This is a genomic window from Streptococcus pluranimalium (genome assembly GCF_002953735.1).
GTDB lineage: Bacteria > Bacillota > Bacilli > Lactobacillales > Streptococcaceae > Streptococcus > Streptococcus pluranimalium.
The window spans coordinates 303,015-360,685 of record NZ_CP025536.1; the positions used below are offsets into that span (position 1 = coordinate 303,015).

The following is a 57,671-nucleotide window of genomic DNA, read 5'->3' on the forward strand; positions in this document are numbered from 1 at the left end:
TTTCAGTCGGCGGTGATTTGATTGAGATGCAGAGGGCTGTTTCGGAAGATGATGTTGAATCATTAGTAGATATAGCAAGATATGTACAAGATATTGCATTTAAAATAAAACAGCTTCCAAAACCAGTGATTATGTGTACAGATGGTGCTGTTGCTGGGGCAGCCTTTAACTTAGCTATAGCATCTGATTTTTGTATTGCCAGTGATAAGTCTAAGTTCATTCAAGCGTTTGTAAACGTTGGTTTAGCTCCTGATGCAGGCGGTCTATTTTTGCTCACACGTTCATTAGGAATTAATCGTGCAACTCAATTAGCGATGACGGGTGAAGCTGTTTCGGCCGAGAAGGCTGAAGAATATGGTTTTGTTTATAAAACTTGTGAATCAGGAAAATTAGATAAGGCGCGTGATCGTTTGATAAAACGATTGAAGCGTGGGTCATTTAATTCTTACGCGGCTATGAAGCAGCTGGTATGGGAGAGTTTCTTTTCTGATTGGGAAAGCTATGCTGTTAAGGAGCTGTATTGGCAGGAACGCTTGGCGTTTCAAGATGATTTTAAAGAAGGGGTCAAAGCTCATGCAGATAGAAGACGACCCTCTTTTACTGGAAATGGGTTGTTTAAATAATTTCCCTTTTTTAGCATTTAGAAAATCCTTGCAAAATAATTTTACCTTTGATATAATTTGATAGTCAAACTTTATGGAGGTTGTTTAGGTGGATTACAATGAAATCAATGACTACCTAGTAGGTATTTTTAACAACATACTTATTATTGAAGAAGCAAGTTTAAAGACAAGCCGCTTCAACGATGTTTCTATCAAAGAGATGCATACCATTGATGAAATTGGTAATACTCCTAATGCAACACCTAGCGATATTGCTAAAGCTTTGATGGTTACATTAGGTACGGTGACTACTAGTTTAAATAAACTAGAAAAGAAAGGTTACATTATTCGTACAAGATCTAATGTAGATCGTCGTGTGGTTCATTTGAGCCTTTCACAAAAGGGACGTCTCTTATTCCGTCTACATCACAAATTTCATATGAATATGGTAGAAAAGATTACTGATGGTTTTGATGAGCAGGAGTTTGAAGTGATGAGTCGCGGTTTGAAAAATCTTAATCAGTTTTTGGAGGACCTTAAATAGATGGGTTTTGCAAAAATTTCACAAGTAGCTCACTATGCACCAGACCATATTGTTACCAATGATGATTTATCTCAAATTTTGGAAACAAGTGATGAATGGATTGCTAGCCGAACTGGTATTAAGCAACGCCATATTTCTCAGTGTGAGCAAACTAGCGATTTAGCAACAAGAGTAGCTGAGTCTTTATTGAAGAAGGCTGTTTTAAGTGCTAGTGAGTTAGATTTTATCATTGTTGCGACGATTACACCTGATAGCAATATGCCTTCTGTGGCTGCTAAAGTACAAGGAAATATCAAAGCTCAAAATGCTTTTGCTTTTGATGTAACGGCAGCTTGTAGTGGTTTTGTCTTTGCACTTGCGACCGCTGAAAAATTCATTGCATCTGGTCAGTACCGAAAGGGTTTGATTATTGGTGCGGAGGTCATGTCCAAAGTTTTAGATTGGACGGATCGTTCGACAGCAGTGCTTTTTGGTGATGGGGCAGGTGGCGTTCTGTTAGAAGCAGCAGATGCGCAACACTTTTTAGCAGAGTCACTTAACACCAAAGGAGAGCAGTGGCAATGTTTGCAATCTGGTAACAAAGGCTTGCTATCACCTTATAGTCAGGTGATTGATCAGGAGTCTTATTATTTGCAGATGGATGGGAGAGCAGTTTTTGATTTCACAATCAAGACAGTTTCGGCAAGTATTCGTCAACTATTAGATGTCAATAAAGATTTAGAAATCGATTATTTTTTATTGCATCAGGCGAATATCAGAATTCTGGATAAGATGGCTAAAAAAGTTTCGGTAAATCGAGATAAGTTTTTGGCCAATATGCAAGACTATGGTAACACGAGTGGAGCTAGTATCCCTATTTTGTTATCGGAAAGTGTAGAGCGTGGCTTGATTCAATTAGATGGTACCCAAACAATTTTTCTTTCAGCTTTTGGTGGAGGTTTGACATGGGGAAATCTAATTGTTAAAATTTAGTTAACTTTGTGCGAAATGCACATTTATATATATTATTTATTTTTAAGGAGAAAAATCATGGCAGTATTTGATAAAGTACAAGAAATTATTGTGGAAGAACTTGGTAAAGAAGCAGAAGAAGTGAAAATGGAAACAACTTTCGATGACCTCGATGCTGATTCACTTGATGTTTTCCAAGTTATTTCTGAAATTGAAGATGAGTTTGATATCCAAATCGAAACTGAAGAAGGACTTAACACAGTAGGTGACTTGGTTGCTTACGTTGAAGAAAAAACAAAATAAGGTTCTAGAGGCTGAGAACAACTCAGTCCCTAAGGTCAGTGAGTCATATTTTAATGTTTAATAATAAGCTGACTTAGGGGAGTGGGACGATAAAATTATGATAGTTTTCTATCTGATTTGTCTCCCACTCCTTCTTATTTTAATTATATAATTTGATTATCAAATCATTTAAAACAGAAAGTATTGTGTAGATAGTTTATGAAAACACGTATTACAGAGCTCTTAAATATAAAATATCCTATTTTCCAAGGTGGAATGGCTTGGGTTGCTGATGGTGATCTTGCTGGCGCTGTGTCTAAAGCAGGTGGTCTAGGAATCATTGGTGGCGGGAATGCCCCTAAAGAGGTAGTCAAAGCCAATATTGATAAAGTTAAATCTATGACAGATAAGCCTTTTGGTGTTAACATTATGCTCTTATCGCCTTTTGCTGATGATATTGTAGATTTAGTTATTGAAGAAGGTGTCAAGGTTGTAACGACTGGTGCTGGTAACCCTGGGAAGTATATGGAACGGTTACACGCTGCTGGGATTACGGTCATTCCAGTGGTACCTAGTGTAGCATTGGCCAAAAGAATGGAAAAATTAGGTGTTGATGCTGTGATTGCTGAAGGTATGGAAGCTGGTGGTCATATCGGAAAATTGACAACTATGACCTTAGTTCGTCAAGTTGTAGAAGCTATCGATATTCCTGTTATTGCGGCAGGTGGTATCGCAGATGGACATGGTATGGCAGCTGGCTTCATGCTGGGAGCTGAAGCGGTCCAAGTTGGGACACGTTTTGTTGTCGCTAAAGAGTCAAATGCTCATCAAGCGTTTAAAGATAAAGTCTTGAAGGCTAAAGATATTGATACAGTCGTTTCAGCTTCGGTTGTTGGACACCCTGTTCGTGCTATTAAGAATAAATTGGCGACGGCATATAGCCAAGCTGAGAAGGATTTTCTTGCTGGGAAAAAATCAGCTGAAGAAATCGAAGAGTTAGGTGCTGGTGCTCTGCGCAATGCAGTTGTTGATGGTGACGTGGTTAATGGTTCGGTCATGGCTGGGCAAATTGCTGGGTTAGTGAGTAAGGAAGAAACTTGCGCTGAGATTTTAGAAGATTTGTATACTGGTGCCAAAACGGTGATTGCTGAAGAAGCTAAACGTTGGACAGATCTTCTGGATTAACTGAGGAGAAAAGATGACAAAAACAGCCTTTTTATTTGCCGGTCAAGGGGCTCAAACACTAGGAATGGCTCGTGATCTGTATGAGCATTTTGAGATTGTTAAAGCCACCTTTGAACAGGCAAGTCAGATTTTGGGGTATGATATTCGTCACTTAATTGATGAGGACCAAGATAAACTGAATCAGACGAGGTTTACCCAACCTGCTATTTTGACAACGTCTGTAGCGATTTATAAGCTTTTAATAGAAAAAGGAATTTCCCCTGATATTGTAGCAGGCTTGTCACTTGGTGAATATTCCGCTTTGGTGGCAGCAGGTGCCTTGGATTTTGAGACAGCTTTACAATTGGTTGCTAAACGTGGTCAACTAATGGAAGAAGCTGCGCCAGCTGGTAGCGGCAAAATGGTTGCTATCATGAACGCTGAAGTTTCAGTGATTGAATCAGCTTGTCAATCAGCTTCTGATCTTGGTGTTGTTAGCCCTGCTAATTACAATACGCCTCAACAAATTGTTATTGGGGGAGAAGTAACTGCAGTTGATAAGGCGGTAGATATCCTAAAGGAAGCAGGTGTCAAACGTATGATTCCACTTCAAGTTTCAGGTCCTTTTCACACTGCTTTACTGGAACAGGCTAGTCAAGGATTAGCAGAAGTTCTAGAAGAGGTAACTTTTAACGACTTTGAGCTTCCTCTAGTTGGGAATACAGAGGCTACTATCATGAAAAAAAAGGATATCAAGTCTTTATTAGCGCGCCAAGTGATGGAACCTGTTAGATTTTATGAATCGATTGCTGAAATCCAGGCATTTGGTGTTGATAGGGTTATTGAAGTTGGTCCTGGGAAGGTCTTGTCAGGATTTATCAAAAAAATTGATAAGAATCTTCCAACGGTTGCTGTCAATGATTTAGCAAGTTTGGAAGCATTACTGCATCAATAAGTGAGGAAAAAATGGAAATTAAAGCTAAAAATGTTTTTGTAACAGGTTCTACGCGTGGAATTGGATTGGGGATTGCCCATGAATTTGCTCGTCGTGGTGCTAATGTCATCTTAAATGGGCGTTCTGAAATTTCGGAGGAACTTTTACAAGAATTTGCCGAATACGATGTTAAAGTGATTGGTGTTTCAGGGGATATTTCTCAAGAAGCTGATGCTAAACGTATGGTTGATGAAGCCATTGCTGCCTTAGGTAGTGTTGATATTCTTGTTAATAACGCTGGGATTACCAATGATAAGTTGATGTTAAAAATGACGGAAGCAGATTTTGAGAAGGTCCTAAAAATCAATTTAACCGGTGCATTTAACATGACCCAAGCTGTTTTGAAGCCAATGACTAAAGCGCGTCAAGGAGCTATCATCAATGTATCATCTGTGGTTGGTTTGACTGGTAATGTTGGTCAAGCAAACTATGCAGCTTCTAAGGCTGGCTTGATTGGATTTTCAAAATCAGTGGCTAAAGAAGTGGCTGCGCGTGGGGTTCGTGTCAATGTCATTGCACCTGGTTTTATTGAATCAGATATGACGGATGCTATTCCTGAGAAAATGAAGGATGGTATTCTAGGACAAATCCCAATGAAGCGCATCGGTAAGCCACAAGAAGTTGCTCAAGTTGCTGCCTTTTTAGCAGAACAAGAGTATCTAACAGGTCAAGTACTTGCTATTGATGGCGGTATGACCATGATTTAAGCACTTGTTGCTTGACTTGCTTGTAATAGCATTGAAGAAATGAGTAAACCCGTTTGTAAACGGAGCAAAGGAGAATTTATGTCAACGAATCGTGTCGTGATTACAGGGTACGGTGTTACATCACCTATTGGAAATACACCTCAAGAGTTTTGGAAAAGTTTAGAATCTGGTACAATTGGTATAAAACCAATTACAAAATTTGATACTTCAGAAATTCCTGTGCATAATGCAGGGGAAATCCAAGATTTTCCATTTGATAAATATTTTGTTCGTAAGGACAAGAATCGAATGGATATGTATTCACTTTATGCTATTTATGCGACTTTAGAAGCCTTAGAAAATGCTGGTCTTGATATGGAGACAGTTGATCGTGATCGTGTCGGGGTTATTGTCTCATCCGGTATCGGTGGTCTCCAAGAGATGCAAGAGCAGATTATCCGTATGCATGAGAAGGGGATTAAGCGAATCCAACCAATGTTTATTCCAAAAGCTCTTTCTAATATGGGTGCTGGGAATATTGCTCTTCGTATCGGAGCTAATGGTGTTTGTAAGTCAATTACGACGGCTTGTGCTTCTGCCAATGATGCTATTGGAGAAGCTTTCCGTGAGATTAAGTTTGGTTTCCAAGATGTTGTTTTAGCGGGTGGATCTGAAAGTACGATTAATGAAATTGGTATTGGTGGCTTCAATGCTTTGACAGCTCTCTCAACAACAGAAGATCCTAAGCGTTCTGCTATTCCATTTGATAAGGACCGTAATGGTTTTGTCATGGGAGAGGGTGCAGGTGTGTTAGTTGTAGAGAGCTTGGAGCATGCTCAAAAACGTGGCGCGACTATCTTGGCTGAGGTTGTTGGTTACGGTAATACTTGTGATGCTTATCATCAAACGAGCCCATCTCCAGATGGCTCAGGTGCTGCTAAGGCCATGAAATTAGCTATCTCAGAAGCTGGTATCGAGCCAAGTGATGTTGATTACGTTAATGCTCATGGAACGTCAACTCCTGCTAATGAAAAAGGTGAAAGTCAGGCTATTGTTGCGGTTTTGGGTAAAGATGTTCCGGTGTCTTCAACCAAGTCATTTACAGGGCATTTACTAGGAGCAGCTGGTGCTGTTGAAGCTATTGCGACTATTGAAAGTATGCGTCATGGTTTTATTCATATGACAGCAGGAACTCAAGAATTATCAGAAGATATAGAAGCTAATGTTGTGATAGGACAAGGGCTTGAGGCAGATGTTCGCTATGCCATTTCCAATACTTTTGGATTTGGTGGGCATAATGCCGTTCTTGCCTTCAAACGTTGGGAGGAATAAAGGTGAATCTTTCAGAAATTAAGGATTTGATGAGTCAATTTGATGAATCGAGTCTTCGTGAATTTTCGTTTAAACAAGATGGTAATGAATTGCGTTTTAGTAAGAATGAGCGTCAAGAATTGCCAGTATCAGCGCCAGCTAGCTCTATTTCAGAGTCAGTCCAATCTGCAGTAGTAGGTGCTGTCGCAGAATCAGTAACTATTGTGGAGGAAGCTGTGACACAGTCTACCCCAACTGCAGAAGGGGATCTTGTGGAAAGTCCTTTGGTTGGTGTGGCTTATTTGGCACCAGCGCCTGACAAAGCCAAGTTTGTGTCGGTTGGGGACTCGGTTAAGAAAGGTCAGACCTTGATGATCATTGAGGCCATGAAAGTGATGAATGAAGTGCCTGCGCCATGCGATGGTGTGGTGACAGACATCTTGGTTGCTGATGAAGATGTGATTGAGTATGGACAAGGATTGGTGCGTATTAAATGATTGATATCAAGGCTATTCGCGAAGCACTTCCCCATCGCTATCCTATGCTTTTAGTTGATCGCGTGTTGGAGTCTAGCGATGATGAGATTGTTGCGATCAAAAATGTTACCATTAATGAACCCTTCTTCAATGGGCATTTTCCAGAGTATCCAGTTATGCCAGGTGTTCTGATTATGGAAGCTTTGGCACAGACAGCTGGTGTTTTGGAATTATCCAAAGAAGAAAACAAGGGGAAATTGGTTTTCTACGCTGGCATGGATAAGGTTAAGTTTAAAAAACAGGTTGTTCCTGGAGATCAGCTGGTAATGACGGCTAAATTTGTTAAGCGCCGTGGGAGTATTGCTGTGGTGGAAGCTAAAGCTGAAGTTGATGGCAAGTTGGCTGCTAGTGGCACACTGACATTTGCCATTGGGAATTAGAACTTTTGGCAGGTCTATTGCCTAGGCTTGTGGTAAAGGAGAAATCAAATGTTTAAAAAGCTACTGATTGCGAATCGTGGTGAGATCGCAGTGCGGATTATTCGTGCGGCGCGTGAATTAGGTATTGCTACGGTTGCTGTATACTCGGAAGCTGATAAGGATGCCCTTCATACTATTTTGGCTGATGAGGCTATCTGTATTGGACCGGCACGTTCGACAGACTCGTATTTGAATATGAGTTCGGTCCTGTCTGCTGCCATTGTTACTGGAGCTGAAGCCATTCATCCAGGCTTTGGCTTTTTAAGTGAGAATTCAAAGTTTGCTACTATGTGTGAGGAGATGAATATTAGTTTCATCGGTCCTTCTGCACAGGTCATGGATAAGATGGGAGATAAAATCAATGCTCGTCGTGAGATGATTGCGGCAGGTGTTCCTGTTATTCCTGGATCTGATGGGGAAGTCCACACTGCTGACCAAGCGCTTGAGATTGCTAGTCACATTGGTTATCCAGTTATGCTAAAAGCTTCTGCCGGTGGTGGTGGTAAAGGCATTCGTAAGGTTGAGCAGGAAGAAGATCTGGCGGCGGCTTTTGAATCAGCTTCACAAGAAGCATTGGCTGCTTTTGGTAATGGTGCTATGTATATTGAAAAAGTTGTCTATCCGGCTCGCCATATTGAAGTCCAGATTTTGGGGGACAGTTTTGGTCATATCGTTCACCTAGGAGAGCGTGATTGTTCTTTACAACGCAATAACCAAAAAGTTTTGGAAGAAAGCCCTTCTGTAGCGATTGGGAAAACACTTCGTCAAGAGTTGGGAAGTGCTGCTGTCCGTGCCGCTGAGGCTGTTTCTTATGTTAATGCTGGGACAATTGAATTTCTTTTAGATGAGCAGTCTGGTAATTTCTATTTTATGGAGATGAATACGCGTGTTCAAGTAGAACATCCTGTGACTGAATTTGTAACAGGGGTTGATATTGTCAAGGAGCAGATTAAAATTGCCGCTGGGCTAGAATTGTCAGTTAAGCAAGAAGATATTGTGATTTCTGGTCACGCTATTGAATGTCGCATTAATGCTGAAAATCCTAAATTTAACTTTGCGCCAAGTCCTGGGAAGATTACTGAGCTTCATATGCCTGCTGGTGGTGTTGGTCTGCGCGTAGATTCGGCTGTTTATAATGGTTATACCATTCCGCCGTATTATGACAGTATGATTGCAAAAATCATTGTGCATGGGGAAAATCGTTTCGATGCTCTGATGAAGATGCAACGTGCTTTGTACGAATTTGAAGTGGAAGGTTTGGTGACTAATGCCGACTTCCAGTTGGACTTGATCTCAGATAAACATGTTATTGCTGGTGATTATGACACGTCGTTTTTGATGGAGCAATTTTTACCAGAGTATCAGAAAGTAGAGGCCTTGACTGACTAGAAAGGTGATGTATGGGCTTATTTGATAAGAAGGATAAGTATTTTAGAATTAATCCTAATCGTTCGTTTAAGGGAGAGAGTACACCTAAACCAGAGGTTCCTGATGAGTTGTTTGCTAAGTGTCCTGCTTGCAAACATTTGATCTATCAGAAGGATTTAGGTTTAGCTAAAATTTGTCCGACCTGTTCCTATAACTTTAGAATTTCGGCTTTAGAACGTTTAGCTATTACGGCTGATGAGGGTACTTTCGAGGAATTATTTTCTGGGATTGAGACTAGGGATCCATTGCGTTTTCCAAAATACCAAGAAAAATTGGCTCAGGCACGTGAAAAAACTGGCTTAGATGAAGCTGTTTTGACGGGATTGGCTAGCATTGAAGGGCAAAAAACTGCCTTGGCTATTATGGATGCTAACTTTATCATGGCTTCTATGGGAACAGTTGTTGGAGAGAAAATTACGCGTTTGTTTGAATTGGCAACCAAAGAGAAACTACCAGTAGTTATCTTTACAGCTTCAGGCGGTGCTCGCATGCAAGAGGGGATTATGTCACTCATGCAGATGGCTAAGATTTCAGCTGCTGTTAAACGCCATTCTGAAGCAGGTCTCTTTTATCTGACTGTTCTTACAGATCCCACGACGGGTGGTGTTACAGCTAGTTTTGCCATGGAAGGAGATATTATCTTAGCAGAACCTCAGACCTTGGTGGGCTTTGCTGGTCGTCGTGTTATTGAAACAACAGTTAAGCAGGATTTGCCAGAGGATTTTCAAAAAGCAGAATTTCTTCTAGAACATGGTTTTGTGGATAAAATTGTCAAAAGAACCGTTTTACCACAAGTGATTGGGAAACTTTTGGCTTTCCATGGAGGTGTGTCATGAGTGATGTGTCAAGAATTTTAAAAGAAGCACGTGATCAACATCGTATGACTGCTTTGGATTATGCTGAGACTCTTTTTGAAGATTTTATTGAGTTGCATGGGGACCGTCAATTTTCAGATGATGGTGCTGTTATTGCAGGACTTGCCCGTTTGGATGGTCAGCCAGTCACTGTGATTGGTATTCAAAAAGGAAAGAATTTACAAGATAATCTTCATCGTAATTTTGGGCAGCCTCATCCAGAAGGCTATCGTAAGGCCTTACGTTTTATGAAGCAAGCTGAGAAGTTTGGTCGTCCGATTGTTACTTTTATTAATACGGCTGGTGCTTACCCTGGGGTTGGCGCGGAAGAACGAGGACAGGGTGAAGCTATTGCGCGAAACCTACTTGAGATGAGTGACCTTAAGGTGCCTATTATCGCCATTATTATTGGCGAAGGTGGTTCTGGTGGAGCTTTGGCATTAGCAGTTGCGGATCGTGTTTGGATGTTAGAGCATACGATCTATGCTGTTTTGAGTCCAGAAGGCTTTGCTTCGATTTTGTGGAAAGATGGGACCCGTGCTCCAGAAGCAGCAGAATTGATGAAAATTACAGCTGGTGAACTTCTCAATATGGGAGTAGTTGATAAAGTTATCCCGGAACATGGATATTTTTCAAGTGAAATAGCTGATATGCTAAAAGAGAATTTAAGTAAAGAACTAGATTATCTTAAACAATTGCCTCTAGAGCAGTTGTTGGAAGAAAGGTATGAGAGGTTTAGGAAGTATTGATAAGAGAGAAAAATCCTTGAGAAATCAAGGATTTTTTTGTCATTAATATTGAGGAGGAATTTTATCATATCATTATTGCGGTTGTGTCTATTATTGTAGTTAGAGAAAAACCTTTTTAATAATGAGTTGTCAATTGAATTTATGCTAGAAGTTCCAGAATAAATGTGGAAGTTCCACTATGGAAAGGGTAAATTGATTCAATAATAGTATAATCCATTAGATTAATATCGTATAATAGTTTGAGGAAAGTCAATCAACTGCGATATTATAAGGCTATTTTAGCAATATACAGCAATCATTTTTTATTGTGGAAATATCAATAGAAATGTCCTAACAATATCGACACTTCCACATTTATGTGGAAGTGAAAAGGCTTTCATTTTTGTGGACGATAATTTAAAATGGAATTATCATAAAGGAAAGGAAGTTAAATGAATCAAAGGCAAATAAGTATCTTACAAGATTTAGTTTCAGTAGAGGGCTTTTTAACTGCTAAAACGTTAGCAGAGAAATATTCTGTGTCCACAAAGACAGTTTATTCTGATGTAGATACGCTTAAGTTGGCATTGAAAGGAAAGGTTTCTGATATTGAGAAGATCCCTAGACGTGGAATAAAATTACTTGTTACTGAAAGCCAAAAAAAGCAATTAACAGATTTTATTCTCAAGCAATTTAATCCAGAAAGTATTCAAACGACCAATATCTCAAAAGAATTTTTACTTCTTAAAAGTTTATTCTTTGAAGATGGTGTCGTTGACATCATTGATTGGTCTATTAAAAATTATGTCAGTGAAAGTTCTATTAGAAGAGGTCTAGAAAAACTAGAATCTAGTTTCGATGGTTTCGACATTTCTTTAGTAAGAAACCATGGGGTGGCTATTGTCTCAGGACTGGAGAGTGATATTAGAAAATATCTTAGAAATTTTTTCATTAAACATCTCCAGTTATCTGTTGAAAACCTTAAACAAGAAGTATCTTTCAATAGTTTTTTTGAAAAAAATGATATTGAGATTGTTCAAAGAGCTTTGTCATTTTACTCAGATAGTTATAAATTTGTGATAGGGGATCAATATCGGCTTTATTTACTGTTAGATTTGTTAGTCTCTAAGAAAAGGTTCCAATTGGGCAATGTTTTAAAACAAGAGCTCATGAGTGATTTAACCGATAATTTACAGTATTACGAAGTCTATAGTTTTGCAACCGATCTATTTAGGGACATTAGTGGTATTGATTCAGTAGATATTCCAAATAGTGAAGTCATTAATATCGCATACTCATTATTATCTGTAGGATATGAGCGAAGTGATTTGATGGACAGTTCTAAACTAATTGAGGCTGTACAATCTTTTATTGCTAGAGTCGGTAATTTATTAGGTATTGATTTAGGAAATGATCATTATTTAGAGCGAATGCTAACAAGTCATATTCAACCTATGGTATTTCGTCTTATGAATAAGATTGTAATTAATAATGATATAACTGAAGAAATTAAAAAGAAATACAGTGTTCTTTATAATATCGTTTGGTTATCTAGTAAACAGTTGGCAGATAGTTTTGCGATTGAAATGACTGATGGAGAAGTGGCTCTACTAACAGTCCATTTTGAAATTGCTATTGAGAAGTTGGCTAAACCTCTAACAATATATTTGGTTTCACCTCAAGGAATTGCTACGACTGAATTAATTATGAATTCCTTGAATCGTATCATTTCTACATTTGATCGTCTGATAAAAATTGATAGCGCTAAGTTGACGGCAGATAAAATTGCAACTGCTGATTTGGTTATTAGTTCTATTTACATAGATGCATCAAGTCCTAAATTTGTCTTTATCAGTCCAATTTTAACTGATTCTGATTTCCAGCTTATTCAGTCCCGTTATTCAGAACTTCTAAGTGGTGGAAGAAGAATGCTTTCTGTAATTGAAAATAAATCTGTTTATACCAAATCTTTGGTTCAAAAACTTTTAGGAAATTCTGTATCTCTACAGCTTGATTTAAAAGATGTTGATCAATGTATTGACAAACTAGTTGAACTGTCTTCTGAAGCAAATAGATTAAATCCTGAATACTTAAAATCTATATTATCCCGTGAAAAAATGGGAAGTACGAGTTTGTATACAGGAGTTGCTTTACCACATGCAGATCCAGTGGTTGTTGGTGAATCGCAGTTAGTCATGCTAACTCTACAACGTCCGATAAGATGGGGTAGCAATATGGTAAAAGTAGTGATGCTAATCTCCATGACAGAGGAAGATGAATTGTTGTATAAAGATGCTTTGATTAGTATTTACTCCAAAATAGATCAAATGTCCTTTATCAATCAATTGTGGGAATCAAAAACAGAGTCAGAATTCTTGAAACTAATTATTGATAAATAAATTGAAGGGGGAGAAAAGAATGACGGAAGCCGTAACATTACAAGATTATGTCGTTCCAGAATTAATTTTCTTAAATGAATCTTTTAAATCTCAAAACGAGTTCTTTGAAAAAATATATGATAAAGCCTTTTCATTAGGCTATGTTCGAGAAGACTTTTTAGAACGTATTAAGGCTAGAGAAGCAACATTTCCCACAGGCTTACAGTTAGAAGATATGGGTGTCGCAATTCCCCACACAGATGCTGAATGTGTCTTAAAAGAATTTGTGGCAGTGGTAACGACAAGTCCAGTTGGCTTCAAAAGCATGGAGGATATTAATCAAGATGTTTCTGTAGAAATCGCATTTGTGTTAGGGCTAAATGAGCCACATTCACAACTCGAAATGCTACAGTCCTTAATGGGACTCTTACAAAATAAAGAAATCCTATCTGAGCTTAAGCAGGCAAAAACCTCCGAAGAGGTTATTCAATTAGTTAAAACAAATCATTTATAAAAGGAGAAATTATTATGTCTAAAGTTAAAGTATTAGTGGCTTGTGGTGCAGGTATTGCAACATCAACTGTTGTTTTGAAAAAAATTGAGGATTTATTTGCTCGTAACAATATCGATGCTCAAATCACTCAAATTAAAATTGCAGAAGCAGCATCACTTCAAGATTCAAACGATATTCTAATCACTACAACAATGCTTCCAACGGAATATCGTATCCCTGCTATTAAAGCAATGGCCTTCCTAACAGGAATTAACCAGGCTAAAGTAGAACAAGAAATCCTTGATGAAATTGCTAAAATTCAAGGTAACTAATCGATTGTCATAAAATAATATTTTTTCAAAAGGAGAAAAATATGGAATCATTAACTAATATTGTTCAAGGGATTTTGAACATGGGCTCAAGTGTAGTCCTTCCAATCATTATCTTCATCTTAGCGATGGTCTTTCGTGTACCAGTTCGTAAAGCTGTTGTTTCTGGCTTGACAGTTGGGATTGGTATGCTTGGAATTAGTTTGGTTTTGGGACTTTTGTCAGATAACGTCGGACCTGCAGCGCAAGCGATGGTAGAACGTTTTGGTCTTAACCTTACAATTGTAGATGCTGGTTGGCCAGCAGTTTCAGCAGCAACATGGGCGCAACCAATTGCCGCTGTTATGATTCCGGTTATTCTTATTGTTAACTTGATAATGTTAGCGCTTAACTGGACTAAAACGCTTAATATCGATATTTGGAACTACTGGCATATGAGTGCGGCAGCAGCAACAGGTTACATTATCACTGGTAACTTCTTCTGGGGAATTATCTGTGGTGTTATCTACACTGTTATTGTTCAAATTATTGCTGATAAAACAGCTCCTTACGTTCAAGAGTACTATGGACTTGAAGGGGTATCTATTTCAACAGGTTCTGCTCAAGGGTACGCTCTTATCGGTATTCCAGTAGCATGGGCAGTAAGTAAAATTCCTGGCATCGGTGATCTTGATGTGGATCCAGAAACAATTCAAAAACGTTTTGGTATCTTCGGTGAACCAATGATTATGGGTATCATCATCGGTGGTGCGATGGCTATTCTTGGTGGCTACGACGTTACTAAAGTTCTTCAAACTGCGATGGCTATGGGTGCTGTTATGTTCATCCTTCCTCGTATGGTTAAAATCTTAATGGAAGGGTTGATTCCTATCCAAGAAGCTGCACAATCTATGCTTCAAAAACGTTACGGTGACCGTGAAATCTTCCTTGGAATGGATGCTGCTCTTGCAACAGGTTCACCAGCTGCTCTTTCAACAGGGCTTCTCATGGTTCCAATTACACTTTTGATTGCTGTCTTGCTACCAGGAAACCGTGTCCTTCCATTTGCTGACTTGGCGACAATTCCATTCTTTGCAGCTTTGGTTGTGCCAACACGTAAAGGTAACATTTTACATTCAGTAATTTCACTTACAGTTGTTATCACATTTGCTCTATGGATGGCTACAAACTATGCACCTGTATTGACCCAAATGGCAGAAGGTGTTGTTGACTTCCCTAAAGGAGCATCACAAATTTCTAACTTCGATACTGGTGGTAACATTCTTAACTGGATCTTTGTACCACTTTCAAACTTGGTTAAAGGTATCTTATAATCAATCATTTAATTGTCAAGACTTTATATAATTGGGGGAAAATAAAAAATGAGTATTCCAGAAAAAATGATGGGCGTTTTTAAAACAGCACCAGGATATGATCAAATGGACTTTTATGAACTAGATGTTCCTAAAGCAGAAGGTGATAAGGTACTCATTAAAGTAGCTTTCACAGGAATTTGTGGATCAGATATCCATACCTTTAAGGGTGAGTACATTAACCCTACTGAACCTGTTGTTCTTGGACATGAATTTGCAGGTGTTGTAGTTGCTGTCGGTGATAAGGTTACTAAAGTTAAAGTTGGTGACCGCGTGACTAGCGAAACAACTTATGAGACAAGTACTGATATTTACACTCATGACAAGCTCTATAATCTTGCTATGACCCGTAAGGGAATTGGTTCTCAACAAAATGGATCAATGGCTAATTACGTGTTGACTAGAGAAGAAAGTGTTCATATCTTACCGGATACGCTAAGTTATGAAGGTGCTGCTATGACAGAGCCGTTGGCTTGTTGTGTCCATGCCATGTATCAAAAATCTCAATTGAGTTTGCACGATAAAATCATCATCATGGGACCTGGTCCAATTGGGTTGCTACTCTTGCAAATTGCTAAACATTTAGGTGCCTTTGTTATTATGACAGGTATTACTCAAGATGCTGAGCGTTTGGCATTTGCCAAGGAACTTGGGGCAGATGTAGTTGTAGACACGCTCACTGAGGACTTAGAATCTATTGTCATGGAACATACAAATGGCTACGGGGTTGATAAAGCTTATGATGCCTCAGGCGCAGCTCCTGCAGTCAATCAAGTCTTCCCATTGATGAAAAAACGTGGACGCTTTGTTCAAGTTGGACTCTTTGCAAAACACAAAGTTGAGTTAGACACCAATGCTATTATTCAACGTGAAATAGAATACGTTGGTAGCCGTTCTCAAAACCCATTTGATTGGCCAATTGCAATCCACCTACTCAATACTGGTGCTATCAATATTGAAAAAATGATTACCAAAAAATTCCCATTAGAAGAATGGCGAGAAGCCTTTGAATCTGTAATGGGTGGTAAAGAATATAAAGTCTTGATTGAATCTAATCCAGACGACTTTGACAGGTAAAAAAGACGTAAACTTGTGAGGATATCGCTTGCGAAAAATCACAAGTTTTACTTTCTAAGGATATGTTAAGCAACTCACAAAGGAGACGATAATGACTGATTTCAATTCAAAAGAATATTTAGGAAAAGTAGATGCCTGGTGGCGTGCAGCTAACTATATCTCAGCTGCTCAAATGTATTTGAAAGATAATCCACTCTTAAAACGCGATGTGGTTGAGAATGACTTGAAAGCTCACCCAATCGGACACTGGGGAACTGTTCCAGGACAAAACTTCATCTACGCTCACCTCAACCGTGCCATCAATAAATACGATGCGGATATCTTCTACATCGAAGGTCCTGGTCATGGTGGACAAGTTATGGTGTCCAACTCTTACCTTGATGGTTCATACACAGAGTTGAATCCAAACATCCCACAAACAGAAGAAGGGTTCAAACAACTCTGTAAAATCTTCTCATTCCCAGGCGGTATCGCCTCTCACGCAGCGCCTGAAACACCAGGATCTATCCACGAGGGTGGGGAACTTGGATACGCACTCTCTCACGCAGCGGGTGCAATCCTCGATAATCCTGATACAATCGCTGCGACAGTTATCGGTGATGGTGAAGCTGAAACTGGTCCACTTATGGCGGGTTGGTTGGCAAATACCTTCATCAACCCAGTCAATGATGGTGCTGTACTTCCAATTCTTTACCTCAATGGCGGTAAAATCCACAATCCAACGATTTTAGAACGAAAAACTGACGAAGAATTAGAACTCTTCTTCAAAGGTCTAGGTTGGAATCCAATCTTCGCAGATGTCACAGCTGTTAGTGAGGATTTCGATGTTTCTCACAAACTATTTGCTGAAAAATTAGACCAAGCTATCGAAGAAATCAAAGCAATTCAAACCGAAGCGCGTAAAGGCTCTGCCGAAGAAGCTACTCAACCTACATGGCCAGTGTTAGTTGCTCGTATTCCAAAAGGTTGGACTGGTCCAGAAAGCTGGGAAGGTACTCCAATCGCAGGTGGCTGGCGTGCTCACCAAGTACCAATTCCAGTAGATGCTCATCACATGGAACATGTCGATGCTCTCCTTGACTGGCTCAAAGCCTACCGCCCAGAAGAACTCTTTGATGACCGAGGACGTCTTGTACCTGAAATCGCAGAAATTGCTCCGGCAGGAGATAAGCGTATGGCTATGAATCCAATCACCAACGCTGGTGTGATCAAAGCTATGAACACAGCTGATTGGAAAAAACATGCCTTTGATATTGAGACTCCGGGTGCTATTATGGCACAAGATATGATTGAATTCGGGAAATATTCTGCTGACCTTGTGGAAGCTAACCCAGATAACTTCCGTATCTTCGGTCCTGATGAAACAAAATCAAACCGTCTCCAAGAAGTCTTCAAGAAAACCAATCGTCAATGGATGGGACGTCGCGATGCTTCTTATGATGAATGGATTGCTCCAGCGGGACGTGTTATTGACTCACAATTATCCGAACATCAAGCGGAAGGTCTTCTTGAGGGTTACGTCTTGACAGGTCGTCATGGATTCTTCGCATCATATGAGTCATTCTTACGTGTTGTAGATACCATGATTACTCAACATTTCAAATGGTTGCGTAAATCAAAAACGCATACAACATGGCGTAAAAACTACCCTGCATTGAACTTGATTGCGACATCAACTGTTTTCCAACAAGATCATAATGGTTACACTCACCAAGATCCAGGAATCTTGACACACTTGTCAGAAAAAACACCTGAATTTATCCGCGAATACTTGCCAGCAGATGCTAACTCACTCTTAGCTGTGGCAGATAAAGCCTTTAAAGATGAAGATGTGATCAACTTGATTGTTACTTCAAAACACCCACGTCCTCAATTCTATTCAACTGAAGAAGCAGCTGAATTGGTTGAAAAAGGTTATAAAGTTATTGATTGGGCATCAACGGTTTCAAAGAATGAAGAACCAGATGTGGTCTTTGCAGCAGCTGGTACTGAGCCAAACCTTGAAGTTCTAGCAGGTATTTCAATTCTTCACCAAGCCTTCCCAGAGCTTAAGATTCGCTTTGTCAATGTGGTTGATATTCTTAAACTTCGCCATCCAGATGTTGACCCTCGTGGCTTGTCTGATGAAGAATTTGACAAAGTCTTTACAACTGACAAACCAGTTATCTTTGGCTTCCATGGCTATGAAAATATGATTCGTGATATTTTCTTCGCACGTCACAACCATAATCTTCGCGTTCATGGCTACCGTGAAAATGGTGACATTACAACACCATTTGATATGCGTGTCATGTCAGAACTTGACCGCTTCCATATTGCTCAAGATGCAGCAGATGCCGTTTATGGTGTAGAAGCAAAAGCTTTCAAAGATGAGATGTCTGAAAAAGTTACCTACCATAAAGAGTACATTCGTGAACATGGTGACGATATCCCAGAAGTTCAAGAATGGAAATGGGAAAATATTAACCACTAATTGACATTAGCTTACTCCTTATGAACGTAACCTCTGCTACTTTGCAGAGGTTTTACTATATTAGAAATATAGAGGCTTTTAAAATGAAATATCCAAAATACATTGAAGAATTAATCGAAGTAACAAATGATATGTGGTTACAAGGCTGGGATGAATATAATGGCGGTAATGTTAGTTATCGTTTGACTCCATCGGATATCACCAATTTAGAAAGTGACCTCAAAGATACGGATTATCAACTATATACTGATGAACAAGAAGTTGAAGTTATGCCAATCCCTGATAATATTCAGAATCAGTATTTGTTGATTACAGCAACGTTTAGTCATTTTAGAAAATTAAAACATCAGGTGTCAGTTGATTCAGGTATTATTCGTTTGACGGATAAGGGGTATATCAAAGTTGCAGGATTTAATACAGGAAAGAAACCGACAAGTGAAATTTTCATGCATATTCTTGCCCACTCAGCAAGAATGAAATATGATAAAAATAGTAGGGTAGTTATTCATAATCATGCTAATAATATTGTTTTGTATTCTCTGTTGAATGGTATTACTAGTGAAAGTTTAACACTTGATTTATGGTCTGTCTTAACTGAGTCGATAGTTGTTTTTCCAGATGGAATAGGAGTGCTTCCTTGGGATGTCCCAGGTACAAAAAATCTAGGTAAAAATACAGCTGAGTTATTACAGGATCATCGTTTGGTTGTCTGGTCTCAGCATGGTGTTCTTTCGACAGGGTGTGATTACCAAGATTGTTTTGGATTAATTGAAACAGCTAATAAAGCTGCTGGATTAGCGTTGAAACTGCAACAAATAAGTGGTAAATCTGTCTCAGAAAATAATGTTTTGACGAAGGATAATTTACGTGCAGTTTGCCGAGCTTTGGGAGTAGTTGGGAAATACTTATAGTAATTTATAGAAATCTTATCAAATTATTGCTATGCTATTTTTGATAAGATAATATGATATGACTTGACAAATTAGATTTGTTATTTATGATATTTTATTCCTAAACTCGGGAAAAAAACGTCCACTGGACGTTTTTTTTATGCTATAATAATCCTAATATTTTGAAGATTTGGAGATTCTTATGAAAACACCTTTTATTTCTCGTCAAGAGTTGGATAAAATTACTGAGCAATTCCCAACACCATTCCATCTTTATGATGAGAAGGGGATTCGTGAAAAGGCGCGTGCCTTAAACAAGGCATTTTCATGGAACAAGGGTTTCAAAGAATACTTCGCCGTTAAGGCAACACCAACGCCTGCTATTTTGAAAATTCTTCAAGAGGAGAATTGTGGTGTGGATTGTGCGACAGGTGTGGAACTTTTGATGAGTCATAAAATGGGATTTAAGGATATCATGTTCTCATCCAACAACACGCCTGCCTCTGAGTACCAATATGCCAAAGAAATCGGAGCGACGATCAATCTAGATGCTTATGAAATGATTGATTTTGTCAAAGAAACTGTCGGTTTACCAGAGACAGTATCGCTTCGCTACAATCCAGGAGGTGTTTTCTCACTTGGAACGGACATTATGGACAACCCTGAAGAATCTAAATTTGGCATGACGCGCGCCCAACTTATTCAAGGGTTTAAGGATTTGAAAGCAGAAGGCGTCAAGACATTTGGGATCCATTCCTTCTTAGCTTCCAATACCGTTACGAATGATTACTATCCAGAACTGGCGCGTCAGCTATTTACCCTAGCCGTGGAAATCCGTGATGAAGCAGGCGTAGAACTCAGCTTTATCAACTTATCTGGTGGGATTGGTGTCAATTATCGCCCTGAGGAAGAAGCCAGCGATATTGCAGTTATTGGTGAAGGTGTCCGTAAGGTTTATGACGAAGTTTTGACACCTGCTGGTCTTGGAGATATTAACATCTTTACAGAACTTGGACGCTTTATGTTGGCACCGCATGGTCTTTTGGTCACAAAAGTCTTACATCGCAAGAAAACCTATCGTGATTACGTTGGCGTAGATGCATCAGCTGCTAATCTCTTACGCCCAGCCATGTATGGCTCATATCACCACATCACCAATATCAGCAATCCTGGTGGACCTGTAGAAGTAGTTGATGTCGTTGGATCACTCTGCGAGAACAATGATAAATTTGCCAAACAACGTGAATTACCACAGGCACGTGTTGGAGATAGCTTAGTTATTCATGATACGGGTGCACACTGCTTCTCTATGGGTTATCAGTACAATGCACGCTTGCGTTCAGCAGAGATTCTCTATCAAGAGGATGGAAGTGCTCGTCTGATTCGTCGCGCAGAGACACCAGAAGATTACTTTGCGACGATTACGGGATTTGATTTTGATTAATAGTATAAAAAGGCTGGATTGCGGTCCAGTTTTTTCTTATAAAGGAGTTTTATGTTTGGTTTAGGAACACTTATTAACACAGGGGCGATTATCGCTGCTGGTATTATCGGTAGCCTTTTTGGGCATCATCTCAAGCAAAGACATCAAGAAACCGTCATGGTTGCTGCTGGGATTAGTGTCATGTTTATTGGTATTTCAGGTACTATGGAGGGCATGCTTAGCCTCTCGGATGGGAAATTAAGCAGCGGTCAGGCTATGTTGCTTGTCTTGTCAATGACTATCGGAGGATTAATCGGAGAATGGTTAGGGATAGAAGATGGCTTTGAGCGTTTGGGTTATTGGCTTCAAGAGAAATCTGGTAATGCCAATGACAACCAGTTTGTTTCGGCTTTTGTGACTGCTTCGTTGACGGTTTGCATTGGTGCCATGGGTATTGTTGGTGCTATTCAAGATGGGATTCTTAGAGATCCTAGCATTTTGATTACAAAGGCTATCTTGGATTTTATTATCATCTTGGTTATGGCCTCTAGTTTAGGTAAAGGTGCTGGTTTTTCAGCTATTCCAGTTTTATGTTTTCAAGGTTTTATCACGCTTTTGGCGCAATTCATCAAACCCATGATGACGGAAGTAGCACTTGCTAACATCAGCTTAGTTGGCTCAGTCTTAATTTTTTGTGTAGGGTTAAACCTTGTTTTTGGACAAAAAGTCAGACTAGCTAATTTGTTACCAGCATTACTTATCGCTGTCTTGATAGCATATATTTAAGTGTTCTGACATTTGTAAAGCGATAACTTTTCTGCTATAATAAGACGGTAAATAAGACTAGGAGAAATCAAAAATATGTCAACAGCATTATGGATTTTAATCGTTGTATTAGCAGCAATCGCAGGTGTATTTGGTGGTATTTTCATTGCCCGTAAACAAATCGAAAAAGAAATCGGTCAATACCCACGTTTGACACCAGACGCCATCCGCGAGATGATGAGCCAAATGGGTCAAAAACCAAACGAAGCGAAAGTACAACAAACTTACCGTAATATCGTTAAACAATCAAAAGCAGCCGCTGCTAAAAAGAATAAATAAGATTAAGAGGGGTTGGGAGCAGAGTTCTCAACCCTTTTTAGAAAGAAGAGACTATGGATAACCGTCCCATTGGTTTTTTAGATTCAGGTGTTGGAGGCTTGACAGTTGTTAGGGAATTGATGCGACAACTCCCTCACGAAGATATTATCTACATAGGTGACTCAGCTAGAGCACCTTATGGGCCACGACCTGCAGATCAGATTCGAGAGTATACTTGGCAATTGGTGAATTTTCTCTTGACGAAAAACGTCAAAATGATTGTTATTGCATGCAATACAGCGACAGCTGTAGCTTGGGAAGAAATCAAGGCGGCATTGGATATTCCTGTTTTAGGGGTTATCCTGCCAGGATCAAGCGCAGCGATTAAGACAACACAAAGTAAAAAAGTAGGTGTGATAGCGACTCCGATGACTGTGACATCAGATATTTACCAGCAAAAGGTTCAACTTTTGGATCCGCAAATAGAAGTTACTTCTATGGCTTGTCCCAAGTTTGTTCCCTTGGTTGAATCCAATGAAACAGGGTCAAGTATTGCTAAAAAGATTGTCTACGAGACATTAGCACCTTTGGTTGGGCAGGTAGACACTTTAATTTTGGGCTGTACTCACTATCCCTTGCTACGTCCCATTATTCAAAATGTCATGGGACCAGAAGTAAAGCTGATTGACAGCGGTGCGGAGACAGTTCGTGACATTTCAGTTTTACTTAATTATTTTGAAATCAATCGCAATCGAGAAGCAAAACATCAGCAGCATTGTTTCTATACAACAGCTGGTGTTGCTAGCTTTCAAGAAATTGCGGAAAGTTGGTTAGGGCAAAACATCCGTGTGGAGCATGTTAACTTAGAGGAGGCTTTGAATGACACATCAGATTTATGAATATAAAGATGACCAAAACTGGTTTATTGGTAAATGGGCAGACTTTAATTACTTGACTTGCTTTGGGAATGACACTGATTATGAAAAGAGTCAAGATATTTTTCACAGTCTTTTAAAAAGACTAGGTGTTGAGAGTTTACAAGTCCATATCGCTCAGTTATCTTATGACGTTCAATTAATCGCTTTTTTAGTTGATGTGATTAATCAAGAAATGAAGCGCAATCTACACATTAAACGCCATCAAGGTGCTGTCCTTGTTACAGAAGCTGACCAACTCTTGGCTGTCTATCTTCCTGATGGTGGTATTGCAGTGAACTACTTTTTTGGAAGAGGTATGTCAGACTTTGGTGATAAGTTACTCATTGCTACGCATAATGAGGGCAAGGTCAAGGAGTTCCGTAAGATGTTTGCTTCTTTAGGAATCGAATTGGAAAGTCTCAATGACTATCCTGACCTTCCTGAAGTCGAAGAGACCGGCATGACTTTCGAAGAGAATGCCCGTCTAAAAGCTGAGACCATTTCAAAATTGACTGGGCGTATGGTCTTAGCAGACGACTCAGGCTTGAAAGTAGATGCTTTGGGTGGTTTGCCAGGCGTTTGGTCAGCTCGTTTTTCAGCACCAGAACCAACGGATGCGAAAAACAATGCTAAACTCTTGCATGAGTTGGCTATGGTTCTTGAGCAAGAAAATCGTAGTGCACAATTTCATTCGACCTTGGTAGTAGCTGCACCAGATAAGGACAGTCTTGTTGTTGCTGCTGACTGGCCGGGCTATATTGCCTTTGAACTCAAAGGAGAAGATGGCTTTGGTTATGATCCGCTTTTCCTTGTTGGAGAGACTGGTCGAACAGCTGCGCAGCTTAGTCCGGAAGAAAAAAATGCTATTTCTCACCGCGGTTTAGCGATGAAAAAACTGATGGAGGAATTTCCAACATGGCAGAACAAACACTAATTGTCATGAGTGATTCTCATGGAGATAAAACAGTCGTTGAAGAGATAAAAGCTCATTATCAGGGAAAAGTAGATGCTATTTTTCACAATGGCGATTCTGAATTGCCATCTGATGATTCTGTTTGGCAAGGGATACATGTTGTCAAAGGAAACTGCGACTATGATTCTGGCTATGCAGATGATAATGTTGTTAAGTTATCTGGTTTGACAGTAGCTCAGACGCACGGACACCTATACCATATTAACTTCATGTGGGATCGTTTGATTTACTTCGCTCAGCAAGCCCAAGCAGATATTTGTCTTTATGGTCATTTGCATCGTGCCGCAGCTTGGCAGGAAGAAGGCATTGTTTTCATCAATCCAGGTTCTGTTTTGCAGCCACGCGGTGATATCAATGAAAAACTCTATGCCAAGATTGTCGTATCAAGCAGCACTGTTACCGTTGATTTTTTAGATCTCCATCACCAAGTTTACCCAGGGTTATCACAGGAATTTACAAGATGATTGCAAAAGCGTTTGAAGATTTTTTATTAAACTATACGGAGCATTACTTGATTCCATCAAAAGATTTAGCTATTGTGGTTGATACGCATAATATGGACCATGTACTTCTTTTGATGACGAGTAATGGTTATTCGCGTATTCCTGTTATCACAAAAGAGAAACATTATTGTGGAACGGTGTCGATTTCTGACATGATGCACTATCAAGGGGAACACAATTTGGCAGATTGGGAACTCTCGCAAACAGATGTGGCTGTAGCGGTCAATGATAAAGTCGAAACAATTTTATTAGATGCTTCCCTAACTGAAATCATGCATAAACTTGTGGATAATCCCTTCTTGCCAGTTTTAGATAAGGATCAGCATTTTATGGGAATTATCACAAGGAAATCTATCCTAAAGGCTGTTAATGCCCTATTGCATGATTTTACAGAGGATTATGACATCATACCAAAAGAAAAAGATGATAACTAAAGAGACCATTACCGCTTTTTTAGCTGAAAAAAACATCTCAGTTGCCTCTCAACAATCCTATTCTTATGATTTAAGGCAGTTTCTGGACTTAGTAGAAAGTCACATCAATGACACCAGCTTACTTTATTATCAAGAATTTTTGAAATCCTTAAAAGTTAGTGCCCAGAAGCGTAAACAGTCCTCGGTCAATCAATTTTTACTCTATCTCTACGAAGCAGGTCATCTTGATCGCTATCACCGTTTGAAAAAGGTGAAACAGGTTTCGCCAGAATTGAAGCCTTTTCAAGACTGTGATTTGACTTTTTTGACGGCAGAAACGGATTATACGCAAGGTCGCTTAATTGCATCATTGTTAGCTCTGATGGGTGTGACAATGAAAGAAATGGCGGAACTTAAGGGAGATATGATTGACCTTGAGTTTAAGGTTTTAAAGGTTGAAAAAGAAGGACAAGTTCGGATTTTGCAGTTGCCACCATTGATTGTGCAGCAACTTCCGCAAGTATCTGACGAGGGCTATCTCTTTGATAACAAGGGGAAGACTTATTCCCGTCAGTGGTTTTTTTTACAGTTGAAAGCTTATTTAAAGAGTCTTGCCTTGGGCCATCTAACTGCTCAAGACTTGCGGCATCAGTATATTTTAAATCAAATAGCTTTAGGAAAATCAGAGACAGAAATTGCTAAAGAGCTAGGTTTAAAATCAACCCAAACACTTGAGAAATATTTCAAATAATGGATATAAAATTAAAAGATTTTGAAGGTCCTCTTGATTTACTTTTGCACTTGGTGTCAAAGTATGAAGTGGATATTTATGATGTGCCTTTAGTCGAGGTTATCGAGCAATATTTGGCCTATTTAGCAACACTTCAGGCTATGAAGTTGGAAGTGGCTGGTGAGTATATGGTCATGGCTAGCCAGCTCATGCTAATCAAGAGCCGTAAACTGTTACCAAAAATAGTAGAAGAAAGTCCTCTTGAAGAGGATCTTGAAATGGAACTCCTCTCGCAAATCGAAGAGTACAAGCGTTTCAAGGCTATCTCGCAAGAGTTAGATCAACAGCACCAAGAGCGAGCTAAATTATTTTCTAAAGCTAAGACAGAGATTGTGTCTGAAGACGTGACTTTAAAAGAAGATAAGACGACCTTGGATCTCTATCTTGCTTTTTCAAAAATCATGGCTCAAAAGCAAGCAGCATTCAACCAGGAACATACCACTATCGCAGCAGACGATTATCGTATTGAAGATATGATGATTTTTGTTGAAGACCAACTTGAAGTGGGAAAGTCTAAGTCCATGCGACAATTATTTCAAGAAGTTGAGAGTAAGGAGCAGATGATTACGATCTTTTTAGCGATTTTAGAATTAGTTAAAAGGCAAGTCGTGCGTGTTCAGCAAGAGGCTAATTTCTCAGACGTTACCTTAAGAAGGGAGGCAACATGACAACCTTATCACAAATTGAAGCCCTTCTTTTTGTAGCTGGAGAAGAGGGATTATCCATCCGTCAATTAGCAGAACTATTAGAATTGCCGCCATCAGGCTTACAGCAGTCTATGGAAAAATTAGTTGAAAAATATGAAAATGATAAGGATTCTGCCCTAACCATTTTAGAATCAGCTAATACTTATAAATTAGTCACTAAAGAGTATTATGCAGAACTTCTGAAGTCATATGCTCATACTCCTGTTAACCAGAGCTTGTCTCGAGCAAGTCTTGAGACGCTATCTATAATTGCCTACAAGCAGCCCATTACTCGTATTGAGGTTGATGAGATTCGTGGGGTTAATTCAAGTGGGGCTATCGGCAAACTGCAGGCCTTTGGCTTGGTTGCAGAGGTTGGAAAGAAGGAAGTTCTTGGACGCCCAAATCTATATGCGACAACAGATTACTTTTTAGATTACATGGGAATCAATAGTCTCGATGAACTGGTTGACGTCTCAGCCATTGACATCAAAGAAGAAGAGGTGGCATTGTTTGCGGATGTCCCCTCTCTAGAAGAATAAGGAAATAAGATGAGAATTAACAAATATATTGCCCACGCAGGTGTGGCAAGCCGTCGTAAGGCGGAAGAATTAATCAAAAAAGGTTTGGTTACGATTAATGGAAAGACGGTCACCGAGTTGGCAACAACGGTTAAATCAGGTGATCTAGTTGAAGTCGAAGGTAGTCCGATTTATAATGAAGAAAAAGTTTACTATCTCTTAAATAAGCCTCGTGGCGTGATTTCAAGCGTGTCCGACGAAAAAGGTCGTCAGACGGTTGTTGATTTGTTACCACAAGTTAAGGAAAGAATTTATCCTGTAGGTCGTTTAGACTGGGATACTTCTGGATTACTGTTATTGACAAATGATGGTGATTTCACGGATAAGATGATTCATCCTCGTAATGAGATTGATAAGATTTATGTGGCGCGTGTGAAAGGAATTGCGACCAAGGAGAATCTCCGTCCCTTAACTCGTGGTGTTGTGATTGATGGCAAGAAGACCAAGCCAGCTCGCTACAATATTATCAAAGTTGAAGCTGATAAAAATCGTTCTGTTGTTGAGTTGATTATCCATGAAGGGCGTAATCATCAGGTCAAAAAGATGTTTGAATCAGTTGGGTTACTCGTTGATAAATTATCAAGGACACGCTTTGGGACCCTTGATTTAACAGGACTTCGTCCAGGAGAATCTCGCCGATTGAATAAAAAAGAAGTGAGTCAGCTCCATAATATGGCTGTCAATAAAACCAAATGAAACATTTATTGATAGCATCAGTTCGTTGGTATCAAAAATACCTGTCACCTTTAACACCGAGTTCTTGTCGCTTTAGACCGACTTGTTCCCAGTACATGATTGAGGCTGTTGATAAGCATGGCTTAAAAGGAGTCATTATGGGTTTGGCGAGAATTGTGCGATGTCATCCTCTATCAAAAAGAGGACTTGATCCTGTCCCAGATCATTTTTCATTGAGGAGAAATCGTCAGTCTTGTCATCAAGAATCAGCAATGGGTAACAAAGAGATGATTAAATAGAAACTAAAAAAACGAGCCAAGAGGAAAATCCCATAAGGGGTATTCCGTCTTGACTCGTTTTTAGATGACTTATAGGGGGGTATCTGGTTGATAAGCGATATCAGTTGAGTCTGTCGAGTTATGGTGTATCTGTAGGAATAGCACTGTTTGACTCTGGAGCTTCAACTGCTGGAGTCTCAGAAACAGCTGGGGCATAATCCTCCGGTTGATAAGTTGGCTCTAAAACTTCGACGTACTCTACGGTTTCAGTAGCCTGTGTAGGTTCAGCAGGAGGTGTAGGTTCCACAACAGAGGCTTGAATATTCAAAGCGGCTCGGAGGTCATCAAGACGTTTTTGTAGAGCTGTTTTTTTATCACCATCCTTTAGTTGATTAACATCTGCTTGAGCCGTTTCAATATTTGCTGCTAACAAGGTGCTTTCAGCCGTTGTGACAGCAGTTTCAGCTAACTCTTCTTGCTTCAAGTTTGCTTCGATAGTATTGATTTGCTCTTGTAGCTGCTTTTTGAAATCGCCATTTGGCAATTTATTAACGGCTTCTTTGGCTTTTTTTAAAGTATCCTGGTTAGGGTTTTCTTCTAATGCCTTGATTGCTTTTTCTGCAGCTTCTTTAAGTTTAGTAGCTTCCGAGGAGCTAGAATGGGTAGATTGGCTGACTTGGGTAACTTCTTGTTCTTGTCGTGAACGGCTTGTCATGGTGTAGACAGTACCAGTAATGACAAGCAATACGATAGATAAAATGAGAAAGAGAAATTCGCTTTTTGATTTAAACATGTGGTATCCTTTGCATCAACTTATTCTCTAACTATTATAAATCACATTCTTTAAAATGCAAATCGAAAGGAAAGATTTCTAAAAAAATCCTTGTGCCCTTTATCATATTCTATTAAAATAGAAGTGTTGTCTAGTAGACAAAATAAAAAAGTTTGGGGATAAACATATGTCTATCAACTGGCAAGAGATTGCCTTTACTTTTCTAGGTGGTCTGGGACTCTTCCTTTTCAGTATCAAATATATGGGAGACGGTTTACAGCAGGCTGCGGGAGATAAATTACGTTATTATATTGACAAGTACACTAGTAATCCGTTTTTAGGAGTGCTGATTGGGATTGTTATTACTGGTCTCATTCAGTCTAGTTCAGGAGTAACTGCGATTGCCGTTGGCTTGGTATCGGCAGGTCTCTTGGGACTTAGACAAGCTATTGGTATCGTGATGGGTGCCAATATCGGAACGACCGTGACCTCATTCCTGATTGGTTTTAAGTTAGGCGACTATGGACTGCCTATTTTATTTGTTGGTGCGGTATTATTCTTATTTGTGAAAAATCGTAAATTTAACAATTTAGGAAAAATTCTTTTCGGTCTAGGTGGCCTCTTCTTTGCTTTAAATCTCATGGGAGATGCAATGGCACCTTTGAAGGATATTCAAGCCTTTCGAGATTATATGGTTGGCTTGAGTGATAGCCCTATTCAAGGTGTTTTTATTGGAACAGTTTTGACGGTTCTCATTCAGTCGTCATCAGCTACAATAGGGATTTTACAAAGTCTTTATGCTGGTGGTTTAGTTGATTTACAGGGAGCTTTACCAATTCTTTTTGGAGATAATATCGGGACGACCATTACAGCTGTTTTGGCAGCTTTAGGGTCAAACATTGCGGCTAAACGTGTGGCTGGAGCTCATGTAATGTTCAATGTTATTGGTACTGTTATCTGTTTAATTCTTTTGGCACCTTTTACACACTTGGTCGAATGGTTCCAAGGGAACTTAGGGTTAACAAAAGAGATGACGATTGCCTTTGCTCATGGTACCTTTAACATTACTAATACAGTAATTCAATTTCCGTTTATTGGCGCCTTAGCTTATATTGTAACGAAGATTATTCCAGGAGAAGACGAAGTGGTTAAATACGAAGCCCTTTATCTTGACCGTGGGCTTATCACATCGGCACCATCTATCGCTCTTGGAAATGCTAAACGCGAATTGGTTCATCTTGCTTCCTACGCTGTTCAAGCTTTAGAAGCCTCATATGCTTACATCTCTTCATCAGATAGCAAGTATGCTACTAAAGTAGAGAAATACGAAAATGCTGTCAACACGATTGATGAAGAATTGACGAGCTATCTCATTGATATCTCAAATGAGGCTCTCAATGAGAGTGAAAATGAAGTGCTCGCCAGTTCTCTAGATTCTTCTCGAGATCTAGAACGTATCGCTGACCATGCTAACGAATTGGCACAATTAACGACAGAAATATTGTCTAAGAATGTTATTTTCTCGGAGGAAGCACAGGCTGAGCTCAAGAAAATGTATACCATGACGCACCGTTTGGTTTTAGATAGTATTCGTGTCATTGTTGACCATGATAAGGTTCTCGCTGGAGAACTTTTGGAACGCCACAAAGAGATTGCAAAATTGGAACGTCAATATCGCCGTGTTCATACCAAGCGTCTGAATCGTGGAGAATGTTCAGCTCAAGCGGGTATTAGCTATGTTGATATCTTGTCTCATTACACTCGTATTTCAGATCATGGGATTAACTTGGTGGAGAAGGTTATCGAAGACGTTATTTAACAGAAAAGGCCTTAGGGTCTTTTTTTAAAAAATTAATGGCTTGTTTTGGTATATACCAGTTGAAAAAATAATTTAAGAGCGTATAATAGGAGAAAAAGGACGAAAGCGAGAAAGATATGACCCAATATTTAAAAGCTGATCGATTTTATTTTGTGGATGGCCTTAAAGAAGGTGGCTACCTTACTCTCTTGGATGGTCATTTTGGCCGATGGCAGAATGAGAAGCCGACTGATGGCGACATTTTAGACTACAGTGGTAAGCAAATAGCTCCTGGGTTGGTAGATACCCACATTCATGGTTATGCTGGTTGGGATGTGATGGATGCTTCTCCTGAAGGCATTCATGCCATGAGTGAAGGCCTCTTATCAACAGGAGTGACATCCTTTTTACCGACTACTTTGACCTCATCATCTGAATCTTTAGAAAAGGCAGCAGCAACTGTTGCTAGTGTTGCTGAGAAGGTTAAAGGAGCTAAAATTCAAGGCATCTACTTTGAAGGTCCTTATTTCACAGAAGAGTACAAAGGTGCCCAAAACCCAGACTATATGTTCGACCCTAGCTTAGAAGAATTTGCCAAGTGGCAAAAAGCGGCTCAAGGAAAGATTAAGAAAATCGCTTTAGCCCCAGAACGACAAGGTGTTGAAGAGTTTGTGTCAACTGTGACTCAGCAGGGAGTAACCGTTGCTTTGGGACATTCCAATGCCACTTACGAGAAGGCGAAAGCAGCAGTAGATGCAGGCGCCTCTGTCTGGGTTCATGCTTACAATGGGATGAGGGGTTTGACACACCGTGAACCAGGGATGGTTGGTGCTGTTTATAATATTCCTGATACCTATGCTGAGCTCATTACAGACGGGCACCACGTGTCACCTGTAGCTAGTGAAATCCTCATGCGTGAAAAAGGACACGATCATGTAGCTTTGATTACAGATTGTATGCGGGCAGGCGGTCAGCCTGATGGGGATTATACATTAGGTGAATTTCCAGTTGTTGTTGAAAATGGAACCGCTCGTTTGAAAGATAGTGGCAATCTGGCTGGTTCTATTCTGAAACTCAAAGACGGTATTAAAAATGTGGTTGCTTGGGGTATCGCGACACCAGAAGAAGCGATTAAAATGGCTTCTTATGTGCCGGCAAAATCCGTCGGCATTGACCATGTCTGTGGGCAATTAACAGAAGGCTACGCAGCTGACTTTATCGTCTTAGACGATGATTTGGAATTGATTGCGACTTATTTGAATGGACAGAAAGTTTTTGAAGCATAAACGATAAACTGGGGAAACCCAGCTTTTTATAGTCAATTCTTAAACGGAAATGACCTTTGCCATTTATCTCCCACCTCAAGTGGAAATGGAGAAAAAGGTTCCTGTCCTTTATTTCTTATCGGGATTGACCTGCACGGATGAAAACTTTTCGACCAAAGCAGGAGCTCAACAATATGCTGCTAAGTACGGTATGGCTCTGGTCATGCCTGATACCTCTCCTCGTGGGGAAGCTGTTGCTGATGATGAAGCTTATGATCTGGGACAGGGGGCTGGTTTTTACCTCAATGCGACAGAGCAACCTTGGGCTGAACATTATCGCATGTACGATTATGTGGTGGAAGAATTGCCTGCGCTGATTGAGGAGAATTTTCCTGTGACTGATAAGCGTTCGATTTTTGGGCATAGTATGGGTGGTCATGGGGCACTTCAAATTGGTTTGAAAAATTATGAGCAATACCAATCGATTTCTGCCTTTTCCCCAATCGTTAACCCCAGTCAGGTGCCTTGGGGTCAAAAAGCCTTTACGGCTTACCTTGGCGCTGACAAAGCATCTTGGGCAAGTTATGATAGCACTCACTTACTAAGTCAAGTTGACAAGACTCGTCCGATTTTGATTGATCAAGGCTTGGCTGATGATTTCTATTCAGAGCAGTTGCAACCAGAAACCTTTAACAAAGCTGCAGCAGATAATAATATTGAGGTTCAACTTAACCTTCATGCCGGTTATGACCATTCTTACTATTTTATTGCTAGCTTTGTTGAAGAACATATAGCTTTTCATGCCCAAAACTTAGGTATTTTGTAAAAAGATTAGACAAGGTTGACCTCGTTTGCTATAATAACAAGCAGAAAGAGGGTTATTCTCAGTTTTACCACAAGCGAGTTCGGGATAGTGAAAGCCGAATGGTAGAAGAGATTAATTGGAACTTTTGTCAACAATTAAAAAACAAATGAAGTCATAAATTAGGGTGGAACCGCGTTTTAACGCCCCTATGTCAGTTAGGCATGGGAGTGGAGAAACGTGGTTTTTTATGATGAGTGAGGAAAATTATGGAAGTTCATTATCTAGTAACTGGGCAAGAGGAACTAGAAACCTATCAAACTTTCTATGAGAATCATCAATCGAGATTAGCAGATTTTCAAGCGTTTTTGAGAAAGCATTATGTTCTTGAAGAGTTACCGCAAATGCTAGTATTCTCAAATCTTGCAGGAGCAACATCCATTGTTCGTGATATTACGATACCTGCTTATACTAATGACACTAGACTTGTGATGACCCCTGAAATAGATATCTGGAAGCAGATTTATCTAGCGCAGCTAGACGATTATCCTAATGAGGATACTAGTGCTATAAAAGTTCATTACAGTCGCTTATCGGAAAACCATCTCCTTCAAATCATTGGTCATGAGTTAGCGCATTGGTCGGAACTCTTTGAAGATGACTTTGAGGATTATGAAAGTTTTATTTGGTTTGAAGAAGGTATGGTTGAATATCTTAGTCGTCAATATTTTTTGACAGCTGATGAATTTCAAGCTGAAAAAAACTGTAATAAGGCACTGGTTGATTTGTATCAGAAAAAATATGGTTGGCATTCACTTAATGATTTTGGAAAAGAAACTTATGAGGGGAACTATGCCAGTATTTTTTATGAGTACTGGAGAAGTTTTCTAACGATTGATCAACTTGTCTCCAGTTTAGGATCGGAAAAAGAAGTGTTTTCCCTCTATCATCAATGGCTGCAAACCAATCACTCAAAGCCTTTATTAGATTGGTTGGTAGATAATAACTTTTTAGAAAAAGAGTTCTAATCTAGAATTAGCTAGAAAAATCATACCTTTTCACAGTGTCAGTGGCAGTTTTCTCCCGGTGGTCGATTTGCCACACGCTCATCGTTAGGACGATTGAGCTAGATACTGCACTAACTCGTCGTTTGTCGCGATATCGGCAACAAACGACTCTTGTCGCAAGAAATTGATATAATGGAGGACAATATGTCTAAAAAACTAACGTTTCGCCTAGGCATTGTCAGTAACTCCTTGTCAGTCGAACTGCCAAACGGCAATCGCTGAGAAGCGACTTGCCTAGCCTATGCACTAGCTTGCTTTCAGCAGCAATATCGGCTGCTGATGCTCACGTCGCAAGAAAAAATTGAAAATGGAGAAATTTATGTCAACAAAAAAATTGACCTTTCAAGAAATTATTTTAACTTTACAACAATACTGGAATGATCAGGGCTGTATGCTGATGCAGGCTTACGATAATGAAAAAGGTGCAGGTACGATGAGTCCTTACACTTTCCTTCGCGCCATTGGTCCTGAGCCATGGAATGCGGCTTATGTAGAGCCTTCACGTCGTCCAGCAGATGGTCGTTATGGGGAAAACCCTAACCGCCTCTACCAACACCACCAATTCCAAGTGGTTATGAAACCATCCCCATCAAATATTCAAGAACTTTACCTTGAGTCCTTGGAAAAATTGGGGATCAATCCTTTGGAACACGATATCCGCTTTGTTGAAGATAACTGGGAAAATCCATCAACTGGATCAGCTGGTCTGGGTTGGGAAGTGTGGCTCGATGGGATGGAAATCACTCAGTTTACTTACTTCCAACAAGTTGGTGGTCTAGCAACATCACCAGTAACGGCTGAAGTAACTTACGGTTTGGAGCGTTTAGCCTCTTATATCCAAGAAGTTGACTCGGTGTATGATATTGAGTGGGCACCAGGTGTTAAATATGGTGAAATCTTCTTGCAACCTGAGTACGAACATTCTAAATATTCCTTTGAACTATCTAATCAAGACATGCTCTTGGAAAATTTTGAGAAATTTGAAAAAGAAGCTGGTCGTGCCTTGGAAGAAGGCCTTGTTCATCCAGCTTATGACTACGTTTTAAAATGTTCTCATACCTTTAACTTGCTAGATGCGCGTGGCGCGGTTTCTGTTACAGAACGTGCTGGTTATATTTCCCGTATCCGTAATCTAGCGCGTGTCGTTGCCAAAACTTTTGTAGCAGAACGCAAAAAACTAGGTTTCCCACTCTTAGACGAAACCACACGAGCAGAACTATTGAAGGAGGATGCGGAATAATGTCAAAAAATCTATTAATCGAACTTGGTCTGGAGGAACTTCCAGCCTATGTTGTCACACCTAGTGAACAACAACTCGGAGAGCGCCTCGCTACTTTCTTTAAGGATAACCGTCTCTCTTTTGAAGACATCAAGACTTTTTCAACACCTCGTCGTTTAGCGGCGCGTGTGACAGGTCTTGCGGACCAACAAACTGATTTGACAGAAGATTTCAAAGGCCCTGCGAAGAAAATTGCTCTTGATGAAGAGGGAAATTACACCAAAGCCGCTCAAGGTTTTGTGCGTGGCAAAGGATTGACGACAGATGACATCGAATTCCGTGAAGTCAAAGGTGTTGAATATCTCTATGTCACCAAAAACGAAGCTGGTAAACTAGCAGAAGAGGTTTTAGTTGATATTCCTCAAGTGCTTAATCAAATGACCTTCCCAGTTAACATGCACTGGGCTAAAAATAGCTTTGAATACATTCGTCCAGTACATACCTTGACGGTTCTCTTGGATGACAAGGCTTTGGAAATGGAGTTCCTAGATATTCAATCTGGTCGTGTCAGTCGTGGACACCGTTTCCTTGGTCAAGAAACGGAGATTGCTTCAGCGACTTCTTATGAAGATAACTTGCGTGCGCAATTTGTTATCGCCGATGCCAAAGAGCGTGAGGACATGATTGTTGAGCAAATCAAAGCTATTGAAGCTGCGGAGAATGTTCAAGTGGAAATCGACCCAGATCTTCTTAATGAAGTCCTCAACTTGGTCGAATACCCAACAGCTTTCATGGGTGCCTTTGATGCCAAGTACCTTGAGATTCCTGAAGAAGTTTTGGTAACGTCAATGAAAAACCACCAACGTTATTTTGTGGTGCGTGACCAAGATGGTAACTTGAAGCCTAACTTTATTTCAGTGCGTAATGGTAATGACCAACACATCGAAAACGTGGTTAAAGGGAATGAAAAAGTTCTGGTGGCTCGTTTGGAAGATGGAGAGTTCTTCTGGCGTGAAGACCAAAAACTCAAAATTGAAGACTTAGTGGCTAAGTTGGCTGATGTCACCTTCCATGAAAAAATCGGTTCTTTAGCAGAACACATGGAACGTAGTGGTGTGATTGCGAAATACTTGACTGAAAAAGCTGATCTTTCAGCAGAAGAAAGCAAGGCAGTTGCCCGTGCCGCTCAAATCTATAAATTTGACTTGTTGACCGGTATGGTGGGTGAATTTGATGAATTGCAAGGTCTTATGGGTGAAAAATATGCCCTTCTTGCCGGTGAAGACGCAGCGGTTGCGACAGCTATTCGTGAACACTACCTGCCAAGTTCAGCTGACGGTGCCTTACCCGAAACCAAAGTTGGTGCGGTACTAGCGCTTTCTGACAAGCTGGATACACTTCTCTCATTCTTCACTGTAGGGCTCATTCCATCAGGGTCTAACGATCCGTATGCTCTTCGTCGTGCGACAGCGGGTATTGTTCGTATCTTGGATGCCTTCGGTTGGGAAATGCCATTAGATGAATTGATCAATGATTTGTATGCTTTATCATTTGATAGTTTGTCTTATGATAATAAAGCCGACGTCATGAGCTTTATCCGTGCCCGTGTGGATAAAATGATGGATAAAGCAATTCCAAAAGACATTCGCACAGCTGTTCTTGACAGTACCAACTATGTGGTTAGCGAGCAGCTAGCTGCCAGCTCTGCTATTTTCCAAAAATCAAAAGAAGCAGGCTACAAAGAAGCTGTTGAAAGCTTGTCACGTGTCTTCAATCTGGCTGAAAAAGCAGAAGGGAAGACTGTTGATGCAAGCCTCTTTGAGAATGCACCAGAAAAAGCTCTTCATGAAGCTGTTGCAGCTTTAGAGATGAATCATGATATGCTTGCTAATGTGGAAGCCCTCTTTGGTCTAGCACCAGTCATCACAGACTTCTTTGACAATACCATGGTTATGGCAGATGACGAAGCTCTCAAAGCTAATCGTCTAGCCATCTTGAAAACTCTAGCTGATAAAGCAAGCTATGTAGCTATTTTCAATCAGTTGAACAGTAAATAATGTCAGCATGATTAAGATGTTAATATAAAAATAGAGAAAGGGAGACTGAGATTAATCTATCAAGCTATTATTTTGACTGTCCCTTGAAGCCTTGCTTTGGTTAGCTTCACACAACAGAAGTATAGAGTGTTTAAGGACTGAATGATATAGGTTTTGTTGTCAATGATTATGGCTTTGAATATGATTGGAAACGCAAGGTTTAGATGAACTGCCTCGGAAACAAGCAGCCGTTGCTAGTTTTCTAAATTCTGAAAGTTTTCTTATCGGTCTTAGTATTGGAAATTTGGATCAAGTAAAAATTAATCGCATCAACGAATTAGCTAAAAAGAAAAAGACAGTTGGTCTGACAGGTGAAGAAAAAGTAGAGCAAGAGCAGCTTCGCCGCGAATATATAGATGGTTACCGTAAATCATTGCGTCACCACATCGAAGGAATTAAACTGGTAGACGAAGATGGTAAGGACGTAACTCCAGAAAAGCTTCGTCAAATTCAACGTGAAAAAGGCTTGCATGGGCGTAGCCTAGATGATCCTGAATCTTAATAAGAACAGAAGTAGAGAGTGGGACAAAAATCGGTCATTCGTCAGAATTCGATTTCCCTCACTCTTTTATTTTAGGTTCGGGCTGAAACGGTCTATCCCCAGGCCATTTCACTCCCACCTCCGCACAGTGGAGTGGGGCTGTAAAAGCTGATAGAATCAGTGAATTAGAGCCCACTCAACCACTGCGTCTTGCTTGACAATCTAAAATGAATTGAGAGGTTAGGACTTTTGTCCCAGCCTCTATTTTTTATTGTAAGTACTTTTCATCCTCATTTTTCATTTTCTAAGAAAAGTTTTGATATTCTAAAAAACATATACCATCTTTTTCACAAAGTATTGAGAGTCATTGCGACAAAAGGCATGTGAAATCTATTTCATTCTCATAATGAAGATTGTGAAAAAAAGTTCTTTAAGAAAAATGATGAAAACTAATGCAAAAAATTATCAGTTTTGGTATAGTTAAACAGTAATAAAAGTAAGCGCTTACCAAATAAGCGCCATCAGGAGGAAAAATATGTCGGAAGAAAAATACATTATGGCCATTGACCAAGGGACGACCAGCTCTCGTGCCATCATCTTTGACAAGAAAGGAAAGAAAGTTAGTAGCAGTCAGAAGGAATTTCCACAGATTTTCCCGCAAGCTGGCTGGGTAGAGCATGATGCCAACCAAATCTGGAATTCTGTACAATCTGTTATCGCAGGATCTTTCATCGAATCAGGGATTAAACCTGAGCAAATCGAGGCTATTGGGATTACCAATCAGCGTGAAACAACAGTCGTTTGGGATAAGGAAACAGGACTCCCGATTTATAATGCTATTGTTTGGCAATCTCGCCAAACAGCACCATTAGCTGATCAGCTGAAAAAAGATGGTCATACTGAAATGATTCATGAGAAAACTGGTCTTGTTATTGATGCTTATTTCTCGGCGACTAAAGTCCGTTGGATTCTAGATAAGGTTCCTGGTGCTCAAGAACGTGCTGAAAAGGGTGAGTTACTCTTTGGAACGATTGATACTTGGTTGGTTTGGAAATTAACAGACGGTGCAGCCCATGTGACGGATTATTCTAATGCTGCTAGAACCATGCTTTATAATATCAAAGACCTTAAATGGGATGATGAGATTCTCAACTTGCTCAATATTCCCAAAGCCATGTTACCAGAAGTTAAATCGAACTCAGAAATTTATGGGCATACAGCTTCCTTCCATTTCTATGGTGGTAAAGTCCCTATCTCAGGAATGGCTGGAGACCAACAAGCGGCTCTCTTTGGTCAACTAGCTTTTGAAAAAGGTAAGATTAAAAACACTTATGGTACAGGTTCTTTCATCATCATGAATACTGGTGAAGAGATGCAACTGTCTAAAAACAACCTGCTCACAACAATTGGATATGGGATTAATGGTAAGGTTTATTATGCCTTAGAAGGCTCAATCTTTATTGCTGGTTCAGCCATTCAATGGCTTCGTGATGGTCTTCGAATGATTGAAAATTCACCAGAATCAGAAGCACTAGCTCTGAAATCCAAAGATGATGATGAGATTTATGTCGTACCAGCCTTTACAGGACTCGGTGCCCCTTACTGGGATTCTAACGCTAGGGGATCTGTTTTTGGATTGACACGTGGTAGCAGTAAGGAAGATTTTGTCAAAGCAACCTTACAATCTATTGCTTATCAAGTTCGTGATGTTATTGATACCATGCAATTGGATACAGGTATTGCTATTCCTGAACTCCGTGTGGATGGTGGTGCTGCAATGAATAACTTCCTCATGCAGTTTCAGGCTGATATTCTTGGTATTGATATCGCCCGGGCTAAGAATCTGGAAACAACAGCTCTTGGAGCAGCTTTCTTAGCAGGATTGGCCGTAGGCTACTGGGAAGATATGGATGCTATCAAAGAACTCAATGAAACGGGACAACTCTTCCAAGCAACTATGAATGAATCACGCAAGGAAAAACTTTATAAAGGCTGGAAACGTGCCGTTAAAGCAACGCAAGTCTACGCTGCTGACGGTGAAGAATAGGAGCAATATATGGAATTTTCACAAGTAACAAGACAATTATCTCTCCAAAAAATGCAAGATAGGACTCTGGATTTACTGATTATTGGTGGGGGTATCACAGGTGCAGGTCTGGCTTTGCAAGCTGCAGCTAGTGGACTCGATACTGGCTTGATTGAGATGCAGGATTTTGCGGAAGGGACAAGTAGTCGTTCGACTAAGCTAGTTCACGGTGGTCTTCGCTATCTCAAACAGTTTGATGTTGAAGTGGTAGCTGATACGGTTTCTGAGCGTGCAGTTGTCCAACGTATTGCTCCTCATATTCCTAAGCCAGACCCGATGCTTTTGCCGGTTTATGATGAGGAGGGAACAACCTTCAACATGTTTGGTCTCAAGGTTGCCATGAATCTTTATGATTCCTTGGCTGAAATTGGTTCGGATTCACCATTTGCCAACAAGGTTTTGAGTAAGCAAGAAGTCTTGGAACGTGAGCCTGACTTGCAAGCTGATGGTCTCCTCGGTGGTGGTGTTTATCTTGATTTCCGAAACAATGATGCCCGTTTGGTGATTGAAAATATCAAGCGTGCTAATCGCGATGGTGCTCTTATTGCTAGTCACGTTAAGGCAGAAGACTTCTTGTTAGATGATGAGGGCAAAGTGGTTGGGGTGATAGCAACTGACCTTCTTACCGGGGAAAGATTTGAGATTAAATCCCGTGTGATTATCAATGCAACAGGACCGTGGTCTGATACCATTCGAAATTTTGGTAATAGCGAAAATCCTATCCATCAAATGCGCCCAACTAAGGGGGTTCACCTGGTAGTAGACCGTAAGCGCCTCAATGTTTCTCAACCGGTCTATGTTGATACTGGCCTCAATGATGGTCGTATGGTTTTCGTCCTTCCGCGTGAGGATAAAACTTACTTTGGTACGACAGATACCGACTATCAAGGTGACTTTGAGAAGCCAAGAGTCACTCAAGAAGACGTCGATTACTTAATTGGTGTTATTAACAACCGCTTCCCTCAAGCCCATATCACCGTTGATGATATCGAAAGCAGCTGGGCAGGACTTCGTCCACTCTTAGCAGGTAATAATGCTTCGGATTATAATGGTGGTAATTCTGGTAAACTCAAAGATGAAAGCTTTGACGCTTTGATTGATTCAGTTAAAGCCTACCTTAACCAAGAAAAATCACGCCATGACGTTGAAGAAGTTTTAGGACATATGGAAACCATGTCTTCGGAAAAAGAGCTCAATCCATCTGCTGTTTCACGTGGTAGTAGCTTTGACCGTGACGATAATGGACTCTTTACCTTGGCTGGCGGTAAAATTACTGACTACCGTAAAATGGCTGAAGGGGCTCTTAAGAAAGTCTTGCATGTTCTTGATGAAGAATTTGGTCGCAAGTTCCGCTTGATTAACTCTAAGACCTATCCTGTTTCTGGTGGTGAACTCAATCCTGCTAAGGTCGATTCTGAAATTGAAACTTACGCCCAACTGGGAACCCTCAGTGGTCTTGAAATGGACGATGCTCGTTACCTAGCAAATCTCTATGGATCAAATGTTCCTAAAGTCTATAACCTCGCAAGAAGTGTTGAAGCGGCACCGGGTCTTGATTTGAAAGAAACCCTTTCCCTTCATTATGCCATGGATTTTGAAATGGCTTTGAGCCCAGCTGATTTCTTCTTGCGTCGAACCAACCATATGCTCTTCAAACGCGATGAACTCGATGCCTTAGTAGAACCTGTGATAGCAGAAATGGCCAAACATTTAGAATGGACAGCAGAGGAAAGAGCAGAACAGACAAGGGATTTCCAAGATCTTCTTGAAGAAAATGATTTAGCAATCTTAAAAAGCTAATGCACGTGATCAAAAATAGTGAAAGGAAACATTATGGATATTTTTGGTGAATTTATTGGAACTGCCATCTTGGTGTTACTTGGTAATGGTGTCGTAGCAGGTGTTGTTCTTCCTAAAACGAAAAACCATGCTTCAGGATGGATTGTGATTACCATGGGATGGGGTCTCGCAGTTGCAATGGCAGCCTTTATCTCAGGAATGGTTGCTCCAGCCCATCTTAACCCTGCTGTCAGTCTAGCTTTTGCACTCAAAGGAGATATTTCTTGGGGAACAGCCTTGATTTATAGCCTGGTACAAATTCTAGGTGCCATGCTAGGGTCACTCTTGGTTTATCTTCAATTCAAACCGCACTATGATGAAGCAGATAATCAAGCTGATATTTTAGGAACCTTTGCGACAGGGCCAGCTCTTCCAAATACATTTTCAAATTTCTTATCAGAAGTTTTGGGAACCTTGATTTTGGTCTTGGCTATCTTGGCAATCGGTACCTATAAAATGCCTCCAGGCTTAGCAACAATCGGTGTTGGTATGTTAGTTATCAGTGTTGGTTTATCACTCGGTGGTACAACTGGTTATGCTATCAACCCAGCCCGCGATTTCGGACCGCGCCTCCTACATGCCCTACTTCCTATCAAACAAAAAGGCGATTCAGACTGGGGCTATTCATGGATTCCAATCTTCGGCCCAATCGTCGGTGGCTTATTAGCTGTGTTAATCTTTAATGTGATGATGTAAGTAGATCATAAAAAAGTTATACCTCCAAATCCTTTATGGGTTTGGAGGTTTTTTATATTTATTTTTGCAAAATTTTGCTGCAATTTTTTGTTATTTACACTTATTTAAAAAACGCTTACAATTTAATTATAAATGAAATAGCTATTGAATTTATAGGAGGTATTTTGGTGTTTACAGAACGACAGCAAAAACTGGTTCAAATACTTGAAGTATCAACAAATTATCAAAAGCATTTGGATTTATCTAAGAAGCTTGGTTGCTCCTTAAGAACCTTGTATAGTGATATTGAACGATTAAAAGAAAATGGCTTCTCAATAATATCTAAGCATGGTGCTGGAATTAAATTAGATGACGAACTTCCAATATTAGAAATAGAAGACTTGGATGCCGCATTATCAGCAAGAAAAAGGCGGATGGAGATTGTTAAACGCTTATTTATTGAAGATGATAAGATAACGCTCAAAAACTTATCTGAAACCTATTTAGTTAGCCAAACATCAATTAAATCTGATCTTGAAGAAATTGTTAAAGAATTTGATGATGGGAATGGACCACTACTTAAAAGAAGTAAACATGGGACAACTGTTATAGAAATGCCACTGGAAAGGAGAATTAGTCTTCTTACAAGAGTTAATCAATACATTCTTTCAAATTTTTCTCCAGTTTCTGATACTAGTGAAAATTATAAAAATAGCATTTTAAAAGCGTTTTATCCAGAAGCTGTGGTAAAAGTTTCTAATAATATTGTTTACAGCTTTTTCAGAAAAAATATATGTGCCATTCCTGATGCTTATTTAGATAATTTCTCCCAGTTCTTTCTCGCACTGATTAGTCAATTGTATGAGAGGAAGCATATTAAAAATCAAATGTATTCTTTAGATAAAGCTAAGCATGCATTTTATATTGGGAATGCAACGTCCCTTTTACATAAGGCCTCACTTAGGTTGAAGATAGACTACACTAATGAAGACGTTCAGTACTTATCTCAAATGTTGGTTAATTATAGAATTGAGCAGGTGCCTGATGTAAATAATACAGTTGATGTCAAAATAATTATGGAAAAAATTTCAGAAGTGATGGAGTTTGACTTTTCAAAAGATGATGAATTAAAAAAACAACTGATGGTTCATGTGCCTGCAATGCTTTCACGATTAAGATACGCAATGGTTGTTAAGAATCCTTTTTTGGAGCAGATAAAACTTGATTATTCCATACTTTTCAATTCGATTTGGATAGCAATGGATAGCTTATCAGATTACTTTGGTACAAATTTTACCGAGGACGAGATTGCGTTTTTAACTCTTTATTTTCAATTATCGCTAGAGAAGTTTGGAAGCATTCGAAAAATATTAGTCATATGTCCAACAGGAATTGTAACTTCAGAATTATTGATTAATAGAATTAAGAATTTAGCACCATCGTTAGATGAAATTGAAACAGCATCTATAGAGGAATTTTTAGAGCTGGATCATTCTGAATATGATGTTATTCTCTCTACTGTTGCTGGATTGGGAGAGGATAGGACGATTCATTATGTCACTGCATTCACTAAAAATGAGGAATTAATTCAAATTTTACATCAGGATAAGGATGTATTATCGCCTAATTCTGCTAAGGAAATCAAAAATGATGTATCAAACTATTTAATGCTAGGACAGAAGTTTAGTAATAAGAATAGTCTTCTAAATAAAGTCGAAAGTTTTTTGATAGATAGAGATTTAATTTTTGATGGTTTTATAGATTCTATCTCTAAACGTGAAAAATTAGGGAGTACAGAGCTGCCTTTAGGAGTTGCTATTCCTCATGGTAAATCAGAGTTTGTAAAAGAGAGTTTTGTTATTGTTATTCAAAATAATCGAAAGATAAAATGGTCGAGTCATTTTGTTGATACTATTTTCATAATTGGTATTAGTAAAAAAGATATTAAAAAGACAAAGAGGGTTATTTCAAGAATTTATAATTTAATCAATGACGAACAACGATTAATGAAATTAAAAAAAGAAGACAGTGAATTGGAGGTCATGAAATATTTATATGGGAGAAAATAATATTATTAACCGAGCTTTAATTTTTATTGATGAGGACTTGGATACAAAAGATAACGTGATAAAAAAAGTTTCCGAGAAAGCACAAGAAATTCAGTATGTTAAAGATGCACAAGAATATAATATTGCTGTATTGAAACGAGAAGATGAGGTACCAACAGCAATTGGATATGATATTGCGATACCTCACGGAAAAACTGATGTTGTTTTAAAACCATTTATAGCTTTTTTGAGAAGCAAGAAACCTTTTAGATGGTCTGTAGGTTCCGAAGAACAAGCGCAACTTATTTTTCAAATTGGAGTTCCTGAGACAGGAACAGAAAAGTTACATTTGAAATTCATTTCAGAAGTTAGTAAAAAACTTTTGGATGAAGAGTTTAGAAATAAACTGTTAACACTAACAGATAAAGAGAAAATTTATGAATTACTTAATTCAATTAATATTTAGGAGGAAATAACAATGAAAATCGTAGCAGTAACAGCGTGTCCAACAGGTATTGCACATACTTACATGGCTCAAGAAGCTATCGAAAAAGAAGCAGAGAAACGAGGCTTTGAATGTCAAGTAGAAACTCAAGGTGGTATGGGAATTGAGAATGAGTTAGAACAAGAAACTATTGATGAAGCAGACGTTGTGATTTTAGCAATTGCTGTTGAAATTGAAGGACATGACCGTTTTGATGAAAAAGATAGAAATGGACTAGTGCATTCGGTTGATCCTGGTGAAGCAATTAGAAACCCAGAACAAGTACTCGATGATGCTCTAGCTTTGATATAGGAGGATGGAAAATGGTGACTAAAAAAACTTCATTGTGGAAAGATGTTCAGAAGGCATTTAACACGGGTGTATCCTATATGCTTCCATCAGTAGTGGTTGGCGGTGTGTTTTTAGCGGTAGCTTTATCTACTGGTAAGCCAACTGATAATGGAATGGAAATAACAAACCAATTCATGAAAAATTTAAATGATATTGGAGTTGCAGGATTTGCTATGATGATTCCATTGCTTTCTGGTTACATTGCGTATTCCATTGCTAGTAAACCGGCATTAGCTCCTGGTATGATTTTAGGCTATATTGCCAATAATCCAATTGGGGAAGGACAGGTGAAAACAGGCTTCTTAGGAGCGATGTTACTTGGGGTATTGACAGGATATTTTGTTAAATGGACCAAAAAATGGAAGGTTTCTCCAACTGTTCGCACATTGATGCCGATTTTGATTGTTCCTATACTAACAACTCTTGTATTAGGTTTGTTGTATATCTATGTTATTGCTGTACCAATTGGAGGAGCTATGGATTGGTTGGTAGCAACATTGGGAGAACTTCAAGGTGGCAGTGCAATCATTCTTGGACTAATCATCGGTGCAATGACAGCTGTTGATATGGGAGGTCCCATCAATAAGACTGCAACAGCTTTTACATTAGCATTGATGGCAGAAGGGGTGTATTCTCCAAACGGTGCTCACCGTATTGCTGTAGCTATACCACCTTTAGCAATGGCAATTTCAACATTTATTGATCGCAAGAAATATACTAAAGAAGACCAAGATTTAGGATATTCAGCCTTCTTCATGGGCCTTATTGGTATTACAGAAGGGGCAATTCCATTTGCAGTCAAGGATATGAAGCGTGTTTTACCAGCAATTATTCTGGGTAGTGCCGTTGGAGGAGCATTAGGAATGGTGAATAATGTTGAGGCATTGGTTCCTCATGGTGGACTAATCATCTTGCCTGTCGTAAATGGAAAACTTTGGTATGCGACTGCGATGCTAATAGGTACATTAGTATCAGTCATTATTCTACATTTTACAAAACCTACATTGGAAAATAGCACCATAGAGAAAGTTAGCAAATAAAAAGGAGTAGTTATTATGACAAAATTATCTATTAGACAAACTGTTCAAGGACTTTTAGAACTTCAAAAGACAGGAGAGTCTGCGACAATCTTAGGAATCGGACCAATGTCTAAAAACTGTGTACAAGCAACTTTGGAATTATCACAAGAAGATGATTACCCAGTTATGTTCATTGCTAGTCGTAACCAAGTTGACCTAGACGAGTTGGGTGGAGGATATGTACAAGGGTGGAATCAATTCACATTTGCACAAGCTGTTAAAGAAGTTGCTGAAGAAATCAATTATGACAACCTTTATTATCTCTGCCGAGATCACGGTGGGCCATGGCAACGTGATAAAGAGAGAAATGATCATTTGCCTATCGAAGAAGCAATGGAACTTGGTAGAAAATCATATATTGGAGATATGGAGGCAGGTTTCGACTTGCTGATGATTGATCCAACTAAAGATCCTTTTGAAGTTGGTAAAGTCATCCCATTGGATACTGTTTTAGAGCGAACTGTTGAGCTAATCGATTTTTGTGAAAAAGAACGTAAAGCACGTCATTTACCTGAGATAGGTTATGAAGTAGGAACTGAAGAAACTAATGGTGGCCTAACATCAACTGAAACCTATGAAACATTCATTAATCGTCTCCAGGTTGAACTTGAAAAACGTGATTTACCAATGCCTACTTTTATTGTTGGTCAAACAGGAACTTTAACTCGTAAAACAGAACAAGTAGGGGATTTTAACTTTAAGAATGCTTACGACTTAGCACAAATGGCTAAAAAGTATGGAGTTGGTTTGAAAGAACACAATGGTGATTATCTAGATGATGTGACTTTACTAGAACATATTCCAGCTTCAATCACAGCGACTAATGTGGCACCACAGTATGGAACCGAAGAAACTCGAGCATATTTAAATTTAGCCAAGGTTGAAGCTAAGTTAGTGGAATACGGTCTTATTGAACATCCTTCTAATATTGCTAAGACTCTACTTGTAAAAGCAATCGAAAGTGAACGTTGGAGAAAATGGATGGTTGGAGACCAAGTCAATTTAACTGTAGACGAGATTTTGTCTGATAGTGTAGCCTTACAGGAAGAAATCTTAGACATCGCGGGACATTATACTTTTAATGATGATGAAGTGAAAGAGGAAATTGAAAAACTTTATCGAAATCTTGCTAGACATAATATCGATGGAAAACGCTATGTTATTGATCATATTAAGCGTCCAATTAGAGATTATGCAGAATGTTATAATTTGAAAGGTGTTACAAGTAGAATCAAATCAGTAATTCATTGATAATAGGTGTAAAGTGGATAACATTAGAAAATAGGTGAAAGTACATAAAATGTCTGAAAAACACTAGACATTTTATGTCGATATATATGATAAAAGCAATTTTTTTTGACCTTGATGATACTTTATATGATCAACTAGAACCATTTGAACTAGCATTTAGACAAACATTTGAAAATATCAATGTTCCTATATCGGAAATTTACACATTAAGTCGTCAATACAGTGACCGAGTTTTTGAAAAATCAGAATCTGGTGAAATGACTATACAGGATATGCATATGTATAGAATTAAAGCTGCTCTAGAAGATTTTTCCATCAGCATTACAGATGAAGCTGCTATTTTATTTCAAAAAAAGTATGCACTTAATCAAGGGAATATCGAATTAGATAGTAGATTAGCCATGTTATTTGAGTTTCTTAAAAAAAATAGAACTAAAATAGGTATCATTACCAATGGTCCTAAAGAGCATCAATATCATAAAATCAAACAGCTTGGCTTATACAAATGGTTTGATAGAGAAAATATTCTTATTTCTTCAGAAATAGGCATTGCCAAGCCTAACAAAAAAATATTTGATTTAGCGAAAGATGAAAATGATTCAGAAACATACCTTTATGTAGGTGACTCTTTTGAAAATGATGTTGTTGGTGCTAAATCAGCAGGATGGCAGACAGTTTGGTTTAATAGGCGAGGTAATATAAAATCCAATATTGAATATCAAGCGGATTATCAAGTTAATGATTTAGATGATTTATATAGTTTAATTACAGCAATCATTCGGTAATGGTGGCTATATCAAGAAATCATAAGTTGTTTTCACTTGTTTTTTGAAAAATCTATTTGAAAAATAGTGGTTTTCAAGAAAAATAAGAAAATAATGAAAAAATATCTAAATTATTGACTTTGAAATAGAAAACGATTACAATTCGAAGGGAGTGGCATTTATGATGATGTCATCTTGGAAACAAATTTATTTTTAAAAGTTGAAAAGGAGTTTACATGAAGTTTTTCTTAGATACAGCTAATGTAGAAGCAATCAAGGAAATCAACAGTCTGGGTGTTGTTGATGGCGTAACGACCAATCCAACAATCATCTCCAAAGAGGGGCGCGATTTTGAAGAGGTCATTAAAGAGATTTGTAGCATCGTTGATGCTCCTGTTTCAGCTGAAGTGACTGCCCTGAAAGCAGAAGACATGGTTGAAGAGGCTAGAGTTATTGCCAAATGGGCTGACAATGTAGTGGTCAAGATTCCGATGACATCAGAAGGTCTTAAGGCTGTTAATATATTGTCTCAAGAAGGGATTAAGACGAATGTGACCCTCATCTTTACGGTTTCCCAAGGTTTAATGGCAATGAAAGCTGGTGCTACCTTTATTAGTCCATTTATTGGACGCTTGGAAGATATTGGGACAGATGCCTATCAACTGATTTTAGAATTGAGACATATCATTGATTTATATGGGTTTGAAACAGAAATTATTGCCGCAAGTATTCGTAATGCTACTCATGTCGAAAAAGTAGCAGGCTTAGGGGCTCATATTGCTACTATTCCAGATGCTCTGTTTGATAAAATGACAAAACATCCATTGACAGATGCAGGTATTGAGACATTCTTGAAAGATTGGGAAGCATTTAAACAATAAAAAGAACAAATGTCTGAAAGTATTCAGGCATTTTGTGGTAATAATATTAGTTAATGAGTTAAATAAGTTCAATTTTATGGTATAATTAAAAACGATTACATACCAATTTTTGTGAAATGGGAGACCATTTCTTGTCATAAAGGAGGAATTATGACTTTTGATGCAGTTGATCAACTAGCGGTAAATACCATCCGCTCACTTTCAATGGATATGATCCAAAAAGCCAACTCTGGACACCCAGGACTACCGATGGGAGCAGCGCCAATGGCTTATGTTCTTTGGAATCAATTTTTGAATGTTAATCCAAAAACAAGTCGTTCATGGACTAACCGTGATCGTTTTGTCCTATCAGCAGGTCATGGTAGTGCTTTGATTTACAGCCTTCTCCACTTGTCAGGTTACGATGTTTCTATGGAAGATATCAAAAACTTCCGTCAATTTGGTTCTAAAACACCAGGGCACCCAGAAGTCAACCACACAGATGGTGTTGAAGCGACAACTGGGCCACTCGGACAAGGGATTGCTAACGCTGTCGGTATGGCGATGGCAGAAGCGCACCTAGCTGCTAAATATAACAAACCTGATTTTAATATCGTTGACCACTATACCTTTGCGCTTAATGGTGATGGTGATTTGATGGAAGGTGTCTCTCAAGAAGCAGCTAGTTTGGCAGGACACTTGAAATTAGGTAAATTGGTTCTCCTTTACGATTCAAATGACATTTCACTAGATGGGCCAACCTCAAAAGCCTTTACAGAAGATGTCAAAGGTCGATTCGAAGCGTATGGATGGCAACACCTTTTGGTTGAGGATGGTAATGATTTAGAAGCTATTGCTAAAGCAATTGAAGAAGCCAAAGCAGAATCAGAAAAACCAACCATTATCGAAATCAAAACCATCATTGGTTACGGTGCTAAGAACCAAGGAACATCTGCTGTTCATGGAGCGCCTCTTGGTGATGAAGGCATTGCTCACGCTAAAGCTGCCTATAGCTATGACTATCCTGCCTTTACAGTACCTGAAGAAGTGTCAGAGCGCTTTGCAGCAGGATTGCAAGCGCGTGGTGAAAAAGCAGAAACAGAATGGAATGAACTTTTTGCTAAATATGAAGCTGAGTACCCAGAATTAGCAGCTGACTATAAAGAAGCTTTTGCATTGAAACCAGTTGAAGTAGAACTTGAAGCTCATCAAGTTGGAGAAAGTTCAGCTAGCCGTGTAACCAGTCAAGCCGCTATTCAACAAATTTCTGAGCAAGTGTCATACTTCTGGGGTGGTTCTGCAGATCTTTCTGCTTCAAATAACACGATGGTCAAGGCTGAAACGGATTATCAAGCAGATAACTACCAAGGTCGTAATATCTGGTTTGGTGTTCGTGAGTTTGCCATGGCAGCAGCTATGAATGGTATCGCTTTACATGGTGGTAGCCGTGTCTATGGCGGAACCTTCTTCGTCTTCTCAAATTATCTCCTCCCAGCTGTTCGTATGGCGGCTTTACAAGAATTACCAACTGTTTACGTCATGACACATGATTCTGTAGCTGTTGGAGAAGACGGACCAACTCATGAGCCAATCGAGCAATTGGCAAGTGTTCGTTCTATGCCAAACTTAAACGTGATCCGTCCAGCTGACGGTAACGAGGTTAATGCAGCATGGAAGCGTGCCCTTAGTGAAACGAAAACACCAACCATGTTAGTTTTGACTCGTCAAAACTTACCAGTTCTTGAGGGAACTTCTGAATTAGCTGAAGAAGGTCTTAATAAAGGCGCCTACATTCTTTCAGAAGCAAAAGGTGATCTTGATGGTATTATCATTGCGACAGGTTCAGAAGTCAAACTTGCCCTTGACACGCAAGCGGCGCTAGCTGAAGAAGGTACTCATGTTCGTGTAGTATCAATGCCATCACAAAACCTCTTTGATGCTCAACCAGCTGAATACAAAGAAGAAGTTCTTCCAAGTTCAGTAACGAAACGCCTTGCGATTGAAGCAGCAGCAAGTTTTGGTTGGGAACGTTACACTGGTTTGAATGGTGCAACCCTCACTATCGATACCTGGGGAACATCTGCGCCAGGAAATAAAATCTTTGAAGAGTACGGCTTTACAGTCGCTAATGCCCTTGATCTATACAAGGCTCTTTAAGAGTTACAAAAGTCTCACAAAGGTGAGGCTTTTTAGTTGCTTTGAAATCTGTAACCGAATACAATAGTAATATAGATTGCAAAGAGATGGCCAACTACGGTGCAGATTACAGTTGAAGTTATTTGTTAATAGAGCCAATCAGGCACTTCAGACATGTTGGTTATCTCTCTGTTATAAACTCATTTTGGTTAAACCAAATTTGCCTAAAATAAAGGAGGCTCCTATGCCATTTAAAAAGATAAGTTTACTTGCTGTGACTGCTTTGTCTGTTCTTGCATTAGCAGCGTGTGATATAGATGATGATGACAAGGTTGAAAAACAGCAAAACACGACCAACCAAGTTGCTAAAAAAGATAATACATCTGTCAAGCTTTCTGAAAAAGAAGCTAAGAAAAAAGCTTTTGAAGCGGCTGGTGTAAAAGAAAAAGAGGCAACCAATCTTCAGCTAGAGCAAGATTTTGATGATGCGACACCAACTTATGACATTGAATTTACGAAAGATCAAACAGAATATAGTTATACCATTGATGCTAATACAGGTGATATTTTAGAAGAAAGTACCGAAAAAGCAGAAGGTACTGCCAGTCATACTTCGACATCATCAACATTAAACCAAGAGGATGCTAAAAAGAAAGCCTTAGATGCTGCTAAAGTTTCTGAAAAGGATGTTGACAATGTTCGAGTAGAAGAAGACTCTGATAGTGAGTCACCAAGTTATGACATTGAGTTTTCTAAAGATGGGATAGAGTATTCTTACACGATTGATGCCAATACAGGAGATATTCTGGAACAAAGCTCAGAATCAGTTAACAATTAAATTAACCTTTGAGAGACATTTAAATCAGAACGTTTTTTATTATTGGCCATAGTAGTGGTGAGGTACTCTAAAAGAGATTTAACAGCGAAGCAGCTACCTTAAGTTGATTGAGATAAGTTAGGTCATAGCAGTTTTGAGACCTCTGTGTGCTAGTTAAAGATGAGGATACCTTTAAGAGATAAGTGCGAACGATCGAACATCTGTCTGTTTAGTTTGAATATTAGCACAATCCGAGAGTGAGAAAACTTAAGAAATATTAGCATTTAATCTGTTGTCTTTGAACTTAAGCGAAAATCTTTGATTTTCGCTTTTTATTGTCCTTAGTCATGTCATTTCTTTAAAAAATTTAGTATAATCTGCTTATGAAACGTGAATTTAGTAAGGTAAAACGTCTGGTCATAAAAATCGGAACCAGTTCTCTGGTTCTACCAGATGGTAATATCAATTTAGAAAAGATAGATCAGTTGGCTTTTGTCATTGCAAGTCTACAGAATAAAGGGCTAGAGGTTGTTTTGGTTTCTTCGGGAGCCATGGGCTTTGGTTTAAACCTCTTAGATATGGACAAAAGACCTCATGAATTAGCAAAGCAACAAGCTGTCTCAAGTGTGGGTCAAGTAGCTATGATGAGTCTCTATGCTCAGATTTTCTCTCATTATCAAACAAAAGTTTCTCAAATTTTATTGACCCGTGATGTGGTGGAATTTCCTGAGAGTTTAGAAAATGTTACCAACGCCTTTGAGAGTCTCCTGAATTTAGGGATTGTTCCCATTGTTAATGAAAATGATGCTGTCAGCGTTGATGAGATGGACCACACGACTAAATTTGGTGACAATGATCGTTTGTCGGCTATCGTGGCTAAGATTGTCCGAGCAGATCTCTTGATTATGCTGTCAGACATCGATGGACTTTTTGATAAAAACCCAACCATCTATGATGATGCCATTTTGCGAACATATGTCGCTGAGATTACTGAAGACATTCTAAAATCAGCTGGTGGAGCGGGTTCTAAGTTTGGGACAGGAGGGATGCTCAGTAAAATCCAGTCAGCCCAAATGATGTTTGAACATCGTGGTGCCATGGTCTTGATGAATGGGGAAAATCCAAGAGATATTCTCAGAGTATTGGATGGTCAGGTCATCGGTACTCTCTTTAAACAAGAAAAGTAGGAGATGCTTATGTCAATAATCGAAAGACTTGGAAAACAAGCCAAAGTGGCTAGTCGTGATTTAACAAAGTTATCAACAGTTGAAAAAAATCAGTTGCTTCTAGCTTTGTCTGATGCTCTGGTCAAATCATCAGCAATGATTTTAGAAGCTAATGCTAAAGATGTCGCAGCTGCTTCTGAGCACGGTATCTCAGAGGTCATGGTTGATCGTTTACGTCTGACGCAGGATCGTATTGAGGCGATTGCAGAAGGGGTGCGACAAGTAGCAGATCTGACCGACCCGATTGGTCAAGTCGTGCGAGGTTATACAAACTTAGATGGCTTGAAAATTGTACAAAAACGAGTGCCTCTAGGGGTGATTGCCATGATTTTTGAGAGTCGCCCTAACGTTTCCATTGATGCCTTTAGTCTAGCCTTTAAGACTAATAATGCTATTATCCTTCGAGGTGGTAAGGATGCTATTCACTCGAATACTGCTCTTATAAAGGTAGCTCGCCAAGTTATTGAGCATGCGGGTTACAATCCAGATGTTGTTCAGTTGGTCGAAGACACCTCTCATGCCGTAGCAGAAGAATTGATGGTAGCGACTGCTTATGTTGATGTCTTAATCCCACGTGGCGGTGCTCGCTTGATTCAAACGGTTAAAGAAAAAGCCAAGGTGCCAGTTATTGAAACTGGTGTTGGTAATGTTCACATTTACGTGGATAAGTTTGCGGATTTAGACATGGCAACTAAAATTGTTATCAATGCCAAAACCTCCAGACCAAGCGTCTGTAATGCTGCAGAAAATCTTGTGGTTCACAGTGAGGTTGCAGCAGATTTCTTGCCTAAGTTAGAAGCTGAACTTTCTGGTAAACAGTCAGTGGAATTCCGTGCTGATAAATCTGCAATGCCTTATTTGGCAAATTCTATTGAAGCGACAGATGAAGACTTTGCGACTGAGTTTCTGGATTACATCATGTCGGTCAAGGTAGTTGATCATTTTGAAGAAGCCTTAGATTGGATAAACAGTTACACTACTCATCACTCAGAAGCGATTGTAACCCAGGATATTAGCAGAGCGGAAACATTCCAAGACAGCATCGACGCAGCAGCCGTCTATGTTAACGCCTCAACTCGATTTACGGACGGTTTTGTCTTTGGACTGGGTGCTGAGATTGGTATTTCAACGCAGAAGATGCATGCGCGTGGTCCAATGGGCTTGGAAGCCTTGACCTCAACCAAATTTTATATTAATGGTCAAGGGCAAATCAGAGAATAATCACTTCCGAGGTATTTCTATGAATGATCAAAACACAGAAGCAAAGAAAGCTTTAGATAATCTATTGACCGCCATCGGAGAGTGCCAACGGGATATTGATAGCCTCAAAGATTGGAGTTTAGTTGATTTGTTTGGTGGCAACTTTTTGATGAGTAGTGTCAAAAGGGATAAAATCACTAAGCTCAATCAGAAACTAGAAGCCTTAAATCAGTTGATCAACATTAGTCACGATGTTATGGAAGATAGTCCATTTAGCTTAATTCCTTATATCTCAAACACAAAGTATGATCGATTATGGGATATTTGGGCTGATAATATCGTCAAAGATTGGCGGGTCCGTGAGGAGATAGAGACGATTTCTGAGCAGGTGACACAGCTAAAAGAAAAGGCTCGAGACTTGCTAGATAGCCTAATTTAAGAAAAGCCAGTTTTTACCTGAACTGCTTGCTCCAAGAGCTAGGCTATCCTTGTCTTTTGCACATTTAAGGCAAGCAAGAATCATTTATGATATAATAAAGGTTATGACTAAAGACTTTCATCATGTAACGGTGCTTTTGCACGAAACCGTTGATATGCTTGATATCAAGCCAGACGGAATATACGTGGATGCGACCCTTGGTGGCGCAGGCCATACGTCATATTTGTTATCCCAATTATCTGAAAAGGGTCACCTCTACTGTTTTGATCAGGATCAGACAGCTATTGATAATGCTCAAGTAAAACTAAAAGACTATATTGACAAAGGAATGGTTACCTTTATCAAAGATAATTTCCGTCATTTGAAGTCGAATCTAGAACAACTAGGTGTGACTGAGATTGATGGGATTTTATATGATTTGGGCGTTTCCAGTCCACAGCTAGATGAGCGTGAGCGTGGCTTTTCCTACAAGCAGGACGCCCCTCTTGACATGCGTATGAACCGTCAAGCTGAGCTAACAGCTTACGATGTGATCAATACTTATGACTACCACGACCTGGTTCGTATTTTCTTTAAGTATGGTGAGGATAAATTCTCTAAACAGATTGCCCGTAAGATTGAGCAAGCCCGTCAAGTCAAGCCGATTGAGACAACAACCGAATTAGCTGAGCTTATTAAATCAGCTAAACCTGCTAAAGAACTCAAGAAAAAAGGACACCCAGCGAAACAGATTTTCCAAGCCATTAGGATTGAGGTCAATGATGAATTAGGTGCAGCAGATGATTCTATCCAAGAGGCTATGGATTTATTAGCTGTCGATGGACGCATTTCTGTGATTACCTTCCATTCTTTGGAGGATCGCTTAACCAAACAACTCTTCAAAGAGGCTTCAACGGTAGAAGTTCCAAAAGGCTTGCCATTTATTCCAGATGACTTACAACCTAAGATGGAGCTGGTTAATCGGAAACCGATTTTACCAAGTCAAGAAGAATTAGAAGCTAATAATCGTGCTCACTCAGCCAAGTTGCGAGTGGCAAAGAAAGTTAGGAAATAACGATGCCAAACGAAACCAAACGTGAAGCGCTCACAGAAGCTCTTCAAAAAAGGATCCGTACCTTTACTCGTATTGAAAAGGCTTTTTATGGTGCCATTGTGATAACAGCAATTGTCATGGCAATTAGCATTATTTATCTGCAAAGTCGTAATATGCAGGTACAACAAGAAATCAATCATTGGAACGTTGAAATAAACGGTGCTCAAACGGATTTAAATGACGCTAAGCAAGAGGTCAATGAACTGAGCCGTTATGATCGTATTTCTGAAATTGCCAAAAAAGCTGGATTAAGCATTCAAAATGACAATATTCAAAATGTGGAGTAGAAATGAGTAAACTTCGAAAACTCTTTCTTGACTATGTGGTCAAGATTAGAAAAGAATACCCAGAAGAGAATAGGCGTTATGCTGGTCAAAATCTGATGATCCTTACGGTGTTCATCTTTTTTGTCTTTGTCATTAATTTTGCCGTCATCGTTGGTTCGGATAGTAAATTTGGTGTAAACTTATCAGAAGGTGCCAAAGCTGTCTATAACACTAGAACAACACTGCAAGCAAGACGAGGCAGTATATTTGATCGTAATGGCAACGTCATTGCTGAGAATTCGACAACTTATAGCGTCTATGCCATTATTGACAAGACCTATGTGAATGCTGATCAAGAGAAATTATATGTACAAGCTTCTCAATTTGACAAAGTTGCTGAGATTTTTAGTGAATTGCTGGGGATGGAGAAAAAATACGTCATTAGCCAGCTGAATCAAAAGAAGCTCACACAAGTATCCTTTGGGACGAAAGGCTCTAATCTTAGCTATAGCAAGATGAGTGCCCTCAAGGAGGCTGTTGAAAAAGCGAAAATTAAGGGGATTTCTTTCGATACTAGTACTAGTCGGATGTATCCCAACGGTGTTTTTGCTTCTCAATTCATCGGCCTGGCGCAACGTCATACAGAAGAGGATGGTTCTACACTCCTATCAGGTGTGACTGGGGTAGAGGCATCTTTAAATGATGTTCTTTCGGGGAAAGATGGTCTGGTTGAGTACGAAAAAGATCGCAATGGTAATATTCTCTTAGGAACCCAAAGCGTAGTCAAAAAAGCAGTTGATGGTCGCGATGTCTACACGACCTTATCAGCCCCACTTCAAACCTATCTTGAAACGCAGATGGATGCCTTTCAAGCAGAAGCTAAAGGTAAGTTTGCAAGTGCAACAATTGTCAATTCACAAACTGGTGAAATTTTAGCGACAACTCAGAGACCAAGTTTTAATTCTGATACCCTTGAAGGGCTTGAGGAGAAAAATTTCTCTTGGCAAGACATGCTTTATCAGACCAATTATGAGCCGGGATCAACGATGAAAGTCATGACCCTAGCTTCAGCTATTGATGATAAAAAATTCAAGGCTAATGAATACTTCACCAATTCAGGCCTTGATTTATCAGGTATTATCGTTAATGACTGGTCTGTCAACAATGGTACAGCCGGAATCCAGACCATGACCTTTGCTCAAGGATTTGCTTATTCTAGTAACGTCGGTATGATACTCTTGGAGCAAAAAATGGGAAATGCCAAGTGGCGTGACTATTTGACAAAATTTAGGTTTGGAGAACCAACTTATTTTGGAATGGGAGCTGAATCAGCTGGTGTCATTTCTAATAATAGTGTTAACACCTCAACCAGTGCCTTTGGTCAGGGGATTTCTGTGACACAGTCTCAAATGTTGCGAGCCTTTAGTGGGGTTTCTAATGACGGTGAAATGTTAGAACCACAATTTATTAGCCAAGTAGTAAACCATAATGATAGTACTAGTCGAGTAGCTAAGCCTGAGATTGTGGGAAAACCAGTTAGCAAAAAAGCAGCTGAGGAAACGCGTGAGCACATGGTTGCAGTTGGAACGACCCCTTATTACGGGACACTTTATGCAAATTGGCTAGGTGAACCTATTATCCAGGTTGGCAATGAATCTATCGCTGTAAAATCAGGGATAGCTGAGATTGCCAAAGAAGATGGTTCAGGTTATCTGACTGGAGAGCATGATTACATCTATTCTGT

At 39.4% G+C, this 57,671-nt stretch carries 57 protein-coding genes and 1 pseudogene (2 of these 58 cut by a window edge); 57 read left to right on the forward strand and 1 reads right to left on the reverse strand.

Features of this window, described 5'->3' with window-relative positions; all coding sequences use genetic code 11:
- The 32 genes from fabM to yidD form a co-directional block, all read left to right on the forward strand.
- A protein-coding gene (gene fabM / locus C0J00_RS01555) for a trans-2-decenoyl-ACP isomerase (protein ID WP_104967242.1) crosses the window boundary here: on the forward strand, positions 1-623 show its 3' portion. The gene continues 181 nt to the left of window position 1, outside the view; the window shows 623 of its 804 coding nt (coding positions 182-804); the start codon falls outside the window, past its left edge; its stop codon occupies positions 621-623.
- Between the two features lie 88 nt (positions 624-711).
- Positions 712-1,146: a fatty acid biosynthesis transcriptional regulator FabT gene (gene fabT / locus C0J00_RS01560; RefSeq protein ID WP_104967243.1), complete on the forward strand. Its 435-nt coding sequence runs from the start codon at positions 712-714 to the stop codon at positions 1,144-1,146.
- Positions 1,147-2,118, forward strand: coding sequence for a beta-ketoacyl-ACP synthase III (locus C0J00_RS01565; protein ID WP_104967244.1), 972 nt, complete (start codon positions 1,147-1,149; stop codon positions 2,116-2,118).
- 57 nt (positions 2,119-2,175) lie between these two features.
- Positions 2,176-2,400 carry an acyl carrier protein gene (locus tag C0J00_RS01570; RefSeq protein WP_104967245.1) on the forward strand — a complete coding sequence of 75 codons (225 nt, stop codon included), beginning with the start codon at positions 2,176-2,178 and terminating at the stop codon, positions 2,398-2,400.
- 198 nt (positions 2,401-2,598) lie between these two features.
- Positions 2,599-3,564 carry an enoyl-[acyl-carrier-protein] reductase FabK gene (fabK, locus tag C0J00_RS01575; RefSeq protein ID WP_104967246.1) on the forward strand — a complete coding sequence of 322 codons (966 nt, stop codon included), beginning with the start codon at positions 2,599-2,601 and terminating at the stop codon, positions 3,562-3,564.
- Between the two features lie 13 nt (positions 3,565-3,577).
- Positions 3,578-4,498, forward strand: coding sequence for an ACP S-malonyltransferase (gene fabD / locus C0J00_RS01580; RefSeq protein WP_104967247.1), 921 nt, complete (start codon positions 3,578-3,580; stop codon positions 4,496-4,498).
- A gap of 11 nt (positions 4,499-4,509) precedes the next feature.
- Positions 4,510-5,244, forward strand: coding sequence for a 3-oxoacyl-[acyl-carrier-protein] reductase (gene fabG, locus C0J00_RS01585; RefSeq protein WP_104967248.1), 735 nt, complete (start codon positions 4,510-4,512; stop codon positions 5,242-5,244).
- Positions 5,245-5,322: 78 nt separating this feature from the next.
- A complete protein-coding gene (fabF, locus tag C0J00_RS01590; protein ID WP_104967249.1) occupies positions 5,323-6,555 on the forward strand; it encodes a beta-ketoacyl-ACP synthase II in 1,233 nt (410 codons plus the stop codon).
- Positions 6,556-6,557: 2 nt separating this feature from the next.
- A complete protein-coding gene (gene accB, locus C0J00_RS01595; RefSeq protein ID WP_104967250.1) occupies positions 6,558-7,031 on the forward strand; it encodes an acetyl-CoA carboxylase biotin carboxyl carrier protein in 474 nt (157 codons plus the stop codon).
- Entirely contained in the window at positions 7,028-7,450 is a 423-nt protein-coding gene (gene fabZ, locus C0J00_RS01600; RefSeq protein ID WP_104967251.1) for a 3-hydroxyacyl-ACP dehydratase FabZ, read from the forward strand. The genes accB and fabZ overlap by 4 nt, the downstream gene beginning before the upstream one ends.
- Before the next feature lie 48 nt (positions 7,451-7,498).
- A complete protein-coding gene (locus C0J00_RS01605; RefSeq protein WP_104967252.1) occupies positions 7,499-8,878 on the forward strand; it encodes an acetyl-CoA carboxylase biotin carboxylase subunit in 1,380 nt (459 codons plus the stop codon).
- 11 nt (positions 8,879-8,889) lie between these two features.
- A complete protein-coding gene (gene accD, locus C0J00_RS01610; protein WP_104967253.1) occupies positions 8,890-9,753 on the forward strand; it encodes an acetyl-CoA carboxylase, carboxyltransferase subunit beta in 864 nt (287 codons plus the stop codon).
- Positions 9,750-10,520, forward strand: a complete 771-nt coding sequence (locus C0J00_RS01615) for an acetyl-CoA carboxylase carboxyl transferase subunit alpha (RefSeq protein ID WP_104967254.1) — start codon at positions 9,750-9,752, stop codon at positions 10,518-10,520. The genes accD and C0J00_RS01615 overlap by 4 nt, the downstream gene beginning before the upstream one ends.
- A gap of 431 nt (positions 10,521-10,951) precedes the next feature.
- Positions 10,952-12,898, forward strand: a complete 1,947-nt coding sequence (locus C0J00_RS01620) for a BglG family transcription antiterminator (protein WP_104967255.1) — start codon at positions 10,952-10,954, stop codon at positions 12,896-12,898.
- A 19-nt stretch (positions 12,899-12,917) separates the two neighbouring features.
- Positions 12,918-13,391: a PTS sugar transporter subunit IIA gene (locus C0J00_RS01625; RefSeq protein WP_104967256.1), complete on the forward strand. Its 474-nt coding sequence runs from the start codon at positions 12,918-12,920 to the stop codon at positions 13,389-13,391.
- A 14-nt stretch (positions 13,392-13,405) separates the two neighbouring features.
- Positions 13,406-13,702, forward strand: a complete 297-nt coding sequence (locus tag C0J00_RS01630) for a PTS sugar transporter subunit IIB (RefSeq protein ID WP_104967257.1) — start codon at positions 13,406-13,408, stop codon at positions 13,700-13,702.
- A 41-nt stretch (positions 13,703-13,743) separates the two neighbouring features.
- Entirely contained in the window at positions 13,744-15,012 is a 1,269-nt protein-coding gene (locus C0J00_RS01635; RefSeq protein ID WP_104967258.1) for a PTS galactitol transporter subunit IIC, read from the forward strand.
- 48 nt (positions 15,013-15,060) lie between these two features.
- On the forward strand, positions 15,061-16,128 hold the full coding sequence (locus C0J00_RS01640; protein ID WP_104967259.1) for a zinc-binding dehydrogenase: 1,068 nt from the start codon (positions 15,061-15,063) through the stop codon (positions 16,126-16,128).
- A gap of 91 nt (positions 16,129-16,219) precedes the next feature.
- Positions 16,220-18,601 (forward strand): phosphoketolase family protein, encoded by a 2,382-nt coding sequence (locus C0J00_RS01645; protein WP_104967260.1) that lies wholly within the window; start codon positions 16,220-16,222, stop codon positions 18,599-18,601.
- An 83-nt stretch (positions 18,602-18,684) separates the two neighbouring features.
- Positions 18,685-19,512 carry a rhamnulose-1-phosphate aldolase gene (rhaD, locus tag C0J00_RS01650; RefSeq protein WP_104967261.1) on the forward strand — a complete coding sequence of 276 codons (828 nt, stop codon included), beginning with the start codon at positions 18,685-18,687 and terminating at the stop codon, positions 19,510-19,512.
- Positions 19,513-19,693: 181 nt separating this feature from the next.
- Positions 19,694-20,935 (forward strand): diaminopimelate decarboxylase, encoded by a 1,242-nt coding sequence (locus C0J00_RS01655; protein WP_104967262.1) that lies wholly within the window; start codon positions 19,694-19,696, stop codon positions 20,933-20,935.
- A gap of 51 nt (positions 20,936-20,986) precedes the next feature.
- Entirely contained in the window at positions 20,987-21,700 is a 714-nt protein-coding gene (locus tag C0J00_RS01660; RefSeq protein WP_104967263.1) for a DUF554 domain-containing protein, read from the forward strand.
- Positions 21,701-21,775: 75 nt separating this feature from the next.
- Entirely contained in the window at positions 21,776-22,018 is a 243-nt protein-coding gene (locus C0J00_RS01665) for a YneF family protein (protein ID WP_104967264.1), read from the forward strand.
- A gap of 53 nt (positions 22,019-22,071) precedes the next feature.
- Positions 22,072-22,896, forward strand: coding sequence for a glutamate racemase (racE, locus tag C0J00_RS01670; protein ID WP_104967265.1), 825 nt, complete (start codon positions 22,072-22,074; stop codon positions 22,894-22,896).
- Positions 22,877-23,848: a nucleoside-triphosphate diphosphatase gene (locus tag C0J00_RS01675; protein WP_104967266.1), complete on the forward strand. Its 972-nt coding sequence runs from the start codon at positions 22,877-22,879 to the stop codon at positions 23,846-23,848. The genes racE and C0J00_RS01675 overlap by 20 nt, the downstream gene beginning before the upstream one ends.
- Positions 23,830-24,351, forward strand: coding sequence for a metallophosphoesterase (locus tag C0J00_RS01680; protein ID WP_104967267.1), 522 nt, complete (start codon positions 23,830-23,832; stop codon positions 24,349-24,351). Before C0J00_RS01675 ends, C0J00_RS01680 begins: the two co-directional genes overlap by 19 nt.
- Positions 24,348-24,824, forward strand: a complete 477-nt coding sequence (gene cbpB, locus C0J00_RS01685) for a cyclic-di-AMP-binding protein CbpB (RefSeq protein WP_104967268.1) — start codon at positions 24,348-24,350, stop codon at positions 24,822-24,824. Before C0J00_RS01680 ends, cbpB begins: the two co-directional genes overlap by 4 nt.
- Positions 24,814-25,554, forward strand: a complete 741-nt coding sequence (gene xerD, locus C0J00_RS01690) for a site-specific tyrosine recombinase XerD (RefSeq protein WP_104967269.1) — start codon at positions 24,814-24,816, stop codon at positions 25,552-25,554. Before cbpB ends, xerD begins: the two co-directional genes overlap by 11 nt.
- Positions 25,554-26,261 (forward strand): segregation/condensation protein A, encoded by a 708-nt coding sequence (locus C0J00_RS01695; protein WP_104967270.1) that lies wholly within the window; start codon positions 25,554-25,556, stop codon positions 26,259-26,261. Before xerD ends, C0J00_RS01695 begins: the two co-directional genes overlap by 1 nt.
- Positions 26,258-26,821, forward strand: a complete 564-nt coding sequence (gene scpB / locus C0J00_RS01700) for an SMC-Scp complex subunit ScpB (protein WP_104967271.1) — start codon at positions 26,258-26,260, stop codon at positions 26,819-26,821. Before C0J00_RS01695 ends, scpB begins: the two co-directional genes overlap by 4 nt.
- A 9-nt stretch (positions 26,822-26,830) precedes the next feature.
- On the forward strand, positions 26,831-27,556 hold the full coding sequence (locus C0J00_RS01705) for a pseudouridine synthase (RefSeq protein ID WP_104967272.1): 726 nt from the start codon (positions 26,831-26,833) through the stop codon (positions 27,554-27,556).
- Complete coding sequence (gene yidD / locus C0J00_RS01710; RefSeq protein WP_104967273.1) at positions 27,553-27,834, forward strand: membrane protein insertion efficiency factor YidD; 282 nt, start codon at positions 27,553-27,555, stop codon at positions 27,832-27,834. Before C0J00_RS01705 ends, yidD begins: the two co-directional genes overlap by 4 nt.
- A 118-nt stretch (positions 27,835-27,952) precedes the next feature.
- Here the strand turns inward: yidD and C0J00_RS01715 are convergent, their stop codons facing one another.
- Positions 27,953-28,606 (reverse strand): hypothetical protein, encoded by a 654-nt coding sequence (locus C0J00_RS01715; RefSeq protein WP_104967274.1) that lies wholly within the window; start codon positions 28,604-28,606, stop codon positions 27,953-27,955.
- A 166-nt stretch (positions 28,607-28,772) separates the two neighbouring features.
- Between C0J00_RS01715 and C0J00_RS01720 the strand changes: the two genes are divergently transcribed.
- The 25 genes and pseudogenes from C0J00_RS01720 to pbp2x form a co-directional block, all read left to right on the forward strand.
- On the forward strand, positions 28,773-30,404 hold the full coding sequence (locus tag C0J00_RS01720; RefSeq protein ID WP_104967275.1) for a Na/Pi cotransporter family protein: 1,632 nt from the start codon (positions 28,773-28,775) through the stop codon (positions 30,402-30,404).
- A 116-nt stretch (positions 30,405-30,520) separates the two neighbouring features.
- Positions 30,521-31,669, forward strand: coding sequence for an N-acetylglucosamine-6-phosphate deacetylase (nagA, locus tag C0J00_RS01725; protein WP_104967276.1), 1,149 nt, complete (start codon positions 30,521-30,523; stop codon positions 31,667-31,669).
- A gap of 43 nt (positions 31,670-31,712) precedes the next feature.
- Positions 31,713-32,474 (forward strand): annotated as a pseudogene (gene fghA / locus C0J00_RS01730) (S-formylglutathione hydrolase); the annotation flags it as partial.
- Between the two features lie 245 nt (positions 32,475-32,719).
- Positions 32,720-33,478 carry an elongation factor Tu gene (locus C0J00_RS01735; protein ID WP_104967278.1) on the forward strand — a complete coding sequence of 253 codons (759 nt, stop codon included), beginning with the start codon at positions 32,720-32,722 and terminating at the stop codon, positions 33,476-33,478.
- A 358-nt stretch (positions 33,479-33,836) separates the two neighbouring features.
- A complete protein-coding gene (gene glyQ, locus C0J00_RS01740; RefSeq protein WP_104967279.1) occupies positions 33,837-34,757 on the forward strand; it encodes a glycine--tRNA ligase subunit alpha in 921 nt (306 codons plus the stop codon).
- A complete protein-coding gene (gene glyS, locus C0J00_RS01745) occupies positions 34,757-36,793 on the forward strand; it encodes a glycine--tRNA ligase subunit beta (protein WP_104967280.1) in 2,037 nt (678 codons plus the stop codon). The genes glyQ and glyS overlap by 1 nt, the downstream gene beginning before the upstream one ends.
- Before the next feature lie 283 nt (positions 36,794-37,076).
- The gene (locus C0J00_RS01750; protein WP_104968797.1) at positions 37,077-37,334 is read left to right on the forward strand and encodes a DUF896 family protein; all 258 of its coding nucleotides are present in this window, start codon (positions 37,077-37,079) and stop codon (positions 37,332-37,334) included.
- Between the two features lie 514 nt (positions 37,335-37,848).
- Positions 37,849-39,360 carry a glycerol kinase GlpK gene (glpK, locus tag C0J00_RS01755; RefSeq protein WP_104967281.1) on the forward strand — a complete coding sequence of 504 codons (1,512 nt, stop codon included), beginning with the start codon at positions 37,849-37,851 and terminating at the stop codon, positions 39,358-39,360.
- A gap of 9 nt (positions 39,361-39,369) precedes the next feature.
- Entirely contained in the window at positions 39,370-41,199 is a 1,830-nt protein-coding gene (gene glpO, locus C0J00_RS01760) for a type 1 glycerol-3-phosphate oxidase (protein ID WP_104967282.1), read from the forward strand.
- A 33-nt stretch (positions 41,200-41,232) separates the two neighbouring features.
- Positions 41,233-41,934 (forward strand): MIP/aquaporin family protein, encoded by a 702-nt coding sequence (locus C0J00_RS01765; protein WP_104967283.1) that lies wholly within the window; start codon positions 41,233-41,235, stop codon positions 41,932-41,934.
- A 35-nt stretch (positions 41,935-41,969) separates the two neighbouring features.
- A complete protein-coding gene (locus tag C0J00_RS01770) occupies positions 41,970-43,982 on the forward strand; it encodes a BglG family transcription antiterminator (RefSeq protein ID WP_104967284.1) in 2,013 nt (670 codons plus the stop codon).
- Complete coding sequence (locus C0J00_RS01775; RefSeq protein WP_104967285.1) at positions 43,969-44,427, forward strand: PTS sugar transporter subunit IIA; 459 nt, start codon at positions 43,969-43,971, stop codon at positions 44,425-44,427. The genes C0J00_RS01770 and C0J00_RS01775 overlap by 14 nt, the downstream gene beginning before the upstream one ends.
- A gap of 12 nt (positions 44,428-44,439) precedes the next feature.
- Positions 44,440-44,757 carry a PTS fructose transporter subunit IIB gene (locus tag C0J00_RS01780; protein ID WP_104967286.1) on the forward strand — a complete coding sequence of 106 codons (318 nt, stop codon included), beginning with the start codon at positions 44,440-44,442 and terminating at the stop codon, positions 44,755-44,757.
- Positions 44,758-44,768: 11 nt separating this feature from the next.
- Entirely contained in the window at positions 44,769-45,836 is a 1,068-nt protein-coding gene (locus C0J00_RS01785; protein ID WP_104967287.1) for a PTS fructose transporter subunit IIC, read from the forward strand.
- Positions 45,837-45,851: 15 nt separating this feature from the next.
- Positions 45,852-47,126 carry a class II D-tagatose-bisphosphate aldolase non-catalytic subunit gene (locus C0J00_RS01790; protein ID WP_104967288.1) on the forward strand — a complete coding sequence of 425 codons (1,275 nt, stop codon included), beginning with the start codon at positions 45,852-45,854 and terminating at the stop codon, positions 47,124-47,126.
- Between the two features lie 86 nt (positions 47,127-47,212).
- On the forward strand, positions 47,213-47,911 hold the full coding sequence (locus C0J00_RS01795; protein ID WP_104967289.1) for an HAD family hydrolase: 699 nt from the start codon (positions 47,213-47,215) through the stop codon (positions 47,909-47,911).
- 215 nt (positions 47,912-48,126) lie between these two features.
- The gene (gene fsa, locus C0J00_RS01800; protein WP_104967290.1) at positions 48,127-48,771 is read left to right on the forward strand and encodes a fructose-6-phosphate aldolase; all 645 of its coding nucleotides are present in this window, start codon (positions 48,127-48,129) and stop codon (positions 48,769-48,771) included.
- A gap of 150 nt (positions 48,772-48,921) precedes the next feature.
- Entirely contained in the window at positions 48,922-50,907 is a 1,986-nt protein-coding gene (gene tkt, locus C0J00_RS01805; protein WP_104967291.1) for a transketolase, read from the forward strand.
- A gap of 223 nt (positions 50,908-51,130) precedes the next feature.
- The gene (locus C0J00_RS10430; protein ID WP_158667299.1) at positions 51,131-51,724 is read left to right on the forward strand and encodes a PepSY domain-containing protein; all 594 of its coding nucleotides are present in this window, start codon (positions 51,131-51,133) and stop codon (positions 51,722-51,724) included.
- A gap of 362 nt (positions 51,725-52,086) precedes the next feature.
- Positions 52,087-52,890 carry a glutamate 5-kinase gene (gene proB, locus C0J00_RS01815; RefSeq protein ID WP_104967292.1) on the forward strand — a complete coding sequence of 268 codons (804 nt, stop codon included), beginning with the start codon at positions 52,087-52,089 and terminating at the stop codon, positions 52,888-52,890.
- Positions 52,891-52,899: 9 nt separating this feature from the next.
- Positions 52,900-54,150, forward strand: coding sequence for a glutamate-5-semialdehyde dehydrogenase (locus C0J00_RS01820; protein WP_104967293.1), 1,251 nt, complete (start codon positions 52,900-52,902; stop codon positions 54,148-54,150).
- Positions 54,151-54,169: 19 nt separating this feature from the next.
- Positions 54,170-54,568, forward strand: coding sequence for a hypothetical protein (locus C0J00_RS01825; protein ID WP_158667300.1), 399 nt, complete (start codon positions 54,170-54,172; stop codon positions 54,566-54,568).
- A 103-nt stretch (positions 54,569-54,671) separates the two neighbouring features.
- Positions 54,672-55,622: a 16S rRNA (cytosine(1402)-N(4))-methyltransferase RsmH gene (gene rsmH, locus C0J00_RS01830; RefSeq protein WP_104967295.1), complete on the forward strand. Its 951-nt coding sequence runs from the start codon at positions 54,672-54,674 to the stop codon at positions 55,620-55,622.
- Positions 55,623-55,624: 2 nt separating this feature from the next.
- Complete coding sequence (gene ftsL, locus C0J00_RS01835) at positions 55,625-55,948, forward strand: cell division protein FtsL (protein ID WP_104967296.1); 324 nt, start codon at positions 55,625-55,627, stop codon at positions 55,946-55,948.
- A gap of 2 nt (positions 55,949-55,950) precedes the next feature.
- A protein-coding gene (gene pbp2x, locus C0J00_RS01840; RefSeq protein WP_104967297.1) for a penicillin-binding protein PBP2X crosses the window boundary here: on the forward strand, positions 55,951-57,671 show its 5' portion. Its footprint extends 526 nt past the window's final position; only the first 1,721 of its 2,247 coding nucleotides appear in the window; it begins with the start codon at positions 55,951-55,953; the stop codon falls past the right edge of the window.

Excerpts from the sequence above, each read along its gene's own strand:
- C0J00_RS01695 (WP_104967270.1), top strand. The coding sequence starts at position 25,554 with ATGGATATAAAATTAAAAGATTTTGAAGGTCCTCTTGATTTACTTTTG.
- fabZ (WP_104967251.1), top strand. The coding sequence starts at position 7,028 with ATGATTGATATCAAGGCTATTCGCGAAGCACTTCCCCATCGCTATCCT.
- fabK (WP_104967246.1), top strand. The coding sequence starts at position 2,599 with ATGAAAACACGTATTACAGAGCTCTTAAATATAAAATATCCTATTTTC.
- C0J00_RS01625 (WP_104967256.1), top strand. The coding sequence starts at position 12,918 with ATGACGGAAGCCGTAACATTACAAGATTATGTCGTTCCAGAATTAATT.
- C0J00_RS01655 (WP_104967262.1), top strand. The coding sequence starts at position 19,694 with ATGAAAACACCTTTTATTTCTCGTCAAGAGTTGGATAAAATTACTGAG.
- nagA (WP_104967276.1), top strand. The coding sequence starts at position 30,521 with ATGACCCAATATTTAAAAGCTGATCGATTTTATTTTGTGGATGGCCTT.
- fabG (WP_104967248.1), top strand. The coding sequence starts at position 4,510 with ATGGAAATTAAAGCTAAAAATGTTTTTGTAACAGGTTCTACGCGTGGA.
- tkt (WP_104967291.1), top strand. The coding sequence starts at position 48,922 with ATGACTTTTGATGCAGTTGATCAACTAGCGGTAAATACCATCCGCTCA.
- C0J00_RS01705 (WP_104967272.1), top strand. The coding sequence starts at position 26,831 with ATGAGAATTAACAAATATATTGCCCACGCAGGTGTGGCAAGCCGTCGT.
- C0J00_RS01715 (WP_104967274.1), bottom strand. The coding sequence starts at position 28,606 with ATGTTTAAATCAAAAAGCGAATTTCTCTTTCTCATTTTATCTATCGTA.
- C0J00_RS01765 (WP_104967283.1), top strand. The coding sequence starts at position 41,233 with ATGGATATTTTTGGTGAATTTATTGGAACTGCCATCTTGGTGTTACTT.
- C0J00_RS01645 (WP_104967260.1), top strand. The coding sequence starts at position 16,220 with ATGACTGATTTCAATTCAAAAGAATATTTAGGAAAAGTAGATGCCTGG.
- C0J00_RS01635 (WP_104967258.1), top strand. The coding sequence starts at position 13,744 with ATGGAATCATTAACTAATATTGTTCAAGGGATTTTGAACATGGGCTCA.
- fabD (WP_104967247.1), top strand. The coding sequence starts at position 3,578 with ATGACAAAAACAGCCTTTTTATTTGCCGGTCAAGGGGCTCAAACACTA.
- glyQ (WP_104967279.1), top strand. The coding sequence starts at position 33,837 with ATGTCAACAAAAAAATTGACCTTTCAAGAAATTATTTTAACTTTACAA.
- glpO (WP_104967282.1), top strand. The coding sequence starts at position 39,370 with ATGGAATTTTCACAAGTAACAAGACAATTATCTCTCCAAAAAATGCAA.
- C0J00_RS01620 (WP_104967255.1), top strand. The coding sequence starts at position 10,952 with ATGAATCAAAGGCAAATAAGTATCTTACAAGATTTAGTTTCAGTAGAG.
- C0J00_RS01780 (WP_104967286.1), top strand. The coding sequence starts at position 44,440 with ATGAAAATCGTAGCAGTAACAGCGTGTCCAACAGGTATTGCACATACT.
- C0J00_RS01775 (WP_104967285.1), top strand. The coding sequence starts at position 43,969 with ATGGGAGAAAATAATATTATTAACCGAGCTTTAATTTTTATTGATGAG.
- fabF (WP_104967249.1), top strand. The coding sequence starts at position 5,323 with ATGTCAACGAATCGTGTCGTGATTACAGGGTACGGTGTTACATCACCT.
- cbpB (WP_104967268.1), top strand. The coding sequence starts at position 24,348 with ATGATTGCAAAAGCGTTTGAAGATTTTTTATTAAACTATACGGAGCAT.
- rhaD (WP_104967261.1), top strand. The coding sequence starts at position 18,685 with ATGAAATATCCAAAATACATTGAAGAATTAATCGAAGTAACAAATGAT.
- C0J00_RS01605 (WP_104967252.1), top strand. The coding sequence starts at position 7,499 with ATGTTTAAAAAGCTACTGATTGCGAATCGTGGTGAGATCGCAGTGCGG.
- C0J00_RS01720 (WP_104967275.1), top strand. The coding sequence starts at position 28,773 with ATGTCTATCAACTGGCAAGAGATTGCCTTTACTTTTCTAGGTGGTCTG.
- C0J00_RS01820 (WP_104967293.1), top strand. The coding sequence starts at position 52,900 with ATGTCAATAATCGAAAGACTTGGAAAACAAGCCAAAGTGGCTAGTCGT.
- C0J00_RS01570 (WP_104967245.1), top strand. The coding sequence starts at position 2,176 with ATGGCAGTATTTGATAAAGTACAAGAAATTATTGTGGAAGAACTTGGT.
- C0J00_RS01640 (WP_104967259.1), top strand. The coding sequence starts at position 15,061 with ATGAGTATTCCAGAAAAAATGATGGGCGTTTTTAAAACAGCACCAGGA.
- C0J00_RS01630 (WP_104967257.1), top strand. The coding sequence starts at position 13,406 with ATGTCTAAAGTTAAAGTATTAGTGGCTTGTGGTGCAGGTATTGCAACA.
- C0J00_RS01790 (WP_104967288.1), top strand. The coding sequence starts at position 45,852 with ATGACAAAATTATCTATTAGACAAACTGTTCAAGGACTTTTAGAACTT.
- C0J00_RS01825 (WP_158667300.1), top strand. The coding sequence starts at position 54,170 with ATGAATGATCAAAACACAGAAGCAAAGAAAGCTTTAGATAATCTATTG.
- xerD (WP_104967269.1), top strand. The coding sequence starts at position 24,814 with ATGATAACTAAAGAGACCATTACCGCTTTTTTAGCTGAAAAAAACATC.
- proB (WP_104967292.1), top strand. The coding sequence starts at position 52,087 with ATGAAACGTGAATTTAGTAAGGTAAAACGTCTGGTCATAAAAATCGGA.
- C0J00_RS01735 (WP_104967278.1), top strand. The coding sequence starts at position 32,720 with ATGGAAGTTCATTATCTAGTAACTGGGCAAGAGGAACTAGAAACCTAT.
- C0J00_RS01795 (WP_104967289.1), top strand. The coding sequence starts at position 47,213 with ATGATAAAAGCAATTTTTTTTGACCTTGATGATACTTTATATGATCAA.
- fsa (WP_104967290.1), top strand. The coding sequence starts at position 48,127 with ATGAAGTTTTTCTTAGATACAGCTAATGTAGAAGCAATCAAGGAAATC.
- accD (WP_104967253.1), top strand. The coding sequence starts at position 8,890 with ATGGGCTTATTTGATAAGAAGGATAAGTATTTTAGAATTAATCCTAAT.
- glpK (WP_104967281.1), top strand. The coding sequence starts at position 37,849 with ATGTCGGAAGAAAAATACATTATGGCCATTGACCAAGGGACGACCAGC.
- yidD (WP_104967273.1), top strand. The coding sequence starts at position 27,553 with ATGAAACATTTATTGATAGCATCAGTTCGTTGGTATCAAAAATACCTG.
- scpB (WP_104967271.1), top strand. The coding sequence starts at position 26,258 with ATGACAACCTTATCACAAATTGAAGCCCTTCTTTTTGTAGCTGGAGAA.
- rsmH (WP_104967295.1), top strand. The coding sequence starts at position 54,672 with ATGACTAAAGACTTTCATCATGTAACGGTGCTTTTGCACGAAACCGTT.
- C0J00_RS01665 (WP_104967264.1), top strand. The coding sequence starts at position 21,776 with ATGTCAACAGCATTATGGATTTTAATCGTTGTATTAGCAGCAATCGCA.
- ftsL (WP_104967296.1), top strand. The coding sequence starts at position 55,625 with ATGCCAAACGAAACCAAACGTGAAGCGCTCACAGAAGCTCTTCAAAAA.
- racE (WP_104967265.1), top strand. The coding sequence starts at position 22,072 with ATGGATAACCGTCCCATTGGTTTTTTAGATTCAGGTGTTGGAGGCTTG.
- glyS (WP_104967280.1), top strand. The coding sequence starts at position 34,757 with ATGTCAAAAAATCTATTAATCGAACTTGGTCTGGAGGAACTTCCAGCC.
- C0J00_RS10430 (WP_158667299.1), top strand. The coding sequence starts at position 51,131 with ATGCCATTTAAAAAGATAAGTTTACTTGCTGTGACTGCTTTGTCTGTT.
- C0J00_RS01770 (WP_104967284.1), top strand. The coding sequence starts at position 41,970 with ATGGGTTTGGAGGTTTTTTATATTTATTTTTGCAAAATTTTGCTGCAA.
- C0J00_RS01565 (WP_104967244.1), top strand. The coding sequence starts at position 1,147 with ATGGGTTTTGCAAAAATTTCACAAGTAGCTCACTATGCACCAGACCAT.
- C0J00_RS01660 (WP_104967263.1), top strand. The coding sequence starts at position 20,987 with ATGTTTGGTTTAGGAACACTTATTAACACAGGGGCGATTATCGCTGCT.
- C0J00_RS01675 (WP_104967266.1), top strand. The coding sequence starts at position 22,877 with ATGACACATCAGATTTATGAATATAAAGATGACCAAAACTGGTTTATT.
- C0J00_RS01615 (WP_104967254.1), top strand. The coding sequence starts at position 9,750 with ATGAGTGATGTGTCAAGAATTTTAAAAGAAGCACGTGATCAACATCGT.
- C0J00_RS01785 (WP_104967287.1), top strand. The coding sequence starts at position 44,769 with ATGGTGACTAAAAAAACTTCATTGTGGAAAGATGTTCAGAAGGCATTT.
- C0J00_RS01680 (WP_104967267.1), top strand. The coding sequence starts at position 23,830 with ATGGCAGAACAAACACTAATTGTCATGAGTGATTCTCATGGAGATAAA.